The sequence below is a fragment of the Streptomyces sp. NPDC085937 genome, assembly GCF_044540535.1.
Lineage (GTDB): Bacteria > Actinomycetota > Actinomycetes > Streptomycetales > Streptomycetaceae > Streptomyces.
Genome location: NZ_JBITSH010000014.1, coordinates 112,870 through 168,856 on the forward strand (window position 1 = coordinate 112,870; position 55,987 = coordinate 168,856).

The following is a 55,987-nucleotide window of genomic DNA, read 5'->3' on the forward strand; positions in this document are numbered from 1 at the left end:
ACACCGGGGGGTTCCTCGGAGGGGGCGTCGTGGTCGTTGACGTTGGTGTGATCGACGACCTCGCGCCGGGAGATCTTCCAGATGGCCGCGCTGGAGGCGATCAGGAAGACGGCCACGACGGCGGTGCCCCAGTCGCCGAAGCCGCACACCCACTCGGCGAGCGCCGCGACGACGGCGGCCGCCGGCAGCGTCAGGCCCCAGGCGACGAACATCCGGGTGGCCGTGGACCAGCGGACCACGCCGCCCTTGCGGCCCAGGCCCGCGCCCATCACGGCACCGGAGACGGAGTGCGTCGTCGACAGCGAGAAGCCCAGGTGCGAGGAGGCCAGGATGACCGTCGCGGCGCTGGTCTGGGCGGCGAAGCCCTGCTGCGGCTGGAGGTCGGTCAGGCCCTTGCCCATGGTGCGGATGATGCGCCAGCCGCCCAGGTAGGTGCCGAGCGCGATGGCGATGCCCGCGGAGAGGATGACCCACACGGGCGGGTCGGAGTCGGGGGCGACGGCGCCGCCGGCGACCAGGGCGAGGGTGATGATGCCCATCGTCTTCTGGGCGTCGTTGGTGCCGTGGGCCAGGGAGACCAGGCCGGCGGAGGCGATCTGCCCGGCGCGGTAGCCCTTCTCGGAGGCCTTGCCGTCGATGTTCCGGCCCATCCGGTAGGTGAGCCGGGTGGCCAGCAGCGCGGCGACGCCGGCCACCAGCGGGGCGGCGATCGCGGGGATGAGGACCTTGGTGACCAGCACGTCGCCGTGGACCGCGCCGAAGCCGGCGGAGGCGACCGTGGCGCCGATCAGACCGCCCATGAGGGCGTGCGAGGAACTGGACGGCAGGCCCACCAGCCAGGTCAGGAGGTTCCAGAGGATCGCGCCGACCAACGCGGCGAAGATGACCTCGGGACGGATGCCGGCCTCGTCGACGAGGCCCTTGGAGATCGTGTTCGCGACCTCCACCGAGAGGAATGCGCCGACAAGGTTCAGCACGGCGGACATGGCCACCGCGACCTTGGGCTTGAGCGCACCGGTCGAAATGGTCGTTGCCATCGCGTTCGCGGTGTCGTGGAAACCGTTCGTGAAATCGAACGCGAGTGCGGTTACCACCACAATCGCGAGGATCAGCGAGAAGCTTTCCATTTACCCAGGCAATCGTTCGAGGTCATTGGCTGGTCGAACGTAGGTAACCAGGGTGAACGGAAGATGAACTGGAATGGGCATCGTGGTGACCGTAAGAGGGGGTCGGTACTCCGCCGGACAGCCCAGGCCGCAAGGGCTCCTGGCAGGATCGCCGCATGGCTGAACAGGGTCCGCGCGAGCGGGAAACGGAAGGCGTCGTGAGCGGCGCCCGGGACACGGGGGGTCCGCACGCCGGACGGGCGGGCGAGGAGACGGCGCGGGCCTGGGCGGAGGTGGTGGGGACCGCCCGCCGGACGGTCGCCGACGGACTCGTCGTGGGGACCTCCGGCAACGTCTCGGTACGGGTCGGCGACACCGTCCTGGTGACGCCCTCCGGGGTGCCGTACGACCGGCTCCGGCCGGCCGACGTGACCGGCGTGGACCTCACCGGCCGGCAGGTGCTCGGCACCCTGGTCCCGACCAGCGAGCTCCCCCTGCACCTGGCCGTGTACCGCGAGACCGACGCGCACGCCGTGGTGCACACCCACGCCGTGCACGCGACGGCCGTCTCCACCCTCGTCGACGAGCTGCCGCCGATCCACTACATGACCGCCGCCCTCGGCGGCCCCGTCCGGGTGGCCCGCTACGCCGCCTACGGCACCCCCGAGCTGGCCGCGCACACCCTGCGCGCCCTGGAGGGCCGCACCGGCTGCCTGATGCGCAACCACGGCACCCTCACGTACGGCGCGACCCTCGACCAGGCCTACGACCGCACCGCCCAGCTGGAATGGATGTGCCGGGTGTGGCTGACCGCCTCCTCGGTGCCGGGACTGTCCCCCAGCCTGCTGAGCGCCGGACAGCTGGCGGAGGCGGGGGAGCGCCTGCGGGGGTACGGGCAGCGGGGGTGACCGGGCGGATACGGCGCTACGGCGGCGGGTCGGCAGTCGGCGGGGCGGCGGGGCGGCGGGCCGGGATCGCGAGCGGCCGGGCCGGTGCCGGTGTCCGGGACGCGCCCACTGGCCGCGTCCGCGTCCGGCCCCGACACTGGGAGGCGTGCGCACTGTCAGAGCGACGGCCGCTGCCGTCACCGCCGTGATAGGGGCCGGCGCCGCCGCTGTGGCCGCCGGCCGGTTCGCCAGCGACGCTGCCCTGAGGATTCCCTCGGGCAAGCCCCTGCCCACCGAGCCCGGACTCACCGTCCACGCCACCGCCGCGGGACAGGTCACCCTCACCCGTGACCTCGCCGCGCTGCGGCCCGGCCGCCACGGCCTGGTCGGCCGGGGCTTCCACGCGGTGGTGGGACCCGTGCTGTCCGTCGCCTCCAACCCCGCCGACACCGTCGTACGGCGCCTGGAACGCGTCACCTACGGCACACCGGAACCCGGCGACCGGGCCAGGTTCACGCCGAACGTGTACGTCGGCGACCCGGGGACCGCGCTCGGCGTCGACCACACCATCGTCGACGTGCCGGGCGAACTCGGGCTCCTGCCCGCGTGGTTCGTGAACGGCGCCCGGGACACCTGGGTGATCGCCGTGCACGGCCTCGGCGCCACCCGGGAACACCCCCTGAACGTCCTCCAGGCCCTGCGCCGCAACCAGTTCCCGGTGCTCGCCCCCGCCTACCGGGGCGACCCGGACGCGCCCCGTTCCCCCGACGGGCTCAACCACCTCGGCGAGACCGAGTGGCGCGATCTCGACGCCGTGATGCGGCACGCGGTGGACTCCGGCGCCCGCCGGATGGTCCTCTACGGCTGGTCCACGGGAGCGACCATGGCGCTGCGCGCCGCCGCCCGCTCCGAGGTCCGCGACCGGGTCGCCGGCCTGATCCTGGACTCCCCGGTGCTCGACTGGGAGTCCACCCTGCGCTCCCTCGCCCACGCCCACCGCACTCCCGGCGCGCTGCTGCCGCTCGCGGTCCGTGCCGCCCAGGGCCGCACCGGCCTGTACGGGGACCACCGGCCCGGCGCTCTCCGCCTGGACGGCATCACGGTCCCGACGCACATCTTCCACGGCCCCGACGACACGGTGGCGCCCTGGCGGTTCTCCCGCCGGCTCGCCGCCGCCCATCCGAACACCGTCACCCTGCAGACCGTCAGGGGTGCCTCCCACGCCGCCATGTGGAACGCCGACCCGGACACGTACGAGGAGTCGCTGCGGAGGTTCCTCACCCCCCTGATGTGAGGCCGGCACGGGGGCGGTGCGGAGGATTCCGTTTAGCGCCGTACCAGTGGCTTGATCGGGCCCCTCCGGCCCCGTCCGGGCCCGGAGGGTGACCGGCCCCGCGGCCCCCGTCGGCATTCCGTTTGGGCTTTCGGTCCGTCACCAGGAAGACTGCACCCGTGACGTCCCGTATCCCGCGCGACTCCAGGCTTCGACTCGTCCGTCCGCGACCCCTGGCCGGCGCCCCCGCAGCGATCGAGCAGCGGCGCGCCCGCCGCCCCGCGCCCCGCCCCCCGGAGGGCACGCCCGCACCGGCCGAGCTGGCCGGAATGGCTCGCTCCGTGCTGGCCGCGGCCGCCCGCGTGGCCCGCTGGGCCGACCGCGCCCTCGGCCCCGGCGGCGACAGCGCCACCGCCGACGGCAAGGCCACCCTGTCCGACGCGACCGCCCGGCGGGCGGCCGAGGCCCTCGGACTGACCGCCGGTCAGGTCCGTGCCGACTGGGACACCGCCCGGCTGGCCGGCCTCATCGAGGTGCACGGCGACAGCGCCCGCCCCGGCTGGCGGCTGCGCGCCTGGGACCGCGACGACAGCGCCGTGCTGCGCGGCTGGGTCGCCCTCTGCGACGCCTGGTCGCTCGCCTGCCCCGAACCGGGGGAGCACGAGCCGGCCGCCGTCGCCGAGGTCGTGACGGCCATGCCGCAGGTGCTCTCCTTCCTTCAGCTGTCCGCCGGGCCCGTGCCCCTGCCCCAGCTGCTCGACCTGCTGGAGCAGCGCGTCACCGAACTGCGCACCGAGCGCTGTGAGGTCGACTACGGGCCCCGGCCCGGAACGCCCGCCGCCACGGAGCCCCGGCCCACACCCGCCGAGCCGCCCGCCGCCGACGCCCCGCTCGAACCTCTGCTGGACTGGGCGCTGCGCGCCCTCGCCTCCGTCGGCGCGCTCACCTACGGCGACGGACAGGCCACCCTCACCCCGCTCGGCAGCTGGGCGGTGTGGGTCAAGCTGGAGCAGATCTGCGTCGCCGCGCAGAGTCCCGCCGGCAACATCGAGCAGGGCGCCGAGGACATGCTGCGCGGGTGCGCCCGGCTGCGCCCGGCCGCCGCCCGCGCCGAGTACCGCGCCTGGCTGGCCGCCCGGCCGGTCGGCAGCGCCGTCACCGAGCTGATCGCCGCCGCCCGGGGCGAGGACGCCCTGCTGCGCGGGCTCGCCTTCGAGGCGCTGCGGGTGGTCGGCGCGCCCGCCGAGCCCGAGGTGCGCGCCGTGCTCGACGAGCCCGCGCTGCGGCCGTACGCCCTGCTGTGGCTGGCCGAGCACGACGGGGTCGACCCCGAGGACGCGCACGAGGTGCTCACCCGCGAGGAGGCGACGTGGCTGTGGGTCGACACGGCGGCCGCGGTCGCCGACCACGGTGAGGCTCCGCTGCTGGTGCGGCACCTGGAGACCGCGGTCCAGCCCACGGTGCCGTCCCTCCTCGACGAGGTCCGTGCGGTGGGTCACCCCCGCACGGTCCAGGTCCTGGTCGCCCTGGCCGCCGCCCACCCCGACCCGGCCTTCGCGAAGGCACTCCGCAGAGCGGCCTTCCAGGTGCACACCGGCGGCTGACCGGGGATGCCGCTGCGCGGCCCACACGCCGGGGCGGCGGACGGAGACCGTCCGCCGCTGCGGGCGCCCGTCCCTCCCCCAGTGCCTCAAGGGTTTGGGAGGTGCCCCCAGGGCGATGGGGTCCCCCGCCCGAGCGGAGCCGGCAGTGGGGGAGGGTGGGCGCATCGGCACCCCCCACGGCGGGTCCGCCGCCCGCGCACCCTCGTACCGCCCCGGTCCGAGGCGCCCCCCACCCCGGCGCCCCGGTCCCTAAGAGGCGCCCGGCCCCGCGCACCCGTGCCCCCAAGGCACCCCCCCCGCGCCGGCGAAAAGGGCGACGAACCCCGCCCCCCGCCGGCGCGAAGGGCGACGCCCCGCCCCGTCCGCCTACGCTCCCGCCTCCGGCGCGTACGTGCCGAAGCTCCACACGTTCCCCTCCAGATCACGCGCCATGTAGTCCCGCGACCCGTAGTCCTGGTCGGCAGGTGGCATCAGCACCTCCGCCCCCTGCTCCACCGCCCGCCGATGATGGGCGTCGACGTCGTCCACCACGACGTACACCCCCGCCGGCCCCGCGCCCTTCATCGCCGTGTCGAAGACCCCGCCGCGCCCCGCGGAGCCCAGCATCACCACGCCGTTGCCCTGGGCCAGCTCGGCGTGCATCACCGTGCCGTCCTCGCCCTCGTACACCGACAGTTCGGTGAATCCGAAGGCCTCCGTCAGCTGCCGGACCGCCGCTTTCGCGTCCTTGTACAACAGCGTCGGAACGACGCTCGGACGCGTGCTGCCCGTGCCTGCCATGGCGATCACTTCCTCGTGTCCGGAGTGCACCGGGATGCCGTCGTCGCCCAGTGTGGCACCGGTCACCGACGGCCGCCGGGGAAGAACCGCGCGCGGAAAAGAGGTTGCACAGCCCCGTTAGAATGGCTCGCATGGCCATTCTCCTCGCGCATTAGACGGCGGGAACGTCCTCAGCCGCCCACCGCCACCCACACCCGCCCTGGAGTCTGTCCGTGATCTCCGCCTCCGGCATCGAGCTGCGCGCCGGTGCCCGCGTCCTCATCGAAAGCGCCACCTTCCGCGTCGCCAAGGGCGACCGCATCGGCCTGGTCGGCCGGAACGGCGCGGGCAAGACCACCCTCACCAAGGTCCTCGCCGGCCAGGGCATCCCCGCCGGCGGCACCGTCACCCGCTCCGGTGAGGTCGGCTACCTCCCGCAGGACCCCCGCACCGGCGACCTCGACGTCCTCGCCCGCGACCGCATCCTCTCCGCCCGCGGCCTCGACGTACTGATCCGCAAGATGCGGGAGAACGAGCAGCGCATCGCCAACGGCCAGGGCGCCACCCGCGAGAAGGCGCTGAAGCAGTACGAGCGCCAGGAGACCGAGTTCCTCACCAAGGGCGGGTACGCCGCCGAGGCCGAGGCCGCCACGATCGCCGCCGCGCTGAACCTCCCCGACCGGGTGCTCGGCCAGCCGCTGCACACCCTCTCCGGCGGTCAGCGCCGCCGCGTCGAGCTCGCCCGCATCCTGTTCTCCGACGCGGACACCCTGCTCCTCGACGAGCCGACCAACCACCTCGACGCCGACTCGATCGTCTGGCTGCGGGACTACCTCAAGACCTACCGCGGCGGCTTCATCGTGATCTCCCACGACGTCGACCTGGTCGAGACGGTCGTCAACAAGGTGTTCTACCTGGACGCCAACCGCGCTCAGATCGACGTCTACAACATGGGCTGGAAGCTCTACCAGCAGCAGCGTGAGGCGGACGAGAAGCGCCGTAGGCGCGAGCGGCAGAACGCCGAGAAGAAGGCGGCCGCGCTGCACTCGCAGGCCGACAAGATGCGCGCCAAGGCCACCAAGACCGTCGCCGCACAGAACATGGCCCGCAGGGCGGACAAGCTGCTGTCGGGCCTGGAGGCCGAGCGGAAGTCCGACAAGGTCGCCAAGCTGCGCTTCCCCGAGCCGTCCCCGTGCGGCAAGACCCCGCTCATGGCGGAGGGACTGTCGAAGTCCTACGGCTCGCTGGAGATCTTCACCGACGTCGACCTGGCCATCGACAAGGGCTCCCGCGTCGTCATCCTCGGCCTCAACGGCGCGGGCAAGACCACCCTGCTCCGCCTCCTCGGCGGCGTCGAGAAGCCCGACACCGGCCGGGTCATCGAGGGCCACGGCCTCAAGCTCGGCTACTACGCGCAGGAGCACGAGACCCTCGACCCGGACCGCACGGTGCTGGAGAACATGCGCTCCGCGGCGCCCGACATGGACCTCGTCGAGGTCCGCAAGGTGCTCGGCTCGTTCCTCTTCTCCGGCGACGACGTCGACAAGCCGGCCGGGGTCCTCTCCGGCGGTGAGAAGACCCGGCTCGCCCTGGCGACCCTCGTGGTCTCCTCCGCGAACGTGCTGCTGCTCGACGAGCCCACCAACAACCTGGACCCGGCCAGCCGCGAGGAGATCCTCGGCGCCCTGCGCACCTACAAGGGCGCAGTCGTCCTCGTCACCCACGACGAGGGCGCCGTCGAAGCGCTCCAGCCGGAGCGGATCATCCTGCTGCCGGACGGCGTCGAGGACCTGTGGGGCTCCGACTACGCGGATCTCGTCGCCCTCGCCTGACCCGGTCGGCTCGGGCGGCCGGGCCGGACAGGACCGTCATCCGTGCGTGATCGAATGCGTGATCCACTGCGTATGGATCATTCGGCCCATCGGTGATCCATCAATCGTGTGAGATCTCCTCACCCCGAGGTGTGTCCTACACGGATTTCGCGGCCGGACCCCCGCGGAACCGGGGTCCGGCCGTCGTCCCTTTCTGACCTGGCACTTCTCGGAGAAACCCGATCGGCGGTCGCGGAAAAGCCGCTTGGAATTCCTCATTCCGGATGTGGGGACGCGCTCCCGTCGTCACAAGCTTGTCTCATCGACCTTGCCGAATGGGTGGCCATCGGGCCCGGGAGGGGTGATCATGAGGAGACCAGAGCGCACTTCCCATGAGGAGGCACGGGTGGCCGAGACTCTGAAGAAGGGCAGCCGGGTGACCGGCGCCGCGCGCGACAAGCTCGCGGCAGACCTGAAGAAGAAGTACGACGCCGGTGCGAGCATCCGGGCGTTGGCCGAGGAGACCGGCCGCTCGTATGGCTTCGTGCACCGCATGCTGAGTGAGTCGGGTGTCACGCTCCGAGGGCGTGGCGGGGCGACACGGGGAAAGAAGTCTCCGTCGGCCTGACCCCGGGCGCCCCGCAGACCCGATGGTGACCACCCGGTCGGCCGGCTGACCGGCCGGGTGGTTACTGTGCAGTCACTTTGACGACCGCACCCATCGGAGGCACCCCATGGCTTCGTCCCCCCAGGACTTCGGTCCGGTACTCGACAAGGACGGCGTACGGCTCACCGTCGACGACGCGATCGCCACGGTGACGCTGACCAACCCGGCCAAGCGCAATGCGCAGAGCCCCGCTCTGTGGCGCGCGCTGACCGAGGCGGGCCGGCTGCTGCCCGGCTCCGTCCGGGTCGTGGTGCTGCGCGGGGAGGGCAAGTCGTTCTCCGCCGGGCTCGACCGGGCGATGCTCTCGCCCGAGGGAATCCCGGGTGAGCCGTCGTTCATCGACCTCGCGCGCAGTGACGACGCCGCGCTGGACGCCGCCATCGCCGGTTACCAGGAGGCGTTCACCTGGTGGCGGCGCAACGACCTGGTGACCGTCGCCGCCGTCCAGGGGCATGCCATCGGGGCCGGGTTCCAGCTGGCCCTCGCCTGTGACCTGCGCGTCGTCGCGGACGACGTGCAGTTCGCCATGCGGGAGACCAGCCTCGGCCTGGTGCCCGACCTGACCGGCACCCACCCCCTCGTCGGCCTCGTGGGCTACGCCCGCGCGCTGGAGATCTGCGCGACGGGACGCTTCGTCACGGCCGAGGAGGCGGTGAACATCGGCCTGGCCAACCTCGCCGTGCCCGCCGCCGACCTCGACGCCGCAGTCCAGGACCTGGCGGCGGCGCTGCTTGCCGCGCCTCGCGACGCCGTGATCGAGACGAAGGCCCTGCTCCACGGCGCCCAGACCCGCACCTACGACGACCAGCGCGCCGCCGAGCGCGCCGCCCAGGCCCGCCGTCTGCGCGACCTGGCCGGCCTCGGCGAGTAGCGAGCCGCACGGAGCGGGCGGCGAGCAGTGAGCCGGCCGACGCGGCGGGGCGGAGTCCCGGGGCGGCGCCCCGCCGCCGCGTGCGCGAGCGCCGCAGCGGCCGGTCAGTCCGGGTCGGTGACCCGCCGCAGCGGCCGGTCAGTCGAGGTCGGTGACCAGCACGGCCACCGTCGGCCGGTCCGGGAGCGACGCCGCCACGGCCGCGCGCACCGCCCGCGTGACCTCCAGGGGGCGGAACCCCGCCCCGACCGCGAGGTCCACGCGCGCGTGCCGCCGGGGCAGGGCGCCGCCCCCGGCCGGGGGCTCGCTCAGCCGCACCGGCCGGCCCCATGTGCCCGTCAGCCGGCTCACCCCCGGCACGGCGAGCACCGCCGCCGCGACCCGGTCCGTCTCCGCGTCACCCGCACGGCCCACACCGTCCGTCCCGGCCGCATCCGACCGGTCCGCGGGCGCGTCGGGCGCATCGGAGGCGCCGGAAGCGGACGGCGGCGGGTCCGGCTCCGTGTCCAGCAGTTCCGTCGCCCGCAGATCCACCTCCTCGACCGCGAGCCCCAGACGTTCCGCCGCGGCCACCGCCAGTGCCGTGCGCAGACGGGACGCCGTCTCCGGGAGTGGCCACGCCGCCGTGGCCGCGAACTCCGCCGTCAGCCGCAGCGGGCCCGGCGGCAACGCGCTCGGCGGGGCCGGCACGGCGGGCTCGGGTGCCTCCTCCATGTCGTCGGCGAGCCCGAGCCGCAGCCCGTCCACGCGCACCTCCGGCACCTCCCGTTCCACCGTGCGCCGCAGCGCCGTACCGGCGGCCCGCTCAGCGATCCACGCGCCGTCGTGCCGCCCGCCCAGCGGCAGGATCCTGCCCAGCCCCACCTGCTGCCGCACCATCCGCGTCCACCGGTCCGCCGTCATTCCTCCAGCCTGCCGTATGCCTGGCGCGAATCGGGGCAAGCGCGCATACGGTGGTCGAAGGAGGACGACCGAAGGGATGTATGGCGATGACCGACATGACCGAAGGCGGCTCGGTACGGGCTCCTGACACCGAGAAGAGCCTGGGGGACTCCGGCTCGCGCCGGGGCCAGGGAACGCGGCGCGGCGGCGGCGACCCCGCCGGCCGGGGACGCACGACCATCGCCGACGGAGTGGTGGAGAAGATCGCCGGGCTGGCCGCGCGGGACGTCGTGGGCGTGCACACCATGGGCAGCGGGATCTCCCGCACCTTCGGCGCCATGCGCGACCGGGTGCCCGGCGGGTCGAAGTCCGCGACGCGCGGCGTGAAGGCCGAGGTCGGCGAGGTGCAGACCGCGCTCGACCTGGAGATCGTCGTCGACTACGGCGTCTCCATCGCCGACGTCGCCAAGGACGTACGGGAGAACGTGATCGCGGCCGTCGAGCGGATGACCGGCCTCGAGGTGGTGGAGGTCAACATCGCGGTGAGCGACGTGAAGCTGCCCGACGAGGAGGAGGACGAGCCGGAGTCCCGACTTCAGTGAGACACGCTGAGCGGAGGAGCACAGCATGAGGATGGCCGTGGTCGGCATGATCGCCGGCATGGCGTTGGGCTTCGCCGGATACTTCGGCGGGTTCGGGGCGTTCCTGCTCGTGGCGGCCCTGGGCGCGGTGGGCTTCGTCGTCGGCAGGCTGCTGGAAGGGGACCTGGAACTCGGCGACTTCTTCCGTCCCCGTGACGAACGCCGGCGGTGACGGCGGTGGGCACGGGGGTGGCCGAGCCGGCCGGGGACCCGCGGACCGTCCCCCCGGGCGAACGCGGGGAGACCACGATCGCCGACCGGGTGGTCGCGAAGATCGCCTCCCAGGCGGCCCGTGAAGCCGTCGGCGCGTTGCCGCCGGACGCCGCGCCGCCGCACGCGAGCGTGGTCGTCCGCCACGGCAGCGCCCGGGTCCGGGTGCACGTCGAACTCGACTACCCCGGCGACATCGGCGGCCGCTGCGCGGCCGTGCGGCGGCAGGTGGTCGACCGGGTGCGCGCCCTCGCGGACATGGCCGTGCCGGAGGTCGTCGTCCAGGTGGAACGGCTGCACCTCGCCGTACGGCCCGAAGCAGTCGGCGGGAGGACACCATGACCGGACCCCCGGGCGCCACGGCGGACACGGCGCCCCCGTCCGCGGGGAGCGGGGCGACGACCGGCCCCGTCCCCGGCGGCCACCGGCGCTTCTGGTCGGCCCGCCGGATTCCCGCGGGTCTGCTGGCGCTGGTGATCCTGGTGATCGCGGGCGCCTTCCTGTACGACGTCGTCGCGGTGCGCGCCGACCGGGCCGGGATGAGCTGGCGCCGTGAGCTCGCCCGGCAACTGGCCGAACGTCCGCTGGACGACGTCTGGGTGCTGACCGGCGCCGCGGTCGCCGCCGCGCTCGGCCTGTGGCTGCTGGTGCTCGCCGTCACGCCCGGCCTGCGCTTGCTGCTGCCGATGCGCCGCACGCACCCCGACGTCCGCGCCGGACTGGACCGGGAGGCCGCCGCCACCGTGCTGCGGGACCGGTGCCTCGAGGTGGCCGGCGTGCAGTCGGCCCGGGTCACCGTGAAACGGCGGAAGACGGACGTGCACGCGGTGTCGCACTTCCGCGACCTCGACGACGTACGGGCCGACCTGACCGCGGTGCTGGACGAGGCGCTGAGGGGGCTGGGCCTGGGCCGGCCGTCCACCCTGTCGCTGCGGGTGCGGCGGCCCGGCCGGAAGGGACGGTAGCCGTGATCAAGGGTGTCAACCGTGTACTGCTCGCGCTGGTGGGGCTGGTGCTGATCGCCCTCGGCGGGTCGGTGCTGGCGATCGGGCTGGGCGCGCCCGCGCCGTCCTGGTGGCTGCACGACGGCCGGCACGACGTGCTGCTCGACGACTCCGAGCGGACCCGCTGGCGGGACCAGGGCTGGTGGTGGCCGGTGGTGATCGCCGCGCTGGCGGTGCTGGTGCTGCTCTGCCTGTGGTGGCTGGTCGCGGTGATGCGCAGGCGGCGGACGAGCGAGATCCTCGTCGACAGCGGAGACGGTGAGGGCGCGGCGCTGCGCGGCCGGGCCCTGGAACAGGCGCTCGCCGAGGAGGTGAACCGGCAGGACGGTGTCGCCCGGGCCCGCGTCCTGCTCACCGGCCGGCACGGCGGGCCGCGGGCCCGGATGGTCCTGCTGCTGGAACCCCACGTCGACCCCGGTGCGGCCCTGGACGCCCTGACCACCGGCCCCCTCACCCACGCCCGCGACTCCACGGGCCTGGCCACCCTCCCGACCGAGGTCCACCTCCGAGCAGAGAAACACCGCCCGGAACGAGTCACCTGACATCACGGTCCCGTCGGGACCCGCACACCCGGCGAGCGGCGGATCGCCCCCGGGGGACTCCCCGCCGTGGGAGCCCCCCGGACAGGCCCGGGGTCAGAAGCCGTGGCGGGAGCCGCCGTCGACGGGGAGCATCACGCCTGTGATGTACGACGCCGCGGGCGAGAGGAGGAACGCCGCCGTGCGGCCGAACTCCTCCGGGGTGCCGTAGCGGCGCAGCGGGATACGGGACTCGACCGCCTGGCGGGTGGCCTCCGGGTCGGCGGACAGGGAGTCCAGCTCGCGGACCCGGTCGGTGTCGACGCGGCCGGGCAGCAGGCCCACGACGCGGATCCCACGCGGCCCCAGTTCGTCCGCGAGGGACTTGGCGAGGCCGGCGAGCCCCGGCCGCAGCCCGTTGGAGATGGTCAGCCCCGGGATCGGCTCGTGCACCGAACCGGACAGCACGAAGCCGATCACACCGCCCTCGCCCAGCTCCCCGGCCGCCGCGCGGGCCAGCCGCACCGCGCCGAGGAACACCGACTCGAACGCCGACTGCCACTGCTCGTCGGTGGTGTCGGCGACGAACCCCGGCGGCGGCCCGCCCACGCTGACGAGGACGCCGTCGAAGCGGCCGAACCGCTCCCGCGCGGTGGCGATCAGCCGCTCGGCGGCCCCGGGGTCGGCGTTGTCGACGGCCACCCCGGCCGCGTCAGGCCCCAGCGCGGACGCGGCCTCGGCGACCGCGTCCTCCTTCCGCCCGGTGACGACCACCTTCGCGCCCTCGTCGAGGAGCGCCCGCGCGGAGGCGTTGCCCAGTCCGCGGGTGGCCCCCGTGACGACGTACACCCGGTCCTTCAGTCCAAGATCCATGGCCCTATCCTGCCCCCTCGTCCCCGAACAGGGCGAGGGCGCTGTTCACCAGTCCGATGTGGCTGAACGCCTGCGGGAAGTTGCCGAGGAGCTGCCCGCTCGCCGTGTCGTACTCCTCCGCCAGCAGCCCCACGTCGTTGGCCAGCCCCAGCAGACGTTCGAACAGCTCGCGCGCCTCGTCGGTCCTGCCCGTCATGTGCAGGGCGTCCACCAGCCAGAACGCGCACGCCAGGAAGGTGCCCTCCTGCCCTGGCAGCCCGTCGAGTTCGGTGGCGTCCGGGGTGTAGCGGCGTACGAGACCGTCCTGGCCCAGCTCCGCCTGGATCGCGTCGATGGTGCCGAGCACCCGGGGGTCGTCGGGCGGCAGGAAGCCGGCCCGGGGGATCAGCAGCAGCGCCGCGTCGAGTTCACGCGAGCCGTAGGACTGCGTGAACGTGTTGCGCACCGGGTCGTAGCCCTTCTCGCACACCTCGCGGTGCACCTCGTCACGCAGCGCGCGCCAGCCGTCCAGATCGCCGTCGAGGTCCGGGAACGCCTCCATCCCCCGCACCATACGGTCGGCGGCCACCCACACCATCACCTTGGAGTGCACGAAGTGGCGCCGGCCACCGCGCACCTCCCACAGCCCCTCGTCCGGCTGACGCCAGGCCGTGCGCAGGAAGTTCAGCAGCACCGACTGCAGGGCCCACACGTCCGGCCTCCCGGGCAGCCCCGAACGCCGGGCCAGCGCGAGCGAGTCCACGACCTCCCCGTACACGTCCAGCTGGAGCTGCTTCACCGCGTCGTTGCCGACCCGTACGGGCGCGGCGCCGTTGAAGCCCGACAGCCACGGCAGTTCGAACTCCGGCAGCCGCCGCTCGCCCGCCAGCCCGTACATGATCTGAAGGTCCGCCGGGTCGCCCGCCACCGCGCGGAGCAGCCAGTCACGCCACGCCTCCGCCTCCTCCTGGTAGCCGGCGGCCAGCAGCGCGCTCAGGGTCAGCGTGGAGTCCCGCAGCCAGCAGAAGCGGTAGTCCCAGTTCCGTACCCCGCCCGGCTCCTCCGGGAGGGAGGTGGTGGGCGCGGCGACGATGCCCCCGGTGGGGCGGTAGGTGAGCGCCTTCAGCGTGATCAGGGACCGCACCACCATGTCCCGGTGCGGCCCCCGGTAGCGGCACCGGGCCGCCCAGGCCTGCCAGTCCTTCAGGCTGTGCCGCAGCGAGGCGTACGGATCGACCAGCGCGGGCCGCGGCTCGTGCGAGGGATGCCAGGTGAGCACGAAGGCGACCCGCTCGCCCTCCCTCACCGTGAACTCCGAGTGCGTGCCCAGGTCCTCGCCCCAGGTGTGCACCTCCGGCACGCTGCGCAGCCACGCCGAGTCGGGCCCGGCCACGGCCACCCGGTGTCCGTCGGCCCGGCGCACCCACGGCACCACCGACCCGTAGTCGAACCGCAGCCGCAGCGTGCTGCGCACGGTCACCTCACCGCTGAGCCCCTGCACGATCCGCACCAGGTCCGGCGCCCGGTGCCGCTGCGGCATCAGGTCCGTCACCTGCACGGCGCCGTCGGGCGTCTCCCACACGGTGTCCAGGACCAGGCTGTCCTCGCGGTAGGAGCGGCGCGCGCACCGCTCCTGCCCCGGCGGGGCGATGCGCCAGTGTCCGTTGTTCTCGTCACCGAGCAGCCGCGCGAAGCAGGCCGCCGAGTCGAAGCGGGGCAGACAGAGCCAGTCGATCGACCCGTCGGTGCCCACCAGGGCAGCGGTCTGCTCGTCGCCGATGAGCGCGTAGTCCTCGATACGGTGCACGGGGTGCGGGTTCCCGGCCGCCGGGTGCGGCAATCAGCACAGCGGCCGGGGGAGTGACGGACCGTCGGCCGACGCGGCGCCGTCGCCGGAGAAGATCACGCCCGGTTCCGCGGGCGCCTGGTTGAGCACCCACAGGCCGATCAGCGTGGCCAGCGCGAAGACGACGGCGACCAGCACGGTCAGCACCAGGCGGCGCCGGCGCTCACGGCGCAGCCACTCGCCGCGTGCGGTGCGGTAGGCGTCGGGGGCGGGCAGCACCCCGCCGGCCAGGGCGTGCAGGGCGTCGGCCAGTTCCCGTTCGGTGCGCTCCGCGTCCGGCGGCCGGGGCGGCTCGGGCCGCTCGCGGCCGGTGCGGTCCTGGCCGGTGCCACGCGACGGAGTCGCATCCCGATGCGTCATCGCCGGGCCTCCATGGCCTGGGTCAGCGCGGCGATGCCGCGCGAGGTGTGCGTCTTGACGGAGCCGCGGGAGATGCCCATGGCGGCGGCGATCTCGGCCTCCTTCAGCCCGAGCCAGTGGCGCAGCACCAGCGCCTCCCGCTGCCGGGCCGGCAGCTGCTGGAGCGCGCCGATCAGCACCCGCTGGTCGTCCCGCAGCAGCGCGGTGTTCTCGGCGGAGGCCACGGTCTGCTCGGGCGGGGAGGCCGGCTGCTCCTCGTGCCGCCGGGCGACCTGGAGGTGACGTATCCGCATCCGCGTCAGGTTGCAGACGGTGGAGCGCAGGTACGCCTCCGCCGCGGCCACGTCCTTCAGCCGCCGCCACCGGCGGTAGATCTGGTAGTACGCCTCGGCCACCACGTTCTCCGGGTCGTCCGCGCCGAGCAGCACGGCGAGCCGCAGCATCGAGGAGTAGTGCAGCTCGAAGAGGCGGGCCACGCCGGCCTCCCGCTCCAGGTCCTCCGGGTCGGCGAGCGCGGGCCCGAGCGGGCCGGGCACCGGCGGGGCGGGCGGTGCGACGGCGGGCGGGGGAGGGGCGGGCGGCGCGGGGGCCAGCGTGGCCGGCGGGCGGTGTCTGCGTCTCACGGGTTGTTCGCTCCCGTCGGTGGACGTCTCCCGGCACGCGGGCGGGACGACAGGTCGGTGGCGTCGGCGCCGCGCGGGACGCCGAGGCCGGTGAGGACGACGGTGCCGGCCACCGCGACGGTCAGGTTCAGCACCAGCGCGGCGACCCCGGCGTAGACCGACGGCGAGCCGTCGCCGAGCGGCACGATCGACGAGAAGCCCTCGCGCACCACCAGGTACGTCCCGGCGGCCATGCCCGCGGCCCAGCCGGCGAGCAGCGCCCGCGGGTGCAGCCACCGCGTGTACAGCCCGACGGCCACCGCCGGGAAGATCTGCAGGATCCACACCCCGCCGAGCAGCTGGAGGTTGATCGCGTCCTGGTCGCGCAGCCCGAACACGAACGCCACCGCGCCGACCTTCGCGGTCAGCGACACGGCCTTGGCGACCCGCACCTGCCGTTTCGGCGTGGCCGTCGGGTGGACGTACTCGACGTACACGTTGCGTACGAAGCTGGTCGCCGCCGCGATGGACATCACCGCCGCCGGCACCAGCGCGCCGACCACGATCGAGCCGAACACCAGTCCGGCCAGCGGACCCGGCATCAGCTGGTCGACCAGCATCGGCACCGCCGCCTCCGCACCGCCCTCCGGGGCCCGCACCCCTGCCGCGAGGGCCGCGATGCCGAGGAAGCCGAACAGGGCGAGCAGCGCCGTCCAGGCGGGCAGTCCCGCCGACACCTTGCGCAGCGTGCGGGTGCCGTCGGCGGCGAAGCCGGCGGTCAGCACGTGCGGGTACATCAGCAGGGCCAGCGCGGAGCCGAGCGCGAGCGTGGCGTAGGCGGGCCGCTGGTCCGGCGTGAGCACCAGGGGCGAGTGGGCCGCGTCGGTGCCGCCGAGGGCGCGGGCGGCCCCGTCGAAGACCGCGCCGGGACCGCCGAAACGTTCCAGGACCAGCCAGCAGACCGCGGTCAGAGAGAGGAACACCGCCGCCGCCTTCAGCGCGGCGATCACCGTGGGGGCGCGCAGCCCGTGCCGGTAGGTGGCCACCGCCAGCCCCGCGAACACCGCCACCATCACCAGGTCCCCGGTGGCGCCGTGCGGATACAGCCCGCCGGCCGTGAGCACCGCGCGGATGCCGAGGAGCTGCAGCGCCAGGTACGGCATCGTCGCCAGAATCCCGGTCAGCGCGACGACCAGGGCCAGCGGCGGCGAGCCGTAGCGGCCGCGCACGAAGTCGGCGGCGGTGATGTAGCCGTGCCGCCGGGCCACGCTCCACAGCCGGCTGAGCAGCACGAACGCCAGCGGGCAGACGATCACCGTGTACGGCACCGCGAAGAAGGCGGGCGCGCCGTTCCCGTACGCCAGGCCCGGTACGGCGGTGAAGGTGTACGCGGTGTAGACCGTCCCGCCGAGCAGCAGCCAGGTCCAGCCCGGCCCGAGGCCGCGGTCGGCCAGCGCCCAGCCCTCCAGCGACGGCAGCCGGTCGCTCGGCCGCAGCCGGCGCGCGGTGACGGCGAGCAGCGACGCCCCGCCGATCACGGCGAGGAACGTCGCGGTCATGGCGCCGCCGGCCATGAATCACCGTCCTTGTGTGCTGTGCCCTCGGGGGAGAGTTGCGCGGACGGCCCGTCCGGATGACGGAAACCGGTCCGTCCCGTGTCCGGAACGCACCGGCAACACGCCCGACCGGTGCGCCACTCTCGCACAGAACCCGGCGTACCGGGAGAGTCGCCCGGGGCGCGGGCGGGCTCTCCCGGTACGCCGGGTCCGGTGGTCAGACGGTCGCGGACTCGGGGCGGGGGGCGTCGGGGGACCCGGTGTCCGGCCCGCCGTCCGCCTTCTGCGCGTTTTCGCGGGCCTCGCGGCGGGCCAGCACGAACCAGCCGACCGGCACGGCGGCCGCGAACAGCCACCACTGGATCGCGTACGCGTAGTTCAGCGCCGCGTTCTCCTTGCCCGGGTCGCCGAGCTGCTGCGGGAGGCCGTTCCCCGGCTCGGGCGCGGTCTGCGCCACGTAGCCGCCGAGCACGTCGGCGTTCAGCCGCTCCGCCTCGCGCTCGCTGTTGATCAGCATGATCTGCCGGTCCGGCAGCCCTTCGAGCTCCTTGATGCCGCTGGCCTCGGTGGTCTCGTCCGGCATCAGCCGGCCCGTGATCGTGGTCTCACCGGCGGGCGGCGCGGGCACCTTCGGGAACTCGGTCTGGCTGGGGCCGGCGGAGGGGATCCAGCCGCGGTTGACCAGCAGCACCTTGCCGTCGTCCAGGACGAACGGGGTCAGGACGTGGAACCCGATCTCCTCGTCGGCGTTGGTGCGCCGGCGGACGACCACCTCGGCGTCCGTGTCGAAGCGGCCGGTAGCGGTCACCGTGCGGTACCGCTCGGGGCGGGTCACGGCGTGCCCCGGGGCCGCCAGCTCCTCCACCGGCACCGGATCGGCGGCCAGCGCGTCGGTGACCAGCTGATTCCTGGCGGACCGCTCCTCGTAGCGGTTCATCTGCCATATGCCCAGCGCGATCATCGTGGGGATGAGGAGTACGGCGACCAGGGTCAGGGTCACCCATTGCCGGGACAGCAGGAAGCGGTACACGCCACGACCGTACAACCCGGCCGTGAGGTGCTTTGCGGCGGGTACGTCCCTGCCCGCCCGGTCGACGGTCGCCGCCGTCCTCTCCGCGCGGGCGCCCGCGCGGGCCGGGGTCAGCCCTCCGACGCCGGTTCGACGTCCCCGAGGAGCTGGCCGAAGGCCGCCTCGTCGACCACCGGGGTGCCGTACTGCCGGGCCTTGACCACCTTCGACGTGCCCGAGTCCGGGTCGTTGGTGACCAGGAGGCTGGTGAGCCGGGACAGGCTGGTCGCCACGTGCAGTCCGGCCTCGGTCGCCCGGTCCTCCAGGAGGTCCCGCTCGACGGAGGTGTCCCCGGAGAACGCCACCCGCATGCCCTGCTTGAGTCGCTTGCCCGGTTCGTACCGGCCCGGGTTGGGATGGGGGCATGCGGGCCTTTTGCGGGAGGGGCGCCAACTGGCGGGCCGGCGCCCGTCGTAGCCCGCCTGCTGCCCGATGCGCGGGCGGTCGCTCCACTCGGTGAGCGGCCGGCACTCGTGCAGCGGCAGCCGTACGCCGCCCGCCGCCGCGGCCCGCAGACTGGGCCGGAAGGCCTCCGCCAGCACGCGCGCGTCGTCCAGCGCGTGGTGCGCCCGCTGCTGCACCACGCCGAAGTGCGCGGCGAGCGACTCCAGCTTGTGGTTGGGCAGCGGCAGCCTCAGCTCCTTGGACAGGGCGATGGTGCACAGCCGTTGCTTCACCGGGGCCTCGCCGCGCGCGCGGGCGTACTCCCGGGCGATCATCTGCCAGTCGAAGACGGCGTTGTGCGCCACCAGCACCCGGCCCTCCAGCCGGGCCGCGAACTCCGCCGCGATCTCCGTGAAGAGGGGCGCGCCCTCCAGCACGTCGCTCGTCAGTCCGTGTATCCACACCGGGCCCGGGTCGCGCTCCGGATTGACCACCGTGTACCAGTGGTCCTCGACCTCGCCGCGCGCGTCCAGCCGGTAGACGGCCGCGGAGATGATGCGGTCGTCCCGGGCCAGCCCCGTGGTCTCCACGTCAACGACCGCGTATCCCTGCGGATACGCGGCCGGCCACGCGGTGGGGGAGGCGGCAGCGGCGGTGAGGTCTTCGAGCATGGTTCACGAGGATACGGGCCACCACTGACAGCTCTGTCCGTCAGGTCCCCCGTGCGGCCCGCCCGTTCGGGGCGCGCTCGGAGTATCCCGCCGGGCCCGTCACCAGCGGATCGGCACCGGCAGCGCCGTCAGCAGTCCCGACACCGCGACCACCAGGGCGAGTACGTACACCTCCGCCCGCGCGGGTGAACTCGCGGTCAGCGGATCGTCCGCGCGGGCCAGCCGCACCCGGGCCCACAGGGCGAGGGCGGCGACACCGGCCATCAGGACCACCTTGGCGAGCAGCACCCGCCCGTACGCGGTGTCCGTCAGCTGCTCCAGGATCGTCCCGGACGGCATCCTGCGCAGCGAACTGCACACCCCTGTCGCGGTGATGGCGACGAGCAGGACGACCGCCACGCGCGCGTAGCGCCCCAGAAGGGCCGCTCCCGCCTCCGCGCGCTTCCACAGTCGCAGGGTGCGCAGGACGTGCAGCAGGCCGCCCGCCCACAGCGAGGCACAGGTGAGGTGGACCAGAGTCAGCCCGGAGCCGACGAGCGGGCTGTACTCGGTCGTCGGGTGGGCGCGCAGCGCCTCGGCGGCGACGACCGCGGCGAGCGGCAGCGCCTGCGTGGCGGGACGGCCGGAAGCGGCGCACAGGGCCGCGGCCAGGAAGCCGTTGACCTCCAGCAGGGCGAGCTTGCCGTCCCGGGTCGCGTAGAGGCCGCCGACGTCGATGTCGGCGACGCCGGCGGGCACGAGGTTGCCGGTGGCCACCACGGAGGCGAGTCCCAGGGCGGCCACGAAGCCGACGGCGTTGGCCGCGGTGGACCAGCCGCGGGGCAGGGCGGCGGGCGCGCCGGGGAGGGCGCGCGCCATCCGTGTGGCGAACAGCTCACCGACGGCCACGGCCAGCGCCGCGAACAGCACCGTGCGCAGCAGGGCGATACCACCGGTGCCGGGCACGTCCGCCTCACCGGTGCCGTGCAGCGCCTGCGAGGGGCCGAGCAGGGGTATCAGCGCGCCCAGCGTCACCAGGACGAGGACGGCCACGGCCCGGCCGGCACCGGCGCGCCGCGATCCGCCGCGCGCACCGGCCGTCCGGGACCTGGGTTTCGTCAGAGTCACCCCAGGATCTTCACAAGATCACATGGAGCGGGGCAAGTGCCGCCCGGAATGCGAACGATGTCCGCCCGCGCGAGCGCCGGCTACGTCACCGCTCACACGCGGGCTTCACGTCCCCGAGTGCCGGGCGCCGACTCCAGGCGAGCCTTCTCCACCCCGGCCGGGCGGGGCGCCCGCCGCGACGTCGCGGCGGGCGACGGGCCGTCAGCGGCGGTACGCGGCGCCCCGGCTCGCGCGAACCACCGGGTGTCCGCTGCCGGCGAGGCCGTTCCGCACCCGCTCCCTTCGGTGTCAGCCGACGAGCGCGGGATCGCCCCGCGCTCACCAGCGGGCCGGATCCGTGCCCCACGGGGTCGGGGGGTGGGGCCAGTTGCGTGGGGCACCCTCGAAGTGCAGCGGGGGGAGGACGTGGCGTAGCCGGCCCAGGGGGCTGTCCCGTTCCGCCAGCCAGGGGGCGGGGGACAGCTCGCCGTCGTCGACGGGACCCACCGAGTCCTCGGGGGCGCGACGCCACGACAGCAGTTCGCCCGCCGTCCGTGCCAGGGCCACCCGAACGAGTCTGCTGCCGCCCGTCTCCGCCTGTTCGGTGAGGGCACGCAGCACGCCTGCCGCGAGCAGGTAGCCCGAGCCGTGGTCGAGGGCCTGCGCGGGCAGCGCGCCCGGTCGGTCCGCCTCGCCCTCGATCCGGGCGATGCCCGTGGCCACCTGCACCAGGCTGTCGAAGCCCCGCCGGTCCGCCCACGGTCCGGAGGTCCCCCACGCCGACACCTGGGCCACGACCACCCCGGGCCGCCGCTCGGCCAGCGCGCGCGGGCTCAGCCCGAAGCGGTCCAGGGCGCCCGGACGGTACCCCGTGACCACCACGTCCGCCCGCGCCAGCAGCTCCTCGAAGGTGTCCCGGTCGGCGGTCAGGTCCAGCAGCGCCGACCGTTTGCCGAAGCCCGTGTCGGCGTGCTGGCCGGGCAGTTCGGGCAGCCCCGGGGCGTCCAGCCGCAGCACGTCGGCGCCGAGCAGGGCGAGCGTGCGGGTGGCGACCGGACCGGCGAGGACCCGGGTGAGGTCCAGCACCCGCAGTCCCGCGGCGGGCAGCGGCGGACCCTCCGTCCCGCCGGACGGCGCGAACTCCCGTGCCGGGGCCGTGCCGAGCCGCTCACGCTCCACCAGGGGGTGCCGGGCGACCGCCGCCGCCTGCTCGTGCGCCGCCCACTCCTCGGGGGTACGCAGCGCGACAGCGAGGCCCCCGGCCGCGGTGACCGCGTCCTCCACCTCGTACGCGGACCGCCCCGCGAGCGCAGCGGCCACCGCGTCCGGGTCGTCACCCGTACCGAGCGCGGCGAGCAGCCGGGCCCGGTGGTGCGGATAGTTGGCGTGGGTGCGCACCCAGCCGTCCGCCGTGCGCCAGAACCGGGACAGCGGCGCGAAGTTCTCCGGTGCTCGCCCGTCGATCCGCAGGTGACGCTCGCTCACGAACGCCGTGGCGACCGCACCGTCGTCCACCCGCACCGCCGGGACCTCGCCGCCCGTGCGCCGGGCGGTGAGTTCGGCGGCGGCCAGCGCGCACACGCCGACGCACGCCCCCGCCGTCTCCCGCACCGGCAGGCGCGAGGGCAGGACGGCGGGCCGCTCGACGGCGGACACCCGGGCGAGGAGGTCGGGGTCGCCGCCCAGACCGGACCAGAAGGACGCGAGAGCATTCATGGCCTCACTGTGCAGCACCGCCCGCCCCGCGACAGCACCGGTCCGCACGACGGAAGACACCGGCCGGCGTGACGGAAGACACCGGCCGCACGACCGAAGGCACCGCCCGCACCACGGAAGGGGCCGGGCGACATCCGCCCGGCCCCTTCGTACAGCTACCCGACGACTAGCGCGTCACCGCGTCCAGCGCGTCGGCCATGCCCCAGCCGTAGAAGCCGTTGTAGTTCTTCGGCCCCTCGCACACCGCGTCGACCTTGCCGTCGTTGTCGATGTCGTACGGCTTGGTGCAGGCGGTGGCGTCGGCCTGCGCGTACAGCAGGGCCTTCACCAGCGCCGGCGGCGCGTACGGGTGCTTCGACTTGATCAGCGCGGCGACACCCGCGACGTGCGGGGACGCCATCGACGTACCGGCCATGTAGCCGTAGCCGCCGCCGGGCAGCGTGCCCAGGATCAGGCCGCTGGTGGCGGGCGGGGCCGGCGTCTGCAGGGCCGTCGAGTCACCGCCGGGCGCGGCGATGTCGATGATGCCCCGGCCGTAGTTGGAGAACGACGACTTCAGGCCCTTGGCGCCGGTCGAGGCGACCGTCACGACACCCGGCAGCTGGGTCGGGATGTCCAGGCACTCGGACGGGTCGATCACCCGGTCCGAGGTGGTGCCGTCGTTCGGCGAGGACGGGTCGGTGATCTCGTCGGCCGCGAGGTCGTAGTTCTCGTTGCCGGCCGCCGCGACGTTGACCGCGCCCTTGCGCTCCGCGTACTTCGTGGCCCGGCCCACGGCCTCGACGAGCGCCTTCTGGTCCGGGTCGTTCTTGCAGTTGAAGTACCACGGGTCGGTGTAATAGCTGTTGTTGGTGACGTCGACCCCGTGCTCGGCCGCCCACATGAAGCCGCACACCACGGCCTCGGTGTAGAAGTAGCCGTCCGGGTTGGACACCTTGATGCCCGAGACCTTCACGCCGGGCGCGACACCGGTCATGCCGATGCCGTTCTTGGCGGCGGCGATCTCACCGGCGACGTGCGTGCCGTGCGGGCTCTCGGCCGCGCCCGGGCGCCACGCGCCCTCGCTGGTGTCGGGCTTGCCCGCCACACAGTTGACCGACGCGGCCCGGTCGAAGTTGGGCGCGATGTCGGGGTGGGTGTCGTCGACGCCGGTGTCGATGACGGCGACGGTGACCTTCGGGCTGCCGAGGGACTTCTCGTGCGCCTTGTCCGCCTTGATGGCCGGCAGGTCCCACTGGAGGTTCTGCAGCGGGTCCTGGCCCGCGGCGGCCTCGGCCGTCGCCTCGGCGACCTCGGCGGCGCTGAGCACCTTCGGGGAGCCCATGTCCGTGGTGGCCGCCGACGGCAGCGGCGCGTTGCGGGTGGCACCGGCGGACTGCACGCCCGGCGCCTTGCGGACGGTCTTCGCGAAGTCGGCGTTCGAGGAGTGGACGACGATGACGCCGATCTTCTCGTACGACGTCACGATGGTGCCGCCGGCCTTGGCGATCGCCTTCTTCACGCTCGCCGGCGCGCCGTGTCCGCCCCGCACGTTCACCACGTAGCTGAGCGAGGCCGCGTCCGCGGAGGCGGAGGCGGAGGCCCCCTGGGCCGCGGGAGCGGCCGTGGCCGCCGTGTTCGGCAGGAACGCGAGCGCGGTCGCCATGGCCATACCGGCAGGGACGACGAGCGCGCGGCGACGGCGCGGCTGAGACGCTGTCATGGTGTCTCCAGTTCTTTCACTTTGACGGACGTACGGTGCGGCGGGTGTGCGGGTGCCGCGGCTCACTTGACGGCGCGCAGCGCGTCGACGATGCCGAAGCCGTAGAAACCGTTGACCGCGCGGCCGCCCTCGCATGTCGCGTCCTGGGTGCCGTCACCGTCCTGGTCGTACGACGCGGGGCAGCCGGGGTTCTTCGCCTGCGCCTTGAGCAGCGCCTGCAGCGCCGCCGGGGGCAGCCACGGGTGCTCGGACTTCAGCAGGGCCGCGACGCCGGCCGCGTGCGGCGAGGCCATCGAGGTGCCCTGCAGCCAGGCGTACGCGTTGTTCGGCATGGTGGACAGGATGCGGCCGTTCTTCGACGGGGTGTCCGGCAGCTGGTAGCGGCCGTCACCGCCCGGCGCGGCCACGTCGATGACACCCTTGCCGTACGAGGAGTAGTAGGACTTGAGGTTCTCCGAGCCCGTCGCGCTCACCGTGACGACGCCCGGGAGCTGCGTGGGGATGTCGAAGCACTCGCTCGGGTCGATCGTGCGGGTGACCGGCGTGGTGTCGTTCGGGCTGGAGTCGTCGACGATGGCGTCGGAGGCCAGGTCGTGATTGGAGTTGCCGGCCGACGCGAAGTGCAGGGTGCCCTTGCGCTGGGCGTACAGCTGGGCCCGGTTGACCGCGTCGACGATCGCGCGCTGGTCCGGGTCGTCCATGCAGTTGTACATCCACGGGTCGACGTAATAGCTGTTGTTCGTGATCTCCACGCCGTGGTCGGCGGCGAACACGAACGCGCAGACGACGGCCTCCGCGTAGAACAGCCCGTTGTCGGGGTCGGTGACGTTGATCGCCGAGACCTTGACGCCGGGCGCGACTCCGGCGACGCCGACGCCGTTGCGGGCGGCGGCGATCTCACCGGCCACGTGCGTGCCGTGGTAGTCGTCCGCGGTGTACGGCCGCCAGGCGCCCGGGCTGGTGTCCGGGGCGCCGCCGAAGCAGTTGGCGGACTGGGACCGGGAGAAGTTCGGCGCGAGGTCCGGGTGGGTGTCGTCGACGCCGGTGTCGATGACGGCGACAGTGACGTTCCTGCTGCCCGGGTTGATCGTGGCGGCCTTGTCGGCGCCGATGGCGCGCAGGTCCCACTGGTCGGCCTCTAGGGGCTCGCTGCCCGGGGTCTTCGCGGACGCGGCCTTCAGCCTCGCGGTGTCGGCGGCGGTCAGGTACTCCGCGGAACCCGCGTCCGTCGTCCCGGCCGGGGCCAGCGGAGCGGTACGGGTGGCGCCGGCGGACTGCACGCCGCGCACCTTGCGGAGGGTCTTCGCGAAGTCGGCGTTCGAGGAGCGCGCGACGATCACGCCGATCTTCTCGTACGCGACGACGACCTCGCCGTCCGCCGCGGCGACCGCCCGCTTCACGGAGGCGATCGTGCGGTGGTCCGCCTTGGTGTTGACGACGTACGCCAGGGCGGGCGCGTCCGCCGCCTGCTCCGCGGACACCGTCGCCGGGGCGGCCGAGGCCGCCGCCGGCAGGAAGCCGAGCGAGGCGGTCAGCGACAGCACGACGGGCACGGCGAGGGCGAGCCGGCGTCTGGAACGCAGATGAGCCATGGGGTCTCCACATCATCCTGAAACGAAACCGGCCCGAGACAGAGGTGGCTGCCCGGGCAGGTACATGACGGGTGGTGCAGGGTGAAGCTATCCCGCCCGCGCGCTGGCCAGCAATGATTTGCGTGCAACGTCTTCGGAAAACGTCCACGGAAAAGAACCGGGAAGAGTTGAACCGGTCCTCGCGTGGCGCCGTGCCCTTGAGCAGGAAGCGCGAGGACACTCGCCTTCCGCCTGCGTACGAACCGACCCGCAACGCGAGGAGACTCCGTGGCCGCCGAAGCACCGCCCCCCTCGACAGATCAACACAAACTCCCCACGCCGGAGGAGTTCACCGAGGTGCAGGAGAGCGCTGAGTTCGGTGAACTGCGCCGCTCCTACCGCTCGTTCGCCTTCCCGCTGACCATCGCCTTCATCGTCTGGTACCTGCTGTACGTGCTGCTGTCCAACTACGCGGGCGGCTTCATGGGCGCCAAGCTGGTCGGCCACATCAACGTCGCCTTCGTCTTCGGCGTCCTGCAGTTCGTCACCACCTTCCTCATCGCCTGGTGGTACTCCAAGCACGCCGCCGCCAAGCTCGACCCCAAGGCCGAGGCCATCAAGAAGCGTATGGAGGGCGGCGCATGAGCCCCTCGATCACCCACGTCACCCTGGCCGCGAACGAGGCCAGCGAACACCGCGTCCTGATCATCACCCTGTTCGCGCTGTTCGTCGTCGGCACCCTCGGCATCACCGTGTGGGCCGGCCGGCAGACCAAGGACGCCGCCGACTTCTACGCGGGCGGGCGGCAGTTCAGCGCCTTCCAGAACGGCCTCGCCGTCTCCGGCGACTACATGTCCGCCGCGTCGTTCCTCGGCATCGCGGGCGCCATCGCCCTCTTCGGCTACGACGGGTTCCTCTACTCCATCGGCTTCCTGGTCGCCTGGCTCGTCGCCCTGCTGCTCGTCGCGGAGCCGCTGCGCAACTCCGGCCGCTACACGATGGGCGACGTCCTCGCCTACCGCATGCGCCAGCGCCCGGTGCGCACCGCCGCGGGCACCTCCACGATCGTCGTGTCGATCTTCTACCTGCTGGCCCAGATGGCCGGCGCGGGCGTCCTGGTGTCGCTGCTGCTCGGCATCACCTCCGACGCCGGCAAGGTCCTCATCGTCGCCCTGGTCGGCGTCCTGATGATCGTCTACGTCTCCATCGGCGGCATGAAGGGCACCACCTGGGTCCAGATGGTCAAGGCCGTGCTGCTCATCGGCGGCACGATCCTCATCACCTTCCTGGTGCTGCTGAAGTTCAACTTCAACATCTCCGACCTGCTGGGCAAGGCCGCCGAGAACAGCGGCAAGGGCGACGCCTTCCTGGAGCCCGGCCTCCAGTACGGCGCCGACAACCTCACCAAGCTGGACTTCCTCTCCCTGGGCATCGCCCTGGTGCTCGGCACCGCCGGCCTGCCGCACATCCTGATCCGCTTCTACACGGTGCCCAACGCCAAGGCCGCCCGTAAGTCCGTCAACTGGGCCATCGGCATCATCGGCTGCTTCTACCTGATGACCCTGGCGCTCGGCTTCGGAGCGGCGGCACTGATCTCACCGGACGAGATCATCGAGTCCAACCCGTCCGGCAACACCGCCGCCCCGCTGCTCGCCCTGCACATCGGCGGCGTCGACTCGGCCTGGGGCGCGATCCTGCTCGCCACCATCTCGGCGGTCGCCTTCGCGACCATCCTCGCGGTGGTCGCCGGACTCACCCTGGCCTCGTCGTCCTCCTTCGCGCACGACATCTACGCCAACGTGATCCGCAGGGGGAAGGCCACCGAGAAGGAGGAGATGAGGGCGGCCCGCTGGGCGACCGTCCTCATCGGCATCGTCTCCATCGCGCTCGGCGCCCTCGCCCGCGACCTGAACGTGGCGGGCCTGGTCGCCCTGGCCTTCGCGGTCGCCGCGTCCGCCAACCTGCCGACCATCCTCTACAGCCTGTTCTGGAAGCGGTTCACCACCCAGGGCGCGCTGTGGTCGATCTACGGCGGTCTGATCGTCGCCGTCGGCCTGGTGCTGTTCTCGCCCGTCGTCTCCGGCGATCCCAAGGCGATGTTCCCGGACGTCGACTTCGCCTGGTTCCCGCTGAAGAACCCGGGCATCATCTCCATCCCGTTCGGCTTCCTGATGGGCTGGCTCGGCACCGTCCTGTCGAAGGAGGAGCCGGACGTCAAGAAGTTCGCGGAGCTGGAGGTCCGTTCGCTGACCGGCACCGGCGCCCACTGATCCGCACCCCGCGTGACGGCCGCGTCGTGGAGACCCTCGTAGGTCCCTACGACGCGGCCGTCCGCATCTCGTCACTTCGCGTCGCTGGGTGATGTCGGCCGCGTCACGTACGCTCGCAGGTATCGGGACATGAGTGTTCGGCGTCGAGGGAGGGGCCCACGTGCTCATCGACACCTACGGCCGGGTGGCCACCGACCTGCGGGTCTCGCTGACCGACCGGTGCAATCTGCGCTGCACCTACTGCATGCCCGAGGAGGGGCTGCAGTGGCTTGCCAAACCCGACCTGCTCACCGACGACGAGATCGTCCGCCTCATCGACATCGCGGTCACGTCCCTGGGCATCGAGGAGGTGCGCTTCACCGGCGGCGAGCCCCTGCTCCGCCCCGGCCTGGTCGGCATCGTCGAGCGGGTCGCCGCCCTCGAACCCCGCCCCCAGATGTCCCTCACCACCAACGGCATCGGACTGCGCCGCACCGCGGTCGCCCTGAAGACGGCCGGCCTCGACCGGGTCAACGTCTCCCTCGACACGCTCCGTCCCGACGTCTTCAAGACACTCACCCGCCGCGACCGCCACCAGGACGTCCTGGACGGCCTGCACGCGGCCCGTGAGGCCGGTCTGACGCCCGTGAAGGTGAACTCGGTCCTGATGCCGGGGCTCAACGACGACGAGGCCCCCGAGCTGCTCGCCTGGGCCGTGGAGCACGATTACGAGCTGCGCTTCATCGAGCAGATGCCGCTGGACGCCCAGCACGGCTGGAAGCGCGACGGCATGATCACCGCCGGGGACATCCTCACCTCCCTGCGCACCCGGTTCGAGCTCACCCCCGAGGGCGACGAGGCGCGCGGCTCCGCCCCCGCCGAGCGCTGGCTGGTCGACGGCGGCCCGCACCGGGTGGGCGTCATCGCCTCCGTCACCCGTCCGTTCTGCGCCGCCTGCGACCGCACCCGGCTCACCGCCGACGGACAGGTCCGCACCTGTCTGTTCGCCACCGAGGAGACCGACCTGCGCGCGGCCCTGCGCTCCGGCGCCGCCGACGAGGAGATCGCCCGCATCTGGAAGCTCGCCATGTGGGGCAAGAAGGCGGGAGCGGGCCTGGACGACCCGTCCTTCGTCCAGCCGGACCGCCCGATGTCCGCCATCGGCGGCTGAGCGGCCGAGAGCCCACCGCCGGAGGGCTCAGGCCCCCTCCGGCGCCTCCCACTCCTCGAAGCGCACCACGTCCTTGAGGAAGCCGCGCACGCCGAGGAACTGCGCCAGGTGCTCCCGGTGCTCCTCGCAGGCCAGCCATGTCTTGCGCCGCTCCGGCGTGTGGACCTTCGGGTTGTTCCAGGCCAGCACCCACACGGCGGGGGCGCGGCAGCCCTTCGCGGAGCAGATGGGCGTCTCGGGGTCAGGGTTGATCACCGTCCGACCCTAACGCGTGCGCCGGGGGAGGAACCGCCCCGGGAAAAGGCGACGCCGAGCAGCCACGGGGGGAGCTGCCCGGCGTCGGTCCGTCGCTCCGACGGGGGATGCGGAGCGCGTACGAAGTATGTCACGGGTCACCCCGCGCCCGGCACCGAAAGAACATGATTGATCTGAGGTTTCTTTGAGCTTGGCCGGGAAGCCACTTCCGCTCCGCGCGGTCCCGCTTCACACCCCGGTCTTCACGCGTGCCCCGGCCCTTCCGTTCGTGCGCCGGGCGCCGCCTGCGACGGCACATCTTCCGCATCGGATTCCGTGGCACCGTCATTCGTCCGGGGCGGTGCGATCATCGGCTTCATCGGCGTCGTCACGAAGGTCGACGGCAGCGACGGCGCGTTCTCGCGCCCGGCGTTGGCGATCACCACCGCGATGTAGGGCAGCACCGCGCCGAGCACCAGGGCGACGATCGCCACGTGCCGTTCCACGTTCCACAGGGTGGCCGCGAGGATGACCGAGATCGTGCGAACGGCCATCGAGATCACGTACCGGCGCTGCCGCGCCCGCACATCGTCCTGGAGGCCGGCCCGGGCGCCCGTGATCCGGAACACCTGGACGCCGCCGTCACGCTGCTTCCGCATCACATTCCACCATCCGCCCGTATCGGACCCGTTCCGTGTCCGGCCGTCCCGTGTCCCGGTATGCGACATCTGGTCCGGACAGGACCACGGTACGCCGCACCCGGCCCGGTCACGAGAGCGGGTCGTCCCCGCCCGCGCCGCCGCGGCTGCGTCGTACCGCGTACGGCATGTCCGACATGCGGCGTACCGTGCCCGGGCCGACACTGACCGTAGTGCTCGCGTCACGTCGTACGAGGAGGCAGCCATGGGCTGGTTGTGGGCGATCATCGTGGGATTCGTGCTCGGCCTGCTCGCCAAGGCGGTGATCCCCGGCAAGCAGCACATCCCGCTGTGGCTGGCCACCATCTGCGGCATCATCGGCGCCATCGTCGGCAACGCCATCGCGCGGGGCTTCGGCATCGAGGAGACCCGGGGGATCGACTGGGGGCGGCACATCTTCCAGCTGGGCGCGGCCATCGTCGTCGTCCTGTTCGCGGAGATGATCTACAACGCGATGCAGCGCAGGAAGCACGAGGGCCAGCGGGTCTGACCCGGCTCCGCGGACGGCGGGAGGGGCGGCTCCCGGCCTGCGGGAACCGCCCCTCGACGCGCCTCCGGATCAGCCGGCCGTGACCTCGACCGCCGCCAGGTTCTTCTTGCCCCGGCGCAGCACCAGCCACCGGCCGTGCAGCAGGTCCTCCTTCGCGGGCACGGCGTCCTCGGCGGCGACCTTGACGTTGTTCACGTAGGCGCCGCCCTCCTTCACCGTGCGCCGGGCGGCCGACTTGCTGGGCACCAGCCCGACCTCGGCGAACAGATCCACCACCGGGCCCAGTTCGCTCACCTTCACGTGCGGCACCTCGGACAGCGCCGCGGCCAGCGTGCGCCCGTCCAGCTCACCCAGCTCACCCTGGCCGAACAGGGCCTTGGACGCGGCGATCACGGCAGCCGTCTGGTCGGCTCCGTGCACCAGCGTCGTCAGCTCCTCCGCCAGCGCGCGCTGCGCCGCCCGGGCCTGCGGACGCTCCTGCGTCTGCCGCTCCAGCTCCTCCAGCTCCTCGCGGGACCTGAAGGACAGGATGCGCATGTAGCCGGAGATGTCCCGGTCGTCCACGTTCAGCCAGAACTGGTAGAACGCGTACGGCGTGGTCATCTCCGGGTCCAGCCAGACGGCGCCGCCCTCGGTCTTGCCGAACTTGGTGCCGTCCGCCTTCGTCATCAGCGGCGTCGCGTAGGCGTGGACGGAGGCGTCCGGCTCCAGCCGGTGCAGCAGGTCGAGGCCGGCCGTGAGGTTGCCCCACTGGTCGCTGCCGCCCTGCTGCATCGTGCAGCCGTAGCGCCGGTACAGCTGGAGGAAGTCCATCGCCTGGAGCAGCTGGTAGCTGAACTCCGTGTAGCTGATGCCCTCGGAGGACTCCAGGCGCCGGGCGACCGAGTCCTTCGTCAGCATCTTGTTGACCCGGAAGTGCTTGCCGATGTCCCGCAGGAACTCGATCGCGGACAGGTTCGCGGTCCAGTCGAGGTTGTTGACCATGGTGGCGGCGTTCTCGCCCTCGAAGGTCAGGAACGGCTCGATCTGGCCGCGCAGCCGCACCACCCAGCCCGCGACCGTCTCGGGCGAGTTCAGCGTGCGCTCGGCGGTCGGGCGCGGGTCGCCGATCTGCCCGGTCGCGCCGCCGACCAGCGCCAGCGGCCGGTGCCCGGCCTGCTGGAGCCGGCGCAGGGTGAGCACCTGCACCAGGTGCCCCACGTGCAGCGACGGCGCGGTCGGGTCGAAGCCGCAATAGAACGTGACGGGACCGTCCGCGAGCGCCTTGCGCAAAGCGTCCTCGTCAGTGGACTGGGCGAACAGCCCGCGCCACTTCAGCTCGTCGACGATGTCCGTCACGGTTCTCGTGTCTCCTCGGTGGTCTGCGGCCGCATCGGTACCGGCCTGCTGTGAACGCCTACGAGGTTATACGCCCCGGCTGACCGAGCTCATGTTGAAATCGGGGATGCGCAGCGCGGGCATCGCGGCCCGGGTGAACCAGTCGCTCCACTCCCTGGGCAGCGTCTTCTCCGTACGGCCCGCCTCGGCCGCCCGGCCCAGCAGGTCCACCGGCGACTCGTTGAAGCGGAAGTTGTTCACCTCGCCGGTGACCTCGCCGTTCTCCACCAGGTAGACACCGTCCCTGGTCAGGCCGGTGAGCAGCAGCGTCGCCGGGTCCACCTCGCGGATGTACCACAGGCAGGTCAGCAGCAGCCCCCGCTCGGTGGCCGCCACCATCTCCTCCAGCGAGCGGTCCTCGCCGCCGTCCAGGATCAGGTTGTCGATCGCGGGCGCGGTCGGCAGGCCGGTCAGGCCCGCGCTGTGCCGGCTCGTGGTCAGCCGGTGCAGCTCGCCCTCGCGCACCCAGTCCGTGGCCGTCAGCGGCAGCCCGTTGTCGAACACGGACTGGTCCCCGCCGGAGGAGTGCGCGAGCACGAACGGCGCCGACTCCAGACCCGGCTCGTTCGGGTCGCTGCGCAGCGTCAGCGGCAGCTCGCTCAGCCGCTCGCCGACCCGCGTGCCGCCGCCCGGCTGGGAGAACACCGTGCGGCCCTCCGCCGCGTCCCGCCCCGACGCCGACCACAGCTGGTAGATCAGCAGGTCCGCCACCGCGGTCGGCGGCAGCAGCGTCTCGTACCGGCCCGCCGGCAGGTCGAGGCGGCGCTCCGCCCAGCCCAGCCGTACGGCCAGCTCGGCGTCCAGCACCGCCGGGTCGACGTCCTTGAAGTCACGGGTGGAGCGGCCCGCCCACGCCGACCGGGTTCGGTCCGGGGACTTGGCGTTCACCTCCAGCGTGCCGTTCGGCTGGTCGTGCCGCAGCCGCAGCCCGGTCGACGTGCCCAGGTAGCTGGAGACCAGCTCGTGGTTGGCGAAGCCGTACAGCTCCCGGCCGCCGGCCCGCGCCCGGGCGAACGCCTCGCCCAGCGCCGGGGCGAAGTCGGTGAACACCGCGGAGGACGTCTCGGCGGGCCCTTCGGTGAACTCCGGCGACGGCTCCACCCCGGTGACCAGTGGCTGCGCGTCCTCGGCCGGGGCCGCGCCGCGCGCGGCGGCCTCGGCGGCCCGCACCAGCGGCTCCAGCTCGTCCACGGTCACCGCCGACCGGGACACCACCCCGGAGGCCGTGCCCCGCACCCCGTCCACCGTGGCGATCACGGTGAGGGTGCGCCCGCGGGTCACCCCGTTGGTGGTGAGGGCGTTGCCCGCCCAGCGGAGGTTGGCGGTGGACCGCTCGTCGGCGATCACGACGCAGCCGTCGGAGCGGGACAGCTCCAGCGCCCGCTCGACGATCTCGTGCGGCTTGGTGGTGCGCGCGCTCATCGCCCGGCCTCCTGCGTGGTGTTCAGAATGTTGACGCCCTTGAAGAGGGCGGACGGGCAGCCGTGCGAGACCGCCGCGACCTGGCCCGGCTGGGCCTTGCCGCAGTTGAAGGCGCCGCCCAGGACGTACGTCTGCGGACCGCCGACGGCGGCCATGGAACCCCAGAAGTCGGTGGTCGTGGCCTGGTAGGCGACGTCCCGGAGCTGCCCGGTGAGCCGCCCGTTCTCGATCCGGTAGAAGCGCTGTCCGGTGAACTGGAAGTTGTAGCGCTGCATGTCGATCGACCAGGACCGGTCGCCGACCACGTAGATGCCCCGGTCGACGCCCCCGATCAGGTCCTCCGTCGACATCCCGGCCGGGTCCGGACGCAGCGACACGTTGGCCATGCGCTGCACCGGCACATGGCCGGGGGAGTCCGCGAAGGCGCACCCGTTGGACCGCTCGAAGCCGGTGAGCTTCGCGATCCGCCGGTCCAGCTGGTAGCCGACGAGCGTGCCGTCCCTCACCAGGTCCCAGGACTGCGCCTCGACGCCCTCGTCGTCGTAACCGACGGTCGCCAGGCCGTGCTCGGCGGTGCGGTCACCGGTGACGTTCATCAGCTCGGAGCCGTACCTCAGCTTGCCCAACTGGTCGAAGGTGGCGAACGAGGTCCCCGCGTAGGCCGCCTCGTAGCCGAGCGCGCGGTCCAGCTCGGTGGCGTGCCCGATCGACTCGTGGATGGTCAGCCACAGGTTGGACGGGTCCACCACCAGGTCGTACAGGCCCGGCTCGACGCTCGGCGCGCGCATCTTCTCGGCGAGCAGCTCGGGGATCCGCGCCAGCTCGTCGTCCCAGTCCCAGCCCGTGCCCGTCAGGTACTCCCAGCCGCGTCCGACGGGCGGCGCGAGCGTGCGCATCGAGTCGAACTCGCCGCTGGACTCGTCGACCGACACCGCCGTGACGACCGGGTGCAGCCGTACCCGCTGCTGCGTCGTCACGGTCCCGGCCGTGTCCGCGTAGAACTTGTTCTCGTGCACGGTGAGCAGCGAGGCGTCCACGTGGTCCACCGCGTTTGCCGCCAGCAGCCGCGTGCTCCACTCGGCGAGCAGCCCGGCCTTCTCCTCGTCGGGCACGGTGAACGGGTCGATCTCGTACGACGACACCCAGGTCCGCTCGGCGTGCACCGGCTCGTCGGCCAGCTCCACGCGCTCGTCGCTGCCGGCCGCCCGGATCACCTGCGCGGACAGCTTCGCCATCGCCACCGCCTGGGAGGCGACCTTCGCGGCGGCGTCGAGGGTGAGGTCCACCCCGGACGCGAAGCCCCAGGTGCCGCCGTGCACCACCCGCACCGCGTACCCGAGGTCGGTGGTGTCCGACGAACCGGCGGGCTTGGCGTCCCTCAGCCGCCAGGAGGCGCTGCGCACCCGCTCCAGGCGGAAGTCCGCGTGCTCCGCCCCGAGCGCCCGGGCGCGGGCCAGCGCGGCGTCGGCGAGGGCGCGTAGCGGCAGGGTCGTGAAGGCTTCGTCAATGCTATGAGACACCTACGTCTCTTCCTGTCGGGTTCGAATCGTTGGGTTGACGCTTCGTTCGGTTGTCACTGCGGCGCATCATGTCGCGTCGGAACCGGGCCGGACCACATCTTTGCGGCACGCCCGGCCGCATTCGTGTCACCAGGTGCGCACCTTCCGGTCACCCGGCCCGCTCCGCACGTCGCCCGACCGGGCACTTTCTGTAGGGACCCGACAGAGCGGCCCCCCGGCCACTGTCGGTGCCCCGATGTCCCGCGGCCGACCGGGACCGATAGGTTTTCGGTGCAGCCGCCTGTCGTCACGGTGTCCGGGCGGTTGGAACAGACCGCTATCGAAGGGGTGATCCGTTGAGCCGCTCGGTTCTCGTCACCGGAGGCAACCGGGGCATCGGCCTCGCCATCGCCCGCGCGTTCGCCGACGCCGGCGACAAGGTCGCCATCACCTACCGCTCGGGGGAGCCCCCGGCCGGCTTCCTCGCCGTCCGGTGCGACATCACCGACGCCGAGCAGGTGGAGCAGGCCTACAAGGAGATCGAGGAGGCGCACGGCCCCGTCGAGGTGCTCGTCGCCAACGCCGGTATCACCCGCGACCAGCTCCTGATGCGCATGTCCGAGGAGGACTTCACCTCCGTCCTCGAGACCAACCTCACCGGCACCTTCCGGGTCGTCAAGCGCGCCAACCGCGGCATGCTGCGCGCCCGCAAGGGCCGCGTCGTGCTGATCTCCTCGGTCGTCGGGCTGCTCGGCTCCGCGGGCCAGGCCAACTACGCCGCCTCCAAGGCCGGCCTGGTGGGCTTCGCCCGGTCCCTCGCCCGCGAGCTGGGTTCGCGCAACATCACCTTCAACGTCGTCGCGCCCGGTTTCGTCGACACCGACATGACCCGGGAGCTCACCGAGGAGCAGCAGGCGAGGATTCTCGCCCAGGTGCCGCTCGCGCGGTACGCGAAGACCGAGGAGATCGCCGCCGCGGTGCGCTTCCTCGCCTCGGACGACGCCTCGTACATCACTGGAGCCGTCATTCCCGTTGACGGCGGACTGGGAATGGGTCACTGACACACATGAGCGGAATCCTCGAGGGCAAGCGCGTCCTGATCACCGGTGTGCTGATGGAGTCCTCCATCGCCTTCCACACCGCCAAGCTGGCCCAGGAGCAGGGTGCCGAGATCATCCTGACCGCCTTCCCGCGGCCGACGCTGACCGAGCGCATCGCGAAGAAGCTGCCCAAGCCCACCAAGGTCATCGAGCTCGACGTCACCAACGCCGAGCACCTGGGCCGCCTGGCCGACGTCGTCGGCGAGGAGCTCGGGGGCCTGGACGGCGTGGTGCACTCCATCGGCTTCGCGCCGCAGGACGCGCTCGGCGGCAACTTCCTCAACACGCCGTTCGAGTCGGTCGCCACGGCCATGCACGTCTCGGCGTTCTCCCTGAAGTCGCTCACCATGGCGTGCCTGCCGCTGATGCAGAACGGCGGCTCCGTCGTCGGCCTCACCTTCGACGCGCAGTACGCCTGGCCGCAGTACGACTGGATGGGCCCGGCGAAGGCCGCCCTGGAGGCCACCAGCCGCTACATGGCGCGCGACCTGGGCAAGCAGAACATCCGCTGCAACCTCATCTCCGCCGGCCCCATCGGCTCCATGGCCGCCAAGTCCATCCCCGGTTTCGCCGAGCTGGCATCCGTCTGGGACAACCGCGCCCCGCTGGAGTGGGACCTGAAGGACCCGGAGCCGGCCGGCCGCGGTGTCGTCGCCCTGCTGAGCGACTGGTTCCCGAAGACCACGGGCGAGATCGTCCACGTGGACGGCGGACTGCACGCCGTCGGCGCCTGACCGGACGCCCAGCGCCAGGGCCCGCTTCCCCCAGGGGGACGCGGGCCCTCGCGCGTTGCCGTAGGGGCCCGCGAGCGTGCCGTAGGGACCCGTGAGAGTGCCGCAGGGACCCGAGTGCGTCACTCGAACGGAGCAGTGGCGGGGGCGCGCCGGGCCCGGCCGGGCGACCCTGGAGTACGCGTCACCGTGTGTTCCCCCTCCCCAGTCCGGCCGAGGAGGTCCCTTGTGCGCTCGTTCCGCCTGGCCTCCGCGACCGCTGCCGTCGCGCTCGTCCTGTTCCTGCCGTACGAGGCGATGCCCCAGGCGCGCGTGCAGCCCCGGGAGGCCGCCCCCGAGGAGCCGTTCGGGGCCGCCTGCCGGGTCCGGATCGACGGCTCCCGGGTGACCGCCCACTGCCACAACCCCTATCCCGGCACCGACAGGGTCGCCCTGCACGTCGAGTGCGCCCGATGGTGGGACCTGGACGGCGACGGCTCACCGGTGGCCGTCGGGCCCGCCCGGAGGGTGCTGCTGACCGGCCGCTGCTGGAGCGACGTGGACGCGGCGTGGGTCAGTCACGCGCGGGAGCGGTGAGCCGCCCCGGCTTGCACACCATCGGGTAGCCGGCGGCCTCCTCGGACGCCGTCGCCTCGTCGCCCGCGCGGATCGCGTCCACCAGGCGGCTGTGGTCCATGTGCGTCTCCGGCGTCATGTCGCCACCCACGTCGTCCCGCAGCCAGTCCCGCAGCACCTCGACCAGATCCGCGTACAGCGCGGTCATCACGTCGTTGTGCGAGGCGACCACGACGGCCAGGTGGAACGTCGCGTCCGCCGTCACGAACGCCTCGGCGTCGCCCGACCCCCAGGCCTTCTCGCGGCGCAGCAGCAGGGCGTCGAGCTGCTTGAGGTCCTTCTCCGTGCGCCGCCGGGCGGCCAGCCGTGCCGCCGAGGACTCCAGCGTGGAGCGCAGCTCGGCGATGTGCCGGGGGTCGGCGTCGGCGAACCGGCGGTGCATCACGCCGGCCAGCTCACTGGTGGCCACCACGTAGGTGCCCGAGCCCTGGCGGATGTCCAGCAGGCCGTTGTGCGCCAGCGCGCGCACCGCCTCGCGGACCGTGTTCCGGGCGACCCCCAGCCGCTCCACGAGTTCCGGCTCGGTGGGGATGCGCGAGCCGACCGGCCACTCGCCCGAGGTGATCTGGGCCCGCAGGGCGGCGATGACCTGTTCGGACAGCGCCGAACGGCGCGGATGGCTCAGAGGCATGACACACCTTCGCACGGCTGGGGCCTCGCACGGCGACCGCCACATGGACAACCAATCATCCCATGATTCTATGATGGGTCGCATGACTCGTATGACTGGCGACGCCGCCCGGACACTCCCGTCCACCGCCGCCTCCGGCACGCCCACCGCGCCCGTCCACCCGGCACGCCCCGGTGGCACCACGCGCGCGTGGCGGACCCGGCTGCTCGTCGTCGGCATCGTGCTCGCCGCCCTGAACCTGCGCCCCGCCATCACCAGCTTCGGCGCGCTGCTCGAGGAGGTGCGCGACGGACTCGGCATGAGCGGCAGCGTGGCCGGCCTGCTCACCTCCCTGCCCGCCCTGTGCTTCGCCGTCTTCGGCTCCACCGCACCCCGCCTGGCCCGCCGCTTCGGCCCCGGCGCTGTGGTGTGCGCCGGCATGGCCGCCATCGGCACCGGCCTGCTGGTCCGGCCGTTCGTGGGCAACACCGCCGCCTTCCTTGTGGCCAGCGGCCTCGCGCTGGCCGGCATCGCGGTGAGCAACGTGCTGATGCCGGTCATCGTCAAGCGCTGGTTCCCCGACTGGGTCGGCACCATGACCGGCCTGTACTCCATGGCCCTCGCCCTGGGCACCGCCACGGCGGCGGCCGTGACCGTGCCGCTCACCGGCGCCATGGGCGGGAACTGGCGGGCCGGTCTCGCCGTGTGGGCGGCCCTGGCGGCCGCCGCCGTCCTGCCGTGGCTCGCCTTCGTACGGCCACGGGGCGGGACGCCGGGGGAGGAGGCACCCGAGCGCGACAAGCGGGACGTGCCCCCGGAGGGCGGGTCCGCCGGGCAGGCGCCCGCCGCGGCACCCGTCCTGCGCATCACCCGCAGCCGCACCGCCTGGGCGCTGGCCGTCTTCTTCGGGCTCCAGGCCACCGCCGCCTACATCAGCATGGGGTGGATGGCGCAGATCTTCCGTGACGCGGGCGTCCCCGCGGGCCGGGCGGGACTGCTGCTGGCGATCACCATGGTCATGGGCGTGCCGCTGGCCTTCGTCATACCGCGCCTGGCCACCCGGCTGCCCCACCAGGGCCCCATCGTGGTCGCGCTGGGCGTGAGCGGCCTGGCCGGCTACGCGGGCCTCTACCTCGCCCCGGCCGGCGGCGCCCTGGCCTGGGCCGTGCTGATCGGCATAGCCAACTGCGCGTTCCCGCTGGCGCTGACCATGGTCGGGATGCGGGCCAGGACGGGCGCGGGCGTGGCCCAGCTGTCGGCCTTCGCCCAGAGCACCGGCTACCTGATCTCCATCCCCGGACCCCTCCTGGTGGGCGTGCTCTACCAGCACAGCGGCGGCTGGGGGCTGCCGATCGCGCTGATGGCGGGGCTGATGGTGCCGCAGGTGATCGTCGGCGTGTTCGCGGGCCGCGACCGTACGGTGGAGGACGAGGCGGCGGCCTGAGGGGTGCCCTTTCGCCGTGCCGTGGAGGCCGCCCCCGGCGTGGTCCGCCGTGGCCGCCGCGCCGCGCCTGTCCGCCACGCCCGCCCGCCGCGCCTGTCCGCCACGCCCGTCGTGGCACCCCGTGGCCGGTGCGGGGCGGGAGGGGTGCGAGACTTGGCCCATGCCAGTCCTCGACCCGAACCCGCAGAACGGCCAGAAGAAGATGCTGCTCGTCTTCGGCGCGTTCTTCGCCATCTTCGTCGTCATCGGAGTGATCGCGACCGTGCTGGCTCCCTGACGGCCGTTCCGGCCCCCTGACGACCGCCCCGGGGGGCCTTCCTCCGGGCCGTGGTGGTGCTGGCCCCCCGTCCCCTAGGGGGCAAGGCTCAGGGTCAAGTGGGTGGATCACCGGATGGGTTGACGCCCCGGCGATCCGTACCTTCGAGATGTGGCCGCGACCGGCGCGCCACGGACCACTCGAAGAGCGGAGGCCCTCATGTCGGCGCGCACGCACTCCCGGCCCGTCCCGGCCCCCCGGGCAGGTGCCGCGACCCGGCTGCCGTGGTGGGCCCTGGCCCTCCCCGCCCTCGCCTTCGTCGCCCTGCTCACCCTGGTCCTCAACCCCTCCGAGGCCCACGCCACCGTCGGTGATCCCGCGCTCACCCACCTCGTCGAGCGGGCGCAGCAGCTCATGGCCCGCTGAACGCGCCCGGGCGCCGGTCAACTCCCTGCGCCTCGTGGCCTGTTTCGTGCGAAGCTGGGTCCCATGAGCGTCGCAGAACCCCGCAGGATTGTCCTTTTCCGGCATGCGAAAGCCGACTGGCCTCCGGTGGCCGACCACGAGCGCCCCCTCGCCGAGCGAGGGCGCCTGGACGCCGCAGCGGCCGGCCGCAAGCTCGCCGACACCGGCGTCGCCTTCGATCTGGCCCTGTGCTCCACGGCGGTCCGCACCCGCGAGACCTGGAAGCTCGCGGTGCACGAGTTCCCGAAGCGGCCGAAAACCGTCTACGAGGAGCGGATCTACGAAGCCTCGCCCGGCGAGCTGATCGCCCTGCTCAACGAGACCCCCGACGACGCGCAGAACATCCTGCTGATCGGCCACAACCCGGGCGTCCAGGGCCTGGCCGACATCCTCGCCGGCGCCTCCGAGGGCGACGCCCGTGAGCGCATGACGCGCCGTGGCTACCCGGCCGCCGCCTTCTCCACGCTCACCTTCTCCGGGTCCTGGAAGTCCCTGGAGCCCGGTACCGCCACGCTGGTCGACTACTGGGCGCCGACCGAGTGACCTCCGCCTGACGCACCCGGCGCGATCCCCGGGTGACACGCCCGGCACGCCAGGGGCCCGGCACCGACATCCGTCGGCGCCGGGCCCGCTCGTCGTCGCGGCCGTCCCGCGCGGCTCAGTCGCCCGCGAGGGTGTCGGCGGCCTCGACCTCTTCCCGCGTGATGCCCAGCAGATAGAGGACGGTGTCGAGGAAGGGAACGTTCACCGCCGTGTGGGCGGCCTGGCGCACCACCGGCTTGGCGTTGAAGGCGACACCGAGACCCGCGGCGTTCAGCATGTCGAGGTCGTTCGCCCCGTCACCGATCGCCACCGTCTGCGACAGCGGCACCCCCGCCTCGGCCGCGAACCGGCGCAGCAGCCGGGCCTTGCCCGCCCGGTCCACGATCTCGCCGGTCACCCGGCCGGTGAGCTTCCCGTCGACGATCTCCAGCGTGTTCGCCTGGGCGAAGTCCAGACCCAGCCGCTCCTTGAGGTCGTCGGTGACCTGGGTGAAGCCGCCCGAGACCACGCCCACCTGGTAGCCGAGCCGCTTGAGCGTGCGGATCAGGGTGCGGGCGCCCGGCGTCAGCCGCACCTCGCTGCGGACCTTGTCCACCACGGAGGCGTCCAGCCCCTTCAGCAGCGCCACGCGCGCGTGCAGCGACTGCTCGAAGTCCAGCTCCCCGCGCATCGCGGCGGCCGTCACCTCGGCGACCTGGTCCTCGCAGCCGGCGTGCGCGGCGAAGAGCTCGATCACCTCGTCCTGGATCAGCGTGGAGTCCACGTCCATGACCACCAGGCGCTGCGCCCTGCGGTACAGCCCCGCCGCGACCACGGCGACGTCGACCCCGAACCGGGCCGCGTCCGTCACCAGCGCGGTGCGCAGCGGCTCCGTCTCCACGCCGGAGACCGCGAACTCCACGGCGGTCACCGGGTACTTGGCGAGCCGGAAGATGCGGTCGATGTTGCCGCCGGCCTTGGTGATCCGGGCGGCGATCGACGCGGCCGCCTCCGAGGTGAGGGGGTGTCCCAGCACGGTGACCAGGGAGCGGCCCAGGCCGCGCGGGAGGTTGTCGCCCATGCCGGAGATGATCTCGGCCTGCATCTTCATCGACTCCGCCCAGCTGTGGACGGTGGCCCGCAGGTCCCCCTCCATCCCGGCGGGGGGCTCAGTCACGAGCGCGCAGAGCACGATGCGACCGCGGGTGACGACCTGCTCGATGTCGACCACGTCGACGGAGTAGGCGGCGAGAGTGTCGAAGAGTCCGGCGGTGATGCCCGGCCGGTCCTTGCCGAAGATCTTGACCAGGAGGGTGGGAACGTCGGTGGTCTGCGATGCGCTCATGGTGTTCTTACCGTATCCGGCACGTGGTGCCCCGCGCCCCCGAGGTCCGCCACCCGGACACCCCTTCGCCCGGTCCCGCCCCGGTCCAGCCGCGACGGCTGCCCCCGTCCCGTCCCGCCAACGGCCCGGCCCCGGCCGATAGGCCTCGGTACTGCGCCGGTCTCCGGCCCGTCCGAGCTACGGCCCGCGCGGCCTCGGTCCCGGCCCGCCCAGGGGACGGCCCCCGGCCGGTATGCCCTTCGGGCGGTGTGCCTCCGCTCGGCGCCGGTTTCGGCCCGCCCACGGCGCCGGTCCCGAAGTGCTCAGGTCCACCACCTGCTGGCCCCAGCGCCCGCCGGTCCACCGCCCGCCCGGTCCCACCGCGCGCCCGGCCCTAACGCCTGCCAGGCTCCCTGCCGTCTCCGTCCTCTCCGCGCCGCTCGTGGCTGTCCGGGGCGCGGTGGTCCGCTCCCTGTGCACCCGCTCCCTGTGCGCCCGGGCGCCGTGGCCGTGGCGGCGGCGTGGGAGGCGGAGGCGGGGGAGGGGGCGGTACCTCGTCCGGCCACAGGCGTCGGCCTCCCCGGCCCGACGGCGGGGCGGGGCCGATGACGGTCGGAGCCGCGGACAGGTCGTCCGCCCCGCCGCCGTCACCCACCCCGGGCGACCGTGAGGTGTCCCGAGTGGTGTCGCCTCCCGGCCCACCACGCCCGCCCCCGGGCACCGCGTCCTCGGGCTCGCCCGCCCCCGACCGCAGGCCGGGTCCCGTCCCCGTCCCCGACCGCAGGTCCGGCCCCGACGGTTCTCCCCACCCCGACCGCCCGCCCGGCAGCCGTAGGTACGGATTGGTGTCCGGGTTGGGCGCACGGTACGGCACCCCCGGCTCGTACGGCCCCGCGGCCGACGGCACCGACCCGCCCCCACCCCCACTCCCGGCACCCCGTGCCGCAGCCACCGCACGCGCCCCCGCCGCCCCGCTCGCCCACGCCGGCAGCGCACCCGCCGCGCCCGCCCCCGCGCCCCACAGCGCCCCGAGCAGCGCCGCCGCCCCCAGGTGCCCGCGCAGCTCCAGGCCGGCGTCGAACGCGTCGAGGCCGAGGACCGACAGCGAGGCGTTCGCGGACACCTCCGTGAGCCACACCAGCAGCGGCAGGGTCACCGCCGTGGCGACGCCCAGCGCCGACGCGCACCGTCCCGCGAACCCGGCCGCCCCCGCCCGCCGCTCCGACGGCACCGAGGCGGACGCGGGCGCCGGCACCGGCGTCCGTACCGCCGTCAGCACCCCCGCGAGCAGCATCATCAGCGCGGCGGCCACCCCCAGCAGCCACACCCGCCCGTCCAGCTCGGCCAGCCGCCCCAGCGTCACGGGCTCCTCCGACCCCGTCCGCAGCAGGTCGTCCACGGGGTGCGGCAGCGCCCCCAGCGGCGCCCCGTCCGCCCGGGCGTCCCACGGCACGAACAGTCCGACCGGCACCCCGAGCCACACCCCGTTCGGCGCCCCCAGCAGGGCGGCCCCCGCGATCCGCCGGGGGTGGTCGTCGCCGATCGCCGCGTACCCCGCGGCGGCGGCCCCCGCCGCCACCGCCACCAGCAGCACCGCGACGACCGAGGAGACGGCCGGCCGTACCACCCGGTGCACCGCGTCCCAGCCGCGCGGCAGCGGAGTACGGCGGGACGCCAGCAGCGCGACCAGCAGCACACCCGCCGACCAGCCGAGACCGCCCAGCAGCGTCGGCACGGTGTCCACGGTGAACCCCACGGCGGCCTGCGCGTCGACCAGGTCACCCACCCGGTCGGGCAGCAGCCCCTCGATGTCACCCAGCCCCGGGACGTCCAGGCCGCCGCCGTCCGGGCCCGGCAGGTCGCCCAGGCCGAGTGAGCCGCCGTCGACGGTGATGACGTCGTGGCCCGCCCACACCAGCCCGCCCGCCACAGCGGTGAACAGCGCGACCACCGCGCCCGCCCGCGCGAGGAGTTCACGGCCGGGGACCACAACTTCCGCCGTCCGCAAGGACCGCAGGAAGAAGAAGGACAGCAGCAGCGCCCCCACCAGCCCCACACCCAGCGGCGCGAGGTCGATCGCCGTCCCGGCCTCCGCGCCGGACAGCCCGAACACCGACACGTCACCCGAGGGAGTCACCGAGCCGCCCGCCGCCAGCGCAACCACCGCCGCGGTCATCGGCGCCAGGGACCCGGCCGCGTCCGCGTCCAGCAGACGCAGGCCCAGCGCGGCCGTCCCCGCCATCCCGATCAGTGCCCAGCTCACCGCGGCGACCGCGGACATCACCACGTCCGCCCACGGCAGTCCGGCGTCACGCCCCGCCACAGCGGCGCCCCTGGCAGCACTCATGGCAGACCCCCCGATCCGCGGTACGGCCTCTCGGGCCGTCCCCGTCCCCCTCGCGTGGTTTACCACTCTCCGGTCCGATTTCAACCCCCTGCCGGACAACGCCGTGGACACCTTGTCGCGCGGTCGTGACAAGGGCCGACTTTCGGTCGGAGGGCCGAGCCTGGAATAGTTCCCCACGATGTTCGACATCCCTAGACTCCCTGCGACGGGGGAAATTCGGGGGACAACTCAGTGGGGCATGGAGTGCCGGAACTCGTACTGGAATCAAACGGACGGACCTGGACGCTCGATCCGTCCAAGGCCTACACCCTGGGGCGGGATCCCCAGGGCGACGTCGTGCTGGACGACGCCAGAGTCTCGTGGCGTCACGCCACCATCAGTCACAACGGCCGCGGTTGGGCGATCGAGGACCACGGCAGCACCAACGGCACGTTCGTGCAGGGGCAGCGGATCCACCACCTGGAGTTCACCGCCGACACGGTGCTGAACCTGGGCAACGCGAACGACGGGCCGCGCGTGACGCTGTCCGGCGTCGGCGTCGGCGCCGCACCGCAGGCCCAGCCGCAGCAGCCGTACGCGGCGCAGGGCGTGAGCGCCGGCTGGGCGCAGCAGGCCCAGCAGCCGCCCGCCCAGCAGCCGCCCGCCGGGCAGCCCGGCTGGCAGCAGCCGCAGCAGGCGGCACCGCAGATCCCGCAGCAGCAGGGACCCGGTGGTGGCGCGGGGGCGCCGCCGGTCTACGGCGACCGCAGCCCCACCACGTTCCACCAGTTCTCGCTCGGCCGCGTGATGCGCATCGGCCGTGCCCTGGAGAACGACCTGGTCGTCTCGGACCTCCAGGTCTCCCGCAACCACGCGGAGTTCCACTCGACGCCCGACGGGCGCATGGAGATCCGCGACCTCGGCTCGCACAACGGCACCTACGTCAACGGCCAGCCGATCCCCAAGGGCGGCTCGCAGCTGCTCGGCCCGACCGACATCGTCGGCGTCGGCCACTCCACGTTCCGGATCGTCGGCGACCGGCTCGAGGAGTTCGTCGACACCGGTGAGGTGTCCTTCTCCGCGCGCCACCTGACCGTCGAGGTCGACGGCGGCAAGCAGATCCTCAAGGACGTCTCCTTCGGCGTGCCCGAGAAGTCGCTGATCGCGGTCATCGGCCCCTCCGGTTCCGGCAAGTCGACGCTGCTCAAGGCGCTCACCGGCTACCGCCCCGCCAACCAGGGCGAGGTGCTGTACGACAACCGCGACCTCTACAAGCAGTTCGCCGAGCTGCGCCAGCGCATCGGTCTGGTCCCGCAGGACGACATCCTGCACAAGGAGCTGACCGTCAAGCGGGCCCTGAAGTACGCGGCCAAGCTGCGCTTCCCCGCCGACACCACGGCGGCCGAGCGCGAGGCCCGCATCGACGAGGTGCTGCGCGAGCTGAAGCTCGACATCCACAAGGACAAGAAGGTCACGTCCCTGTCCGGCGGCCAGCGCAAGCGCGTGTCCGTGGCGCTGGAGCTGCTCACCAAGCCGTCGTTGATCTTCCTGGACGAGCCGACCTCCGGTCTCGACCCGGGCATGGACCGCGACGTCATGCAGCTGCTGCGCGGACTGGCCGACGACGGCCGCACCGTCCTCGTGGTGACCCACTCGGTGGCCGAACTCGCCATCTGCGACAAGTTGCTGGTGATGGCACCGGGCGGTTCGGTCGCCTACTTCGGCCCGCCCGAGGAGGCACTGAACTTCTTCGGCTACGACACCTGGGCCGACGTCTTCTCCGCCTTCGAGAACTACCGCGACTACGACTGGGCGGGCCGCTGGAAGGGCTCGCAGCACTACCAGATGTACGCGGCGGACATCGACGCGGTCGCCCCGCAGTCCGTAGCGGTCCCGGCGATGCAGGCCATGAAGCCGCCCAAGCCGCAGGGCTGGCTGTCGCAGTTCTCCACCCTGGTGCGCCGCTACGTCTCGGTGATCGTCTCCGACAAGGGCTTCCTCGCCCTGATGGTCATCCTGCCCGCCGTGCTCGGCGCGGTGAGCCTGCTCATCGACGCGGACAAGGGCCTGCTGCCCAACCCGCCCAACCAGAGCGGCCGGATCATCCCGAACGGCACGGCGACCACGGTGCTGCTGATCCTCGCGGTCGGCGCCTGTTTCGCGGGCGCCGCCAACTCCGTGCGTGAGCTGATCAAGGAACGGGTCATCTACGAACGGGAGCGCGCCACCGGCCTGTCCCGCTCGGCGTACCTGATGTCCAAGGTCTTCGTGCTCGGCATGATCACGGTGCTCCAGGGTCTCCTGGTCGGCGTGATCGGCTTCTCCAGCCGGGAGATCCCGGAGGAGGGCCTGGTCTTCGGGAAGTTCACGCTGCTGGAGCTCTCGGTGCCGATCATGGCGCTCGGCTTCACCTCGATGATGTTCGGCCTGATCATCTCCTCGCTGGTGAAGACCGCCGAGAAGACCATGCCGCTGCTGGTGATGTTCGCGATCATCCAGGTCGTGTTCACCGGCTGCCTGTTCGCCCTGCACGGCTCGATCGGCGTGAACCAGTTCTCGTTCCTGATGCCGTCGCGCTGGGCGGTGGCCGCGTCGGGCGCCACGCTGGACTTCAACCGGATCAGCCCGCCGGAGTCCGCGGGCGACACCGACCCTCTGTGGGAGCACACGGCCGGCGCCTGGGCGATGGACATGGGCGCGCTGCTCGTCCTCGGTGTGATCTGCGGCTTCTTCGTGGCGCGCTTCCTGCGCCGGCACGAGCCCGAGGTCATGCGCAAGTAGTCCCGCCGTACCACCCCGAAGGGCGGCACCCCGTCAGGAGGGTGCCGCCCCTCGGCGTCTGTGTGCGGCAGGAGAGGTCCGCGCCGACCTCTCAGTACGCGCTGTCGACGTTGTCCATGGTGCCGTACTTGTCCGCCGCGTAGTTGCAGGCGGCGACGATGTTGGCGACCGGGTCGTAGATGTTCTTCGGCGTGCCCTTGACGTGGTACGCGTCGAAGGTGGGCGGGATCACCTGCAGCAGCCCCTTGGAGGGGATGCCCTTCTGGGCGTTGATGTCCCAGAGGTTGATCGCCTTCGGGTTGCCGGAGGACTCCCGCATGATGTTGCGGTGGATGCCCTCGTAGGAGCCGGGGATGCCGTGCTTCTTCATGATGGACATGGCTTCGCGGATCCAGCCGTCCAGGTTGTTGCCGTACGACTTGGGGGCGGCCTTCTTCACCTCGGCGCGCTCGGCGGAGCGGCTCGCGGCCTTCTTCGCCTCGTGGGCCTTCGCGGCCTTGGCCTCGGCGGCGGCCTTCTTCTTGGCGGCGGCCTCGGACGCGGCCTGCTTCTTCGCCGCGATCTGCTCGACCTTCACGCTGGCGCCGGCGAACTGGTCGGTGACGTCGGCCTTGACGCCCTGGATCTGCTGGGTGCTGTACGCGACCTTCGCCGTGGGAGCGGCGGCGGCCTCGCTCGTGGTCGTCGTCGAGGCGTTGCTCGGGATCGCGGAGAAGCCGATGGCGGCGGCACCGAGGGCGGCGACGCCAGCGGCGGCGATCTTGTGGTGACGGGTCAGGGCACGACTATGACCACGGGTGAGGATGTGCTTGGGCATGCGGAACGGACCTCTTCGAATAGCGCGGAGGTCGCTCGATGTCCGGTGGGGACGGGTGCTCCTTCGGCACGCGAACGCCGCGGGAAAGAACCCACGGCGCTGAGCGACGCAGCCATTCTTAGCGGCCGCAAAATGGCGTGGCAAAGATGTGACCTACGAAGCCGGGTAGTGGATCAGGGGGGTAGGAAACGGGGCAGAGAGGACTGTTCGCCCCGTTCAGTTGGGCGGTATGTCTCTCCTACTCCCCTTCGTACGTGATGTGCACCCTATGCCCGGCCTCACACAGGCTCCCCTCAGGTCTCACGGCGTGTTGCTGGAGCAATGCAGTGGGTCAGGGGTCTTCGGGTAGCGGTCAGGACGGCAGCATCAGATGCACGTCGCCGAACTCGTGCCACAGGTAGCGCCCGCGCAGCGCCTCCTCGTAGCCCCTCCCGACCGCCTCCCGTCCCGCCACCGCCTCCAGCATCAGCAGGTGCGAGGCCTCCGGCTCGTGCAGGCCGGTCAGCAGCCCGTCCACCACCCGCACCCCGCGCTCGGGGGTGACCACCAGGTCCGTCCAGCCCGCGCGGGCCCGCACCACGCCGTCAGGGCCGGCCGCCGACTCCACCGCACGCACCGCCGTCGTCCCCACCGCGACCACCCGCCCACCCCCCGCCCGGACCGCGCGGATCAGCCGCGCCGACGCCTCCGGCACCACGAACCGCTCCGGGTACGGCGGCTCGTGCACCTCGCCCGAGGCCACCCCCGTGTCCAGCCTGACCGGCGCGAACCACACCCCCCGGCTCACCAGCTCCGCCACCGTCCGCCCGGTGAACGGACGCCCCGCGCTCGGCATCTCCGCACTCCCCGAACCGTCCCGCGACGGCAGCGCGAACACCGTCTGGTACGCCGACAGCGGCTGGTCCCGCTCCGTGTACGCGTACCGGATCGGCCGCCCGTGCTCCCGCAGCAGCCCCGGCACCTCCCGCGACACCCGCGCCCACCACAGCCGCGGCGACCCCGCGTCCAGCGGCTCCTCCGGCACCAGCCGCGCACCCCCGGCGAGCCTCACCTCCCTCCCCGCACGCGTGCCCGCGCGCACGCGCGTGGTGCCGCGGCCGTCCGGTTCCCTCAGCTCGACCGCCCAGCGCCCGTCGTCCCCCCGCGTGGAGAAGTGCACCACCACGCGCGCGTCCCCGAGCCGGCCGTCGACGGCCGCCGCCAGCGTCGGCGAGGTGTTCACCACCAGCAGGTCCCCCTCCCGCAGCAGCCGCGGAAACTCCGCGAACGCTTGGTGCGCCACCTCGGTGCCCCGCGACACCAGCAGCCGCACCGAGTCCCGCTCCCGCCCCGGCCCGCGCCGCTCCGCCGGCACCCGCGCGGACAGCTCCTCCGGCACCCGGAACGTCAGCGTCACCGCTCCCCCTCCAGCAGCGCGGGAGCGCCGTAGCGGCCACTGGGCGGCCGCTCGTCCAGCAGCCGCAGGAAGGCCGGCACCACCCCGGCCGGGTCCGGCCGCGGATCGTCGTCGTCCGGCACGGCCGCCGCGTACAGGTCGGTCTCCATGTCCCCGGGGTCGACCGCCCAGACCCGCAGCCCCTGCTCCTCCGCCGCCAGCACCGCCGCCAGGTGGTCCAGGGCCGCCTTGGACGCCCCGTACCCGCCCCAGGTGGGGTACGCCTCCGCCGCGGCGTCCGAGCTCACCACGAGCACCGCCCCCGCCGCGGCGGCCCGCAGCATCGGCAGCGCCTCCTGCACCAGGCCCAGCGCCGCCACCAGGTTCACCTCCAGCGCCCGCCGCAACCCCTCCAGGGGCAGTTCCTCCAGCCGCACCAGCGGCTCGGCACCCAGCGCGCTCGCGTTGTGCACCACCAGGTCCACCCCGCCCAGCCGCCAGGCCGCCGCCACCAGGTCCGCCCGGTGCGCGGGGTCCGCCACGTCCCCGGGCAGCGCCGTCACGCGCGTGCCGTGCGCCGACACCAGCACGGCCGCCTCCGCCAGGCGGTCCGGCCCCCGTGCGTCGAGCACGAGATCCCAGCCCCGCGCCGCCAGCCCCTGGGCCAGCGCCCGTCCAAGCCCTTTCGAAGCCCCTGTGATGATCGCAACCGGCATGGCAGCCGTCCCCTCGTCGTCGTCGCCCGGTCGGTGTGCGGTCAACGTAGGAACCCGCCCCGGGCCACCGCCTCGGGCGCGGGACGCAGCCGCCCGGGTCCCTTCGCCCTACGACGGCACGCCGGGGCCCCGGGCCCTACGCCACCCGCGCCGGACCCGCGACCCCGGACCTAGGACCACCGTCCGGCCCGGGGCGGACACCGGACCGATCCGCCCGGCCGGGGGCCGCCGGTACCGTGAGGACATGAGCCACGGCCCCCGGTCCGGCCTCGCCGCGGTGAGTTCCGCGTTGCTGGCCATGAGCAGGCACCTGGAGGTGCGCGACGTCCTCAAGACGATCGTCGCCTCCGCCCGCGACCTCCTCGACGCCCAGTACGCCGCGCTCGGCGTACCCGACGACCACGGGGGCTTCGCCCAGTTCGTGGTGGACGGCGTCAGCGACGAGCAGTGGAAGGCCATCGGCCCCCTGCCGCGCCGGCACGGTGTCCTCGCCGCGATGCTGGACGACGCCGCCCCGCAGCGCCTCGCCGACGTCCGCCGCGACCCCCGCTTCGAGGGCTGGCCCAGCGCCCACCCCGACCTGGTCGACTTCCTGGGCCTGCCGATCCGCGACGGCGACGAGGTGCTCGGCGCCCTGTTCCTCGCCAACAAGAGGTGCGCCAAGCCGGAGGGCACCTGCGGCTTCACCGAGGACGACGAGGAACTCCTCGGCATCCTCGCCCAGCACGCCGCGATCGCCCTCACCAACGCCCGCCTCTACGAACGCAGCCGCGAGCTGACCATCGCCGAGGAACGCTCCCGGCTCGCCCACGAGCTCCACGACGCGGTCAGCCAGAAGCTGTTCTCCCTGCGGCTCACCGCCCAGGCCGCCGCCCGTCTCGTGGACCGCGACCCGGCCCGCGCCAAGGGCGAGCTCCAGCAGGTGGCGGTGCTGGCCGCCGAGGCCGCCGACGAACTGCGCGCGGCGGTCGTCGAACTGCGGCCCGCCGCCCTCGACGAGGACGGACTGGTGGCCACCCTGCGCACCCAGATCCAGGTCCTCGACCGCGCCCACAGCGCCCGCGTCACCTTCACGGGCCACCTGGTGCGCGCCCTGCCCGCGGCCCAGGAGGAGGCGGTGCTGCGGGTCGCCCAGGAGGCGCTGCACAACGCCCTGCGCCACTCCGGCGGCGAGCACGTCGACGTGACCCTGGAGCGGCGCGGCAACGGCGCGGTCCTGCGGGTCGGCGACGACGGCGGCGGCTTCGACCCGCACGCCGTCCGCCGCGCGGGCCGCCATCTGGGCCTGGTCTCCATGCGGGACCGGGCGAGCGGGGTCGGCGGCACGCTGACCGTGGAATCGGCGCCCGGCAAGGGCACCACCATCGAGCTGGAGGTCCCCGGTGGCTGACACGATCAAGGTGCTGCTGGTCGACGACCACCAGGTGGTACGCCGTGGACTGCGCACCTTTCTCGAGGTGCAGGACGACATCGAGGTCGTCGGTGAGGCGGCCGACGGCGCGGAGGGGGTCGCCCTGGCCGCGGAACTCCAGCCCGACGTCATCCTCATGGACGTCAGGATGCCGGGCATGGACGGCGTGGAGGCGCTGCGGCGGCTGCGCGAGCTCGACCACCGGGCCCGGGTGCTGATCGTCACCAGCTTCACCGAGCAGCGCACGGTGATCCCCGCACTGCGCGCGGGCGCCGCCGGCTACGTTTACAAGGACATCGACCCCGACGCGCTCGCCGGCGCCATCCGCTCCGTGCACGCCGGGCACGTCCTGCTGCAGGCGGAGGTGGCCGGTGCGCTGCTCTCCCAGGAGGAGAACGCCCCCGGCGCCGGGCGCGCGGGGTCCCTCACCGAACGGGAGCGCGAGGTGCTCGGGCTGATCGCGGACGGGCGCGCCAACCGGGAGATCGCCCGCGCCCTCGTGCTCTCCGAGAAGACGGTGAAGACGCACGTGTCGAACATCCTGATGAAGCTCGACCTGGCGGACCGTACCCAGGCCGCCCTGTGGGCGGTACGGCACGGTGTCAGCGGATGATCTTCGACGACCGCCGCCATGCGGAAGGTTCCCCTCCGGTGCGAGATTCATACCGTAGGGGGAATGCCCCGAGGGCCCCGTATCCCTTGCCGGTGCCGCGCGTTTCCCAGGGCGGACCGCGGCGCCTGCCGCGGTCGTCCCAAGGAGGGCTCGGAAAGTGAAGAACCTGAAGAAGGCAGCGGCCGTGACGATGGTGGCCGGCGGTCTGCTCGCCGCCGGTGCGGGCATGGCCTCCGCCAGCGAGGGCAGCCACGCGGACGGCAAGGCCGTGGGCAGCCCGGGCGTCGTCTCGGGCAACCTCGTCCAGGTCCCGGTCGACGTCCCGGTCAACGTGTCCGGCAACAGCATCAACGTCATCGGCGTCCTGAACCCGGCCTTCGGCAACGTCGCCGTCAACCACTGACGCCGCCCGCCGACAGCCCCGGCCGCCCGCCCCACGGGGCGCCGGGGCTTTCGCCTGCCCAGGCACACCACCACGCGCCCGCGCGAGGGGCCCGCCTCAAAGAGCCCCCACGCCGACTCGACGCACCCACGCACTCCCACACCGGTTCCGCGCGCCCCGCGCCGTCGTACGCCCCGCTTACGCGCCCGCGCCGGTCAGCGCCCCCGGGGTTCTACGGCCCCGACGTACGCGCCCGCGCTCTCACACCGATTCCGCGCGCCCCGCGCCGCCCAGGCCCCGGGTGAGCACGCCCACACACCCGCGTCGTACGGGGCACGACATACCGCGCCCCGCGCGGGTCAGCCCCGCTCCTCCACGAACGCGTTGTACGCGGCCACCTGCGCCCGTCGGGACGTCCGCTCCACCGGACGCAGCGCCAGCGCCCGCGCCGACATCTCCGACGCGCTCACCGCGCCGCCGTGTCCGTTCACCGTCGCCAGCGAGATCAACGCACCCACCCGCTGCGCCAGCTCCAGCACCCGCACCGCGCGCGGCGGATACCCCGGCGCCAGCACGTCCCGCCCCCGCGACGCCGACGCCCGCGCCCGGTACGCGTCGATCGCCGCCTCCGCCACCGGACCCGACCCGGCCACGTCCAGCCTCGTCAGCACCTCCGTCGCCTCCCGCAGCGCCTCCGCCAGCTCCCGCTCCGCCTCACCCAGCGACGGCACGTCGGCGGGCGGCGCCTCCCGCACCGGCAGACAGTGCCAGACGACCTCCACGTGCACATCGCCCGCGGGCCCCGCCTCCGTGACCTCCGGCACCAGCCCCAGGGCCGCCCCCTGGCACACCACCGCCTCCTCGGCCTCCAGCGCCCGCGCGTTGAACTCCGGCGGCCCGCTCAGCCCCAGCGGATGCCCCGGCGCCGGCAGCGCCACCCGAAGCCCCGACACCCCGAGGCCCCGCAGCCGCCCCAAGGCCAGCGTCAGCCCCACCGGCGCGGACTCCCCGGGCACCCCCTCCACGCGGTGCACCGCGTCCTCCCCGACGACGGCGAGCGCCGCCTCGTCCGGGGAGACAAGTCCGGCAAGAAGGGCATTGCCCCAAGCGGCGAGACGACCAGAGCGTGGTTCCGAAAGCATGCGTACACCCTAGACAGCACCCGAGAACCGGACCGATGGAATGTCCGGGTCGACCAGTGGCGTAGATTTCATGATGGGCTGCGCCCACGGGTGCGGCGGACCGACCCACAAGGCGTACGCGACAGCCGAGACCGGCCACACTGCAAGGGGAGACAAGGCGCTCATGAGCGATGTTCTGGAACTTCAGGACGTATCCGTGGTCCGCGAGGGCCGGGCTCTGGTGGAGCAGGTCTCCTGGTCGGTCAAGGAAGGTGAACGCTGGGTCATCCTCGGCCCCAACGGCGCCGGCAAGACCACCCTCCTCAACATCGCGTCCAGCTACCTCTACCCCAGCAAGGGCACCGCCACCATCCTCGGCGAGACGCTCGGCCGCCCCGGCACCGACGTCTTCGAGCTGCGCCCCCGCATCGGCGTGGCCGGCATCGCACTCGCCGACAAGCTCCCCAAGAAGCAGACGGTCCTGCAGACCGTGCTCACCGCCGCCTACGGCATGACCGCCGGCTGGCAGGAGGAGTACGAGGACATCGACGAACAGCGCGCCCGCGCCTTCCTCGACCGCCTCGGCATGTCCGAATACCTCGACCGCAAGTTCGGCACCCTCTCCGAGGGCGAGCGCAAGCGCACCCTCATCGCCCGTGCCCTGATGACCGACCCCGAGCTGCTGCTCCTCGACGAGCCCGCCGCCGGCCTCGACCTCGGCGGCCGCGAGGACCTGGTGCGCCGACTCGGCCGCCTCGCCCGCGACCCGATCGCCCCCTCCATGATCATGGTCACCCACCACGTCGAGGAGATCGCCCCCGGCTTCACCCACGTCCTGATGATCCGTCAGGGCAAGGTCCTCGCCGCCGGCCCCCTCGAACTCGAGCTCACCAGCCGCAACCTCTCCCTCTGCTTCGGCCTCCCGCTCGTCGTGGAGCAGGTCGGCGACCGCTGGACCGCGCAGGGCCTCCCGATCGGCTGAACACCGCCCCGGCGGCACAACGCCCGGACCCCCCGGGCCCGTTCGACCGGACCGGCGCCCTGTCCGTGACCGGGTGCGCGGTTCTACCATGACCGGTGTGGACATCGACGCATGGCTGTGGTGGCTGATCGGCGCGGCGGCACTCGGCATCGGGCTGGTGATCACCGCGATGCCCGAACTCGGCATGCTCGCGGTGGGCGCCGTCGCCGCCGCGGTGGTCTCCGGCATCTTCGGCGGCGGAGCCGTCGCCCAGGTCGCGGTCTTCGCCGTGGTCTCGACCGCGCTGATCGCCCTCGTCCGCCCCATCGCCCGCAGACACCGGTCCCAACGGCCCGAACTCGCCACCGGCGTCGACGCCCTGAAGGGCAAACAGGCCGTCGTCCTCGAACGCGTCGACGGCAGCGGCGGCCGGATCAAACTCGCGGGCGAGGTCTGGTCGGCCCGCGCACTCGACACCGGCCGCTCCTACGACGTCGGCCAGGAGGTCGACGTCGTGGACATCGAGGGGGCCACCGCGGTCGTCATGTGATCCCGCACCTCCCGTACGGCACAACCGGTGCGAAGACGGCCCCGGTTGGCCCCGCGGTCTGACAGACTCGACCAGCAAGATCTACAACCGTACGACCGTGCACAGGCACACACGACCTGCCATAGGCGCCGAGGCTAAGAAGGGTTCGGGGAACCGACGATGGAACCGGTCATCATCGTCCTGATCATCCTGGTGGTGTTGGTCTTCATCGCCCTGATCAAGACGATCCAAGTCATCCCACAGGCCAGCGCCGCCATCGTCGAGCGCTTCGGCCGCTACACGCGGACACTCAACGCGGGCCTCAACATCGTCGTCCCGTTCATCGACACCATCCGCAACCGCATCGACCTCCGCGAGCAGGTCGTCCCCTTCCCGCCGCAGCCGGTGATCACCCAGGACAACCTGGTCGTCAACATCGACACCGTCATCTACTACCAGGTGACCGACGCCCGAGCCGCCACCTACGAGGTCGCCAGCTACATCCAGGCGATCGAGCAGCTCACCGTCACCACCCTGCGCAACATCATCGGCGGCATGGACCTGGAGCGCACCCTCACCTCCCGCGAGGAGATCAACGCGGCGCTGCGCGGCGTCCTCGACGAGGCCACCGGCAAGTGGGGCATCCGCGTCAACCGCGTCGAGCTCAAGGCCATCGAACCGCCCACCTCCATCCAGGACTCGATGGAGAAGCAGATGCGCGCCGACCGTGACAAGCGCGCCGCCATCCTGCAGGCCGAGGGCGTCCGGCAGTCCGAGATCCTGCGCGCCGAGGGCGAGAAGCAGTCCCAGATCCTGCGCGCCGAAGGTGAGGCCAAGGCCGCCGCCCTGCGCGCCGAGGGCGAGGCCCAGGCCGTCCGCACGGTCTTCGAGGCCATCCACGCCGGCGACCCGGACCAGAAGCTGCTCTCCTACCAGTACCTCCAGATGCTCCCGAAGATCGCCGAGGGCGACGCCAACAAGCTCTGGATCGTCCCCAGCGAGATCGGCGACGCCCTCAAGGGTCTCTCCGGCGCGATGGGCAACCTGGGCGCGATGGGCGGCGGCAACGGCGCCACCGCCAACGTCCCCGCACAGGAACG

General features: G+C 73.1%; 55 protein-coding genes (2 of these 55 running past the window's edge). 29 read left to right on the forward strand and 26 right to left on the reverse strand.

What is annotated here, in order from left to right; translation table 11 throughout:
* A protein-coding gene (locus ACIF8S_RS26470) for an anion permease (RefSeq protein WP_400002273.1) crosses the window boundary here: on the reverse strand, positions 1-1,127 show its 5' portion. The gene continues 127 nt to the left of window position 1, outside the view; the window shows 1,127 of its 1,254 coding nt (coding positions 1-1,127); the start codon lies at positions 1,125-1,127; its stop codon lies off the left edge, out of view.
* 155 nt (positions 1,128-1,282) lie between these two features.
* On the opposite strand from ACIF8S_RS26470, the gene ACIF8S_RS26475 reads away from it, so the two are divergent.
* The 3 genes from ACIF8S_RS26475 (at position 1,283) to ACIF8S_RS26485 (ending at position 4,870) form a co-directional block, all read left to right on the forward strand.
* Positions 1,283-2,014 carry a class II aldolase/adducin family protein gene (locus tag ACIF8S_RS26475; protein ID WP_400002275.1) on the forward strand — a complete coding sequence of 244 codons (732 nt, stop codon included), beginning with the start codon at positions 1,283-1,285 and terminating at the stop codon, positions 2,012-2,014.
* Positions 2,015-2,159: 145 nt separating this feature from the next.
* The gene (locus tag ACIF8S_RS26480; RefSeq protein ID WP_400002276.1) at positions 2,160-3,287 is read left to right on the forward strand and encodes an alpha/beta hydrolase; all 1,128 of its coding nucleotides are present in this window, start codon (positions 2,160-2,162) and stop codon (positions 3,285-3,287) included.
* Positions 3,288-3,445: 158 nt separating this feature from the next.
* Positions 3,446-4,870: a hypothetical protein gene (locus ACIF8S_RS26485; RefSeq protein WP_400002277.1), complete on the forward strand. Its 1,425-nt coding sequence runs from the start codon at positions 3,446-3,448 to the stop codon at positions 4,868-4,870.
* Positions 4,871-5,236: 366 nt separating this feature from the next.
* Here ACIF8S_RS26485 and ACIF8S_RS26490 read toward each other — a convergent pair whose 3' ends face one another.
* A complete protein-coding gene (locus ACIF8S_RS26490) occupies positions 5,237-5,650 on the reverse strand; it encodes a VOC family protein (protein ID WP_349791621.1) in 414 nt (137 codons plus the stop codon).
* Between the two features lie 212 nt (positions 5,651-5,862).
* Here ACIF8S_RS26490 and abc-f point away from each other — a divergent pair, with 212 nt between their 5' ends.
* The 3 genes from abc-f to ACIF8S_RS26505 all read left to right on the forward strand — a co-directional run bounded on the left by abc-f (position 5,863) and on the right by ACIF8S_RS26505 (position 8,978).
* Positions 5,863-7,461 (forward strand): ribosomal protection-like ABC-F family protein, encoded by a 1,599-nt coding sequence (abc-f, locus tag ACIF8S_RS26495; RefSeq protein WP_400002279.1) that lies wholly within the window; start codon positions 5,863-5,865, stop codon positions 7,459-7,461.
* Positions 7,462-7,846: 385 nt separating this feature from the next.
* A complete protein-coding gene (locus ACIF8S_RS26500; protein WP_006132657.1) occupies positions 7,847-8,068 on the forward strand; it encodes a helix-turn-helix domain-containing protein in 222 nt (73 codons plus the stop codon).
* A gap of 106 nt (positions 8,069-8,174) precedes the next feature.
* Positions 8,175-8,978 (forward strand): enoyl-CoA hydratase/isomerase family protein, encoded by an 804-nt coding sequence (locus ACIF8S_RS26505; RefSeq protein ID WP_400002280.1) that lies wholly within the window; start codon positions 8,175-8,177, stop codon positions 8,976-8,978.
* 138 nt (positions 8,979-9,116) lie between these two features.
* Here the strand turns inward: ACIF8S_RS26505 and ACIF8S_RS26510 are convergent, their stop codons facing one another.
* The gene (locus ACIF8S_RS26510) at positions 9,117-9,881 is read right to left on the reverse strand and encodes a hypothetical protein (RefSeq protein WP_400002282.1); all 765 of its coding nucleotides are present in this window, start codon (positions 9,879-9,881) and stop codon (positions 9,117-9,119) included.
* A gap of 86 nt (positions 9,882-9,967) precedes the next feature.
* On the opposite strand from ACIF8S_RS26510, the gene ACIF8S_RS26515 reads away from it, so the two are divergent.
* Genes ACIF8S_RS26515 through amaP form a run of 5 tightly spaced genes read left to right on the forward strand, consistent with a single transcriptional unit; the run spans position 9,968 to position 12,257 of the window.
* Positions 9,968-10,462, forward strand: coding sequence for an Asp23/Gls24 family envelope stress response protein (locus ACIF8S_RS26515; RefSeq protein ID WP_349791542.1), 495 nt, complete (start codon positions 9,968-9,970; stop codon positions 10,460-10,462).
* A gap of 25 nt (positions 10,463-10,487) precedes the next feature.
* On the forward strand, positions 10,488-10,673 hold the full coding sequence (locus ACIF8S_RS26520) for a hypothetical protein (RefSeq protein ID WP_106414848.1): 186 nt from the start codon (positions 10,488-10,490) through the stop codon (positions 10,671-10,673).
* The gene (locus tag ACIF8S_RS26525; RefSeq protein WP_400002284.1) at positions 10,670-11,053 is read left to right on the forward strand and encodes a hypothetical protein; all 384 of its coding nucleotides are present in this window, start codon (positions 10,670-10,672) and stop codon (positions 11,051-11,053) included. The genes ACIF8S_RS26520 and ACIF8S_RS26525 overlap by 4 nt, the downstream gene beginning before the upstream one ends.
* Positions 11,050-11,676 carry a DUF6286 domain-containing protein gene (locus tag ACIF8S_RS26530; RefSeq protein ID WP_400002285.1) on the forward strand — a complete coding sequence of 209 codons (627 nt, stop codon included), beginning with the start codon at positions 11,050-11,052 and terminating at the stop codon, positions 11,674-11,676. The genes ACIF8S_RS26525 and ACIF8S_RS26530 overlap by 4 nt, the downstream gene beginning before the upstream one ends.
* 2 nt (positions 11,677-11,678) lie before the next feature.
* Positions 11,679-12,257: an alkaline shock response membrane anchor protein AmaP gene (gene amaP / locus ACIF8S_RS26535; RefSeq protein WP_400002287.1), complete on the forward strand. Its 579-nt coding sequence runs from the start codon at positions 11,679-11,681 to the stop codon at positions 12,255-12,257.
* Positions 12,258-12,350: 93 nt separating this feature from the next.
* Here the strand turns inward: amaP and ACIF8S_RS26540 are convergent, their stop codons facing one another.
* From ACIF8S_RS26540 to ACIF8S_RS26590, 11 genes are all read right to left on the reverse strand, one after another.
* Complete coding sequence (locus ACIF8S_RS26540) at positions 12,351-13,106, reverse strand: SDR family oxidoreductase (RefSeq protein WP_400002288.1); 756 nt, start codon at positions 13,104-13,106, stop codon at positions 12,351-12,353.
* Between the two features lie 4 nt (positions 13,107-13,110).
* Positions 13,111-14,892 (reverse strand): glycoside hydrolase family 15 protein, encoded by a 1,782-nt coding sequence (locus ACIF8S_RS26545; RefSeq protein WP_400002290.1) that lies wholly within the window; start codon positions 14,890-14,892, stop codon positions 13,111-13,113.
* Between the two features lie 33 nt (positions 14,893-14,925).
* Positions 14,926-15,291 (reverse strand): hypothetical protein, encoded by a 366-nt coding sequence (locus ACIF8S_RS26550; protein ID WP_400002292.1) that lies wholly within the window; start codon positions 15,289-15,291, stop codon positions 14,926-14,928.
* The gene (locus ACIF8S_RS26555) at positions 15,288-15,914 is read right to left on the reverse strand and encodes a sigma-70 family RNA polymerase sigma factor (protein WP_349791554.1); all 627 of its coding nucleotides are present in this window, start codon (positions 15,912-15,914) and stop codon (positions 15,288-15,290) included. The genes ACIF8S_RS26550 and ACIF8S_RS26555 overlap by 4 nt, the downstream gene beginning before the upstream one ends.
* Complete coding sequence (locus ACIF8S_RS26560) at positions 15,911-17,467, reverse strand: sodium:solute symporter (protein WP_400002294.1); 1,557 nt, start codon at positions 17,465-17,467, stop codon at positions 15,911-15,913. The genes ACIF8S_RS26555 and ACIF8S_RS26560 overlap by 4 nt, the downstream gene beginning before the upstream one ends.
* A gap of 199 nt (positions 17,468-17,666) precedes the next feature.
* On the reverse strand, positions 17,667-18,479 hold the full coding sequence (locus ACIF8S_RS26565) for an SURF1 family protein (protein WP_400002296.1): 813 nt from the start codon (positions 18,477-18,479) through the stop codon (positions 17,667-17,669).
* Between the two features lie 110 nt (positions 18,480-18,589).
* Entirely contained in the window at positions 18,590-19,573 is a 984-nt protein-coding gene (locus tag ACIF8S_RS26570) for a DEDDh family exonuclease (RefSeq protein WP_400002298.1), read from the reverse strand.
* A 99-nt stretch (positions 19,574-19,672) separates the two neighbouring features.
* Positions 19,673-20,680 (reverse strand): CopD family protein, encoded by a 1,008-nt coding sequence (locus tag ACIF8S_RS26575; protein WP_400002300.1) that lies wholly within the window; start codon positions 20,678-20,680, stop codon positions 19,673-19,675.
* A 318-nt stretch (positions 20,681-20,998) separates the two neighbouring features.
* Entirely contained in the window at positions 20,999-22,375 is a 1,377-nt protein-coding gene (locus ACIF8S_RS26580; protein ID WP_400002301.1) for a CoA transferase, read from the reverse strand.
* A gap of 166 nt (positions 22,376-22,541) precedes the next feature.
* Positions 22,542-24,077, reverse strand: coding sequence for a S8 family peptidase (locus ACIF8S_RS26585; RefSeq protein WP_400002303.1), 1,536 nt, complete (start codon positions 24,075-24,077; stop codon positions 22,542-22,544).
* A 62-nt stretch (positions 24,078-24,139) separates the two neighbouring features.
* The gene (locus ACIF8S_RS26590; protein WP_400002304.1) at positions 24,140-25,669 is read right to left on the reverse strand and encodes a S8 family serine peptidase; all 1,530 of its coding nucleotides are present in this window, start codon (positions 25,667-25,669) and stop codon (positions 24,140-24,142) included.
* A gap of 267 nt (positions 25,670-25,936) precedes the next feature.
* On the opposite strand from ACIF8S_RS26590, the gene ACIF8S_RS26595 reads away from it, so the two are divergent.
* The 3 genes from ACIF8S_RS26595 (at position 25,937) to moaA (ending at position 29,068) form a co-directional block, all read left to right on the forward strand.
* A complete protein-coding gene (locus ACIF8S_RS26595; protein ID WP_024887157.1) occupies positions 25,937-26,293 on the forward strand; it encodes a DUF485 domain-containing protein in 357 nt (118 codons plus the stop codon).
* Positions 26,290-27,918 (forward strand): cation acetate symporter, encoded by a 1,629-nt coding sequence (locus tag ACIF8S_RS26600; protein ID WP_145825062.1) that lies wholly within the window; start codon positions 26,290-26,292, stop codon positions 27,916-27,918. Before ACIF8S_RS26595 ends, ACIF8S_RS26600 begins: the two co-directional genes overlap by 4 nt.
* Before the next feature lie 160 nt (positions 27,919-28,078).
* Positions 28,079-29,068: a GTP 3',8-cyclase MoaA gene (moaA, locus tag ACIF8S_RS26605; RefSeq protein ID WP_400002306.1), complete on the forward strand. Its 990-nt coding sequence runs from the start codon at positions 28,079-28,081 to the stop codon at positions 29,066-29,068.
* Between the two features lie 27 nt (positions 29,069-29,095).
* Here moaA and ACIF8S_RS26610 read toward each other — a convergent pair whose 3' ends face one another.
* Together ACIF8S_RS26610 and ACIF8S_RS26615 are read right to left on the reverse strand one after the other, a co-directional pair.
* Positions 29,096-29,323, reverse strand: a complete 228-nt coding sequence (locus tag ACIF8S_RS26610) for a hypothetical protein (RefSeq protein WP_349791571.1) — start codon at positions 29,321-29,323, stop codon at positions 29,096-29,098.
* Positions 29,324-29,565: 242 nt separating this feature from the next.
* On the reverse strand, positions 29,566-29,961 hold the full coding sequence (locus tag ACIF8S_RS26615) for a DUF3099 domain-containing protein (RefSeq protein WP_349791573.1): 396 nt from the start codon (positions 29,959-29,961) through the stop codon (positions 29,566-29,568).
* A gap of 244 nt (positions 29,962-30,205) precedes the next feature.
* On the opposite strand from ACIF8S_RS26615, the gene ACIF8S_RS26620 reads away from it, so the two are divergent.
* Positions 30,206-30,490 (forward strand): GlsB/YeaQ/YmgE family stress response membrane protein, encoded by a 285-nt coding sequence (locus ACIF8S_RS26620; protein WP_349791575.1) that lies wholly within the window; start codon positions 30,206-30,208, stop codon positions 30,488-30,490.
* 69 nt (positions 30,491-30,559) lie between these two features.
* Here ACIF8S_RS26620 and tyrS read toward each other — a convergent pair whose 3' ends face one another.
* From tyrS to ACIF8S_RS26635, 3 genes are all read right to left on the reverse strand, one after another.
* Positions 30,560-31,828, reverse strand: coding sequence for a tyrosine--tRNA ligase (gene tyrS, locus ACIF8S_RS26625; RefSeq protein ID WP_400002308.1), 1,269 nt, complete (start codon positions 31,826-31,828; stop codon positions 30,560-30,562).
* Between the two features lie 66 nt (positions 31,829-31,894).
* Positions 31,895-33,289 (reverse strand): metallopeptidase TldD-related protein, encoded by a 1,395-nt coding sequence (locus ACIF8S_RS26630; protein WP_400002310.1) that lies wholly within the window; start codon positions 33,287-33,289, stop codon positions 31,895-31,897.
* Positions 33,286-34,809: a TldD/PmbA family protein gene (locus ACIF8S_RS26635; RefSeq protein WP_400002311.1), complete on the reverse strand. Its 1,524-nt coding sequence runs from the start codon at positions 34,807-34,809 to the stop codon at positions 33,286-33,288. The genes ACIF8S_RS26630 and ACIF8S_RS26635 overlap by 4 nt, the downstream gene beginning before the upstream one ends.
* Before the next feature lie 335 nt (positions 34,810-35,144).
* Between ACIF8S_RS26635 and fabG the strand changes: the two genes are divergently transcribed.
* From fabG to ACIF8S_RS26650, 3 genes are all read left to right on the forward strand, one after another.
* Entirely contained in the window at positions 35,145-35,849 is a 705-nt protein-coding gene (fabG, locus tag ACIF8S_RS26640) for a 3-oxoacyl-[acyl-carrier-protein] reductase (RefSeq protein WP_400002313.1), read from the forward strand.
* Positions 35,850-35,854: 5 nt separating this feature from the next.
* Entirely contained in the window at positions 35,855-36,622 is a 768-nt protein-coding gene (gene fabI / locus ACIF8S_RS26645; protein WP_400002315.1) for an enoyl-ACP reductase FabI, read from the forward strand.
* Between the two features lie 225 nt (positions 36,623-36,847).
* Complete coding sequence (locus ACIF8S_RS26650) at positions 36,848-37,195, forward strand: hypothetical protein (protein ID WP_400002316.1); 348 nt, start codon at positions 36,848-36,850, stop codon at positions 37,193-37,195.
* On the opposite strand, the gene ACIF8S_RS26655 is transcribed toward ACIF8S_RS26650, so the two are convergent.
* The gene (locus ACIF8S_RS26655; protein ID WP_400002317.1) at positions 37,173-37,865 is read right to left on the reverse strand and encodes a FadR/GntR family transcriptional regulator; all 693 of its coding nucleotides are present in this window, start codon (positions 37,863-37,865) and stop codon (positions 37,173-37,175) included. The two genes, ACIF8S_RS26650 and ACIF8S_RS26655, sit on opposite strands and share 23 nt — an antisense overlap.
* A 91-nt stretch (positions 37,866-37,956) precedes the next feature.
* Here ACIF8S_RS26655 and ACIF8S_RS26660 point away from each other — a divergent pair, with 91 nt between their 5' ends.
* The 4 genes from ACIF8S_RS26660 (at position 37,957) to ACIF8S_RS26675 (ending at position 40,552) form a co-directional block, all read left to right on the forward strand.
* Entirely contained in the window at positions 37,957-39,288 is a 1,332-nt protein-coding gene (locus ACIF8S_RS26660; protein WP_400002346.1) for a CynX/NimT family MFS transporter, read from the forward strand.
* A gap of 160 nt (positions 39,289-39,448) precedes the next feature.
* Positions 39,449-39,565: an SGM_5486 family transporter-associated protein gene (locus ACIF8S_RS26665; RefSeq protein WP_106967088.1), complete on the forward strand. Its 117-nt coding sequence runs from the start codon at positions 39,449-39,451 to the stop codon at positions 39,563-39,565.
* 198 nt (positions 39,566-39,763) lie between these two features.
* Positions 39,764-39,970: a hypothetical protein gene (locus ACIF8S_RS26670; RefSeq protein WP_400002320.1), complete on the forward strand. Its 207-nt coding sequence runs from the start codon at positions 39,764-39,766 to the stop codon at positions 39,968-39,970.
* 63 nt (positions 39,971-40,033) lie between these two features.
* Positions 40,034-40,552, forward strand: a complete 519-nt coding sequence (locus ACIF8S_RS26675) for a SixA phosphatase family protein (protein ID WP_400002321.1) — start codon at positions 40,034-40,036, stop codon at positions 40,550-40,552.
* A 115-nt stretch (positions 40,553-40,667) separates the two neighbouring features.
* Here the strand turns inward: ACIF8S_RS26675 and serB are convergent, their stop codons facing one another.
* Positions 40,668-41,876: a phosphoserine phosphatase SerB gene (gene serB, locus ACIF8S_RS26680; protein WP_349791590.1), complete on the reverse strand. Its 1,209-nt coding sequence runs from the start codon at positions 41,874-41,876 to the stop codon at positions 40,668-40,670.
* A gap of 373 nt (positions 41,877-42,249) precedes the next feature.
* A complete protein-coding gene (locus ACIF8S_RS26685; protein WP_400002323.1) occupies positions 42,250-44,202 on the reverse strand; it encodes a streptophobe family protein in 1,953 nt (650 codons plus the stop codon).
* A gap of 243 nt (positions 44,203-44,445) precedes the next feature.
* Between ACIF8S_RS26685 and ACIF8S_RS26690 the strand changes: the two genes are divergently transcribed.
* On the forward strand, positions 44,446-46,962 hold the full coding sequence (locus tag ACIF8S_RS26690; protein WP_400002325.1) for an FHA domain-containing protein: 2,517 nt from the start codon (positions 44,446-44,448) through the stop codon (positions 46,960-46,962).
* A 91-nt stretch (positions 46,963-47,053) separates the two neighbouring features.
* Here the strand turns inward: ACIF8S_RS26690 and ACIF8S_RS26695 are convergent, their stop codons facing one another.
* From ACIF8S_RS26695 to ACIF8S_RS26705, 3 genes are all read right to left on the reverse strand, one after another.
* Positions 47,054-47,779 carry a transglycosylase SLT domain-containing protein gene (locus ACIF8S_RS26695; protein WP_400002327.1) on the reverse strand — a complete coding sequence of 242 codons (726 nt, stop codon included), beginning with the start codon at positions 47,777-47,779 and terminating at the stop codon, positions 47,054-47,056.
* A 352-nt stretch (positions 47,780-48,131) separates the two neighbouring features.
* Complete coding sequence (locus tag ACIF8S_RS26700; RefSeq protein ID WP_400002329.1) at positions 48,132-49,175, reverse strand: S-adenosylmethionine:tRNA ribosyltransferase-isomerase; 1,044 nt, start codon at positions 49,173-49,175, stop codon at positions 48,132-48,134.
* Complete coding sequence (locus ACIF8S_RS26705) at positions 49,172-49,870, reverse strand: SDR family NAD(P)-dependent oxidoreductase (protein WP_400002331.1); 699 nt, start codon at positions 49,868-49,870, stop codon at positions 49,172-49,174. Before ACIF8S_RS26705 ends, ACIF8S_RS26700 begins: the two co-directional genes overlap by 4 nt.
* Positions 49,871-50,114: 244 nt before the next feature.
* Here ACIF8S_RS26705 and ACIF8S_RS26710 point away from each other — a divergent pair, with 244 nt between their 5' ends.
* The 3 genes from ACIF8S_RS26710 (at position 50,115) to ACIF8S_RS26720 (ending at position 52,297) form a co-directional block, all read left to right on the forward strand.
* Positions 50,115-51,260: a GAF domain-containing sensor histidine kinase gene (locus ACIF8S_RS26710; protein ID WP_349791600.1), complete on the forward strand. Its 1,146-nt coding sequence runs from the start codon at positions 50,115-50,117 to the stop codon at positions 51,258-51,260.
* Positions 51,253-51,894, forward strand: a complete 642-nt coding sequence (locus tag ACIF8S_RS26715; protein ID WP_400002332.1) for a response regulator — start codon at positions 51,253-51,255, stop codon at positions 51,892-51,894. Before ACIF8S_RS26710 ends, ACIF8S_RS26715 begins: the two co-directional genes overlap by 8 nt.
* Before the next feature lie 157 nt (positions 51,895-52,051).
* Positions 52,052-52,297, forward strand: a complete 246-nt coding sequence (locus tag ACIF8S_RS26720; protein WP_024887133.1) for a chaplin — start codon at positions 52,052-52,054, stop codon at positions 52,295-52,297.
* 338 nt (positions 52,298-52,635) lie between these two features.
* Here the strand turns inward: ACIF8S_RS26720 and ACIF8S_RS26725 are convergent, their stop codons facing one another.
* Positions 52,636-53,418: a hypothetical protein gene (locus tag ACIF8S_RS26725; RefSeq protein WP_349791605.1), complete on the reverse strand. Its 783-nt coding sequence runs from the start codon at positions 53,416-53,418 to the stop codon at positions 52,636-52,638.
* A 163-nt stretch (positions 53,419-53,581) separates the two neighbouring features.
* Between ACIF8S_RS26725 and ACIF8S_RS26730 the strand changes: the two genes are divergently transcribed.
* From ACIF8S_RS26730 to ACIF8S_RS26740, 3 genes are all read left to right on the forward strand, one after another.
* Positions 53,582-54,379 (forward strand): ABC transporter ATP-binding protein, encoded by a 798-nt coding sequence (locus ACIF8S_RS26730; RefSeq protein ID WP_400002334.1) that lies wholly within the window; start codon positions 53,582-53,584, stop codon positions 54,377-54,379.
* 88 nt (positions 54,380-54,467) lie between these two features.
* Positions 54,468-54,908: an NfeD family protein gene (locus tag ACIF8S_RS26735; protein ID WP_349791607.1), complete on the forward strand. Its 441-nt coding sequence runs from the start codon at positions 54,468-54,470 to the stop codon at positions 54,906-54,908.
* A gap of 159 nt (positions 54,909-55,067) precedes the next feature.
* Positions 55,068-55,987: the 5' portion of an SPFH domain-containing protein gene (locus ACIF8S_RS26740; RefSeq protein WP_145825038.1), read on the forward strand. 25 nt of this gene lie beyond the right edge of the window; 920 of the gene's 945 nt are visible here — the first part of the coding sequence; the start codon lies at positions 55,068-55,070; the stop codon falls past the right edge of the window.

Bases quoted from the DNA above. Each gene is read 5' to 3' on its own strand.
- ACIF8S_RS26475 (WP_400002275.1), top strand. From the start codon at position 1,283: ATGGCTGAACAGGGTCCGCGCGAGCGGGAAACGGAAGGCGTCGTGAGC.
- ACIF8S_RS26490 (WP_349791621.1), bottom strand. From the start codon at position 5,650: ATGGCAGGCACGGGCAGCACGCGTCCGAGCGTCGTTCCGACGCTGTTG.
- ACIF8S_RS26505 (WP_400002280.1), top strand. From the start codon at position 8,175: ATGGCTTCGTCCCCCCAGGACTTCGGTCCGGTACTCGACAAGGACGGC.
- ACIF8S_RS26510 (WP_400002282.1), bottom strand. From the start codon at position 9,881: ATGACGGCGGACCGGTGGACGCGGATGGTGCGGCAGCAGGTGGGGCTG.
- ACIF8S_RS26515 (WP_349791542.1), top strand. From the start codon at position 9,968: ATGACCGACATGACCGAAGGCGGCTCGGTACGGGCTCCTGACACCGAG.
- ACIF8S_RS26520 (WP_106414848.1), top strand. From the start codon at position 10,488: ATGAGGATGGCCGTGGTCGGCATGATCGCCGGCATGGCGTTGGGCTTC.
- ACIF8S_RS26530 (WP_400002285.1), top strand. From the start codon at position 11,050: ATGACCGGACCCCCGGGCGCCACGGCGGACACGGCGCCCCCGTCCGCG.
- ACIF8S_RS26540 (WP_400002288.1), bottom strand. From the start codon at position 13,106: ATGGATCTTGGACTGAAGGACCGGGTGTACGTCGTCACGGGGGCCACC.
- ACIF8S_RS26550 (WP_400002292.1), bottom strand. From the start codon at position 15,291: ATGACGCATCGGGATGCGACTCCGTCGCGTGGCACCGGCCAGGACCGC.
- ACIF8S_RS26560 (WP_400002294.1), bottom strand. From the start codon at position 17,467: ATGGCCGGCGGCGCCATGACCGCGACGTTCCTCGCCGTGATCGGCGGG.
- ACIF8S_RS26570 (WP_400002298.1), bottom strand. From the start codon at position 19,573: ATGCTCGAAGACCTCACCGCCGCTGCCGCCTCCCCCACCGCGTGGCCG.
- ACIF8S_RS26580 (WP_400002301.1), bottom strand. From the start codon at position 22,375: ATGAATGCTCTCGCGTCCTTCTGGTCCGGTCTGGGCGGCGACCCCGAC.
- ACIF8S_RS26585 (WP_400002303.1), bottom strand. From the start codon at position 24,077: ATGACAGCGTCTCAGCCGCGCCGTCGCCGCGCGCTCGTCGTCCCTGCC.
- ACIF8S_RS26590 (WP_400002304.1), bottom strand. From the start codon at position 25,669: ATGGCTCATCTGCGTTCCAGACGCCGGCTCGCCCTCGCCGTGCCCGTC.
- ACIF8S_RS26600 (WP_145825062.1), top strand. From the start codon at position 26,290: ATGAGCCCCTCGATCACCCACGTCACCCTGGCCGCGAACGAGGCCAGC.
- ACIF8S_RS26615 (WP_349791573.1), bottom strand. From the start codon at position 29,961: ATGCGGAAGCAGCGTGACGGCGGCGTCCAGGTGTTCCGGATCACGGGC.
- ACIF8S_RS26620 (WP_349791575.1), top strand. From the start codon at position 30,206: ATGGGCTGGTTGTGGGCGATCATCGTGGGATTCGTGCTCGGCCTGCTC.
- ACIF8S_RS26630 (WP_400002310.1), bottom strand. From the start codon at position 33,289: ATGAGCGCGCGCACCACCAAGCCGCACGAGATCGTCGAGCGGGCGCTG.
- fabI (WP_400002315.1), top strand. From the start codon at position 35,855: ATGAGCGGAATCCTCGAGGGCAAGCGCGTCCTGATCACCGGTGTGCTG.
- ACIF8S_RS26655 (WP_400002317.1), bottom strand. From the start codon at position 37,865: ATGCCTCTGAGCCATCCGCGCCGTTCGGCGCTGTCCGAACAGGTCATC.
- ACIF8S_RS26660 (WP_400002346.1), top strand. From the start codon at position 37,957: ATGACTGGCGACGCCGCCCGGACACTCCCGTCCACCGCCGCCTCCGGC.
- ACIF8S_RS26665 (WP_106967088.1), top strand. From the start codon at position 39,449: ATGCCAGTCCTCGACCCGAACCCGCAGAACGGCCAGAAGAAGATGCTG.
- ACIF8S_RS26670 (WP_400002320.1), top strand. From the start codon at position 39,764: ATGTCGGCGCGCACGCACTCCCGGCCCGTCCCGGCCCCCCGGGCAGGT.
- ACIF8S_RS26675 (WP_400002321.1), top strand. From the start codon at position 40,034: ATGAGCGTCGCAGAACCCCGCAGGATTGTCCTTTTCCGGCATGCGAAA.
- serB (WP_349791590.1), bottom strand. From the start codon at position 41,876: ATGAGCGCATCGCAGACCACCGACGTTCCCACCCTCCTGGTCAAGATC.
- ACIF8S_RS26685 (WP_400002323.1), bottom strand. From the start codon at position 44,202: ATGAGTGCTGCCAGGGGCGCCGCTGTGGCGGGGCGTGACGCCGGACTG.
- ACIF8S_RS26695 (WP_400002327.1), bottom strand. From the start codon at position 47,779: ATGCCCAAGCACATCCTCACCCGTGGTCATAGTCGTGCCCTGACCCGT.
- ACIF8S_RS26705 (WP_400002331.1), bottom strand. From the start codon at position 49,870: ATGCCGGTTGCGATCATCACAGGGGCTTCGAAAGGGCTTGGACGGGCG.
- ACIF8S_RS26710 (WP_349791600.1), top strand. From the start codon at position 50,115: ATGAGCCACGGCCCCCGGTCCGGCCTCGCCGCGGTGAGTTCCGCGTTG.
- ACIF8S_RS26725 (WP_349791605.1), bottom strand. From the start codon at position 53,418: ATGCTTTCGGAACCACGCTCTGGTCGTCTCGCCGCTTGGGGCAATGCC.
- ACIF8S_RS26730 (WP_400002334.1), top strand. From the start codon at position 53,582: ATGAGCGATGTTCTGGAACTTCAGGACGTATCCGTGGTCCGCGAGGGC.
- ACIF8S_RS26735 (WP_349791607.1), top strand. From the start codon at position 54,468: ATGACCGGTGTGGACATCGACGCATGGCTGTGGTGGCTGATCGGCGCG.